57 protein-coding genes, 1 tRNA gene and 1 pseudogene (1 of these 59 running past the window's edge) are annotated in these 54,751 nt (G+C 59.8%); 42 read left to right on the top strand and 17 right to left on the bottom strand.

The annotated features are described in order from the left end of the window. Positions 1-205 precede the first annotated feature (205 nt). On the bottom strand, positions 206-1,018 hold the full coding sequence (xthA, locus tag PSEUDOMOFG3G_RS17135) for an exodeoxyribonuclease III (RefSeq protein ID WP_107322891.1): 813 nt from the start codon (positions 1,016-1,018) through the stop codon (positions 206-208). Between the two features lie 176 nt (positions 1,019-1,194). Between xthA and PSEUDOMOFG3G_RS17130 the strand changes: the two genes are divergently transcribed. The 7 genes from PSEUDOMOFG3G_RS17130 to PSEUDOMOFG3G_RS17100 all read left to right on the top strand — a co-directional run bounded on the left by PSEUDOMOFG3G_RS17130 (position 1,195) and on the right by PSEUDOMOFG3G_RS17100 (position 12,397). Further along, positions 1,195-1,845 carry an N-acetyltransferase gene (locus PSEUDOMOFG3G_RS17130; protein ID WP_047229305.1) on the top strand — a complete coding sequence of 217 codons (651 nt, stop codon included), beginning with the start codon at positions 1,195-1,197 and terminating at the stop codon, positions 1,843-1,845. A 66-nt stretch (positions 1,846-1,911) separates the two neighbouring features. Further along, positions 1,912-3,639 carry an autotransporter assembly complex family protein gene (locus tag PSEUDOMOFG3G_RS17125; protein WP_139050689.1) on the top strand — a complete coding sequence of 576 codons (1,728 nt, stop codon included), beginning with the start codon at positions 1,912-1,914 and terminating at the stop codon, positions 3,637-3,639. Then, positions 3,636-7,322 carry a translocation/assembly module TamB domain-containing protein gene (locus tag PSEUDOMOFG3G_RS17120; RefSeq protein ID WP_139050688.1) on the top strand — a complete coding sequence of 1,229 codons (3,687 nt, stop codon included), beginning with the start codon at positions 3,636-3,638 and terminating at the stop codon, positions 7,320-7,322. The genes PSEUDOMOFG3G_RS17125 and PSEUDOMOFG3G_RS17120 overlap by 4 nt, the downstream gene beginning before the upstream one ends. A 223-nt stretch (positions 7,323-7,545) precedes the next feature. Beyond that, the gene (locus PSEUDOMOFG3G_RS17115; protein WP_139050687.1) at positions 7,546-8,019 is read left to right on the top strand and encodes a MarR family winged helix-turn-helix transcriptional regulator; all 474 of its coding nucleotides are present in this window, start codon (positions 7,546-7,548) and stop codon (positions 8,017-8,019) included. Next, entirely contained in the window at positions 8,016-9,485 is a 1,470-nt protein-coding gene (locus tag PSEUDOMOFG3G_RS17110) for an efflux transporter outer membrane subunit (RefSeq protein WP_076385548.1), read from the top strand. Before PSEUDOMOFG3G_RS17115 ends, PSEUDOMOFG3G_RS17110 begins: the two co-directional genes overlap by 4 nt. Before the next feature lie 15 nt (positions 9,486-9,500). After that, positions 9,501-10,703, top strand: coding sequence for an efflux RND transporter periplasmic adaptor subunit (locus PSEUDOMOFG3G_RS17105; RefSeq protein ID WP_047229310.1), 1,203 nt, complete (start codon positions 9,501-9,503; stop codon positions 10,701-10,703). A 164-nt stretch (positions 10,704-10,867) separates the two neighbouring features. Further along, on the top strand, positions 10,868-12,397 hold the full coding sequence (locus tag PSEUDOMOFG3G_RS17100; RefSeq protein ID WP_107322885.1) for a DHA2 family efflux MFS transporter permease subunit: 1,530 nt from the start codon (positions 10,868-10,870) through the stop codon (positions 12,395-12,397). 130 nt (positions 12,398-12,527) lie between these two features. Here PSEUDOMOFG3G_RS17100 and lpxH read toward each other — a convergent pair whose 3' ends face one another. Beyond that, complete coding sequence (lpxH, locus tag PSEUDOMOFG3G_RS17095; RefSeq protein WP_139050686.1) at positions 12,528-13,277, bottom strand: UDP-2,3-diacylglucosamine diphosphatase; 750 nt, start codon at positions 13,275-13,277, stop codon at positions 12,528-12,530. After that, positions 13,274-13,777, bottom strand: a complete 504-nt coding sequence (locus PSEUDOMOFG3G_RS17090) for a peptidylprolyl isomerase (RefSeq protein ID WP_047229369.1) — start codon at positions 13,775-13,777, stop codon at positions 13,274-13,276. The genes lpxH and PSEUDOMOFG3G_RS17090 overlap by 4 nt, the downstream gene beginning before the upstream one ends. 249 nt (positions 13,778-14,026) lie before the next feature. On the opposite strand from PSEUDOMOFG3G_RS17090, the gene PSEUDOMOFG3G_RS17085 reads away from it, so the two are divergent. The 3 genes from PSEUDOMOFG3G_RS17085 (at position 14,027) to PSEUDOMOFG3G_RS17075 (ending at position 17,784) form a co-directional block, all read left to right on the top strand. Next, on the top strand, positions 14,027-15,724 hold the full coding sequence (locus PSEUDOMOFG3G_RS17085) for a glutamine--tRNA ligase/YqeY domain fusion protein (protein WP_139050685.1): 1,698 nt from the start codon (positions 14,027-14,029) through the stop codon (positions 15,722-15,724). A gap of 21 nt (positions 15,725-15,745) precedes the next feature. After that, the gene (cysS, locus tag PSEUDOMOFG3G_RS17080; RefSeq protein ID WP_139050684.1) at positions 15,746-17,128 is read left to right on the top strand and encodes a cysteine--tRNA ligase; all 1,383 of its coding nucleotides are present in this window, start codon (positions 15,746-15,748) and stop codon (positions 17,126-17,128) included. Between the two features lie 200 nt (positions 17,129-17,328). Further along, on the top strand, positions 17,329-17,784 hold the full coding sequence (locus tag PSEUDOMOFG3G_RS17075) for a DUF2214 family protein (protein WP_076385538.1): 456 nt from the start codon (positions 17,329-17,331) through the stop codon (positions 17,782-17,784). A 202-nt stretch (positions 17,785-17,986) separates the two neighbouring features. Here PSEUDOMOFG3G_RS17075 and csrA read toward each other — a convergent pair whose 3' ends face one another. After that, positions 17,987-18,181: a carbon storage regulator CsrA gene (gene csrA, locus PSEUDOMOFG3G_RS17070; protein ID WP_003179932.1), complete on the bottom strand. Its 195-nt coding sequence runs from the start codon at positions 18,179-18,181 to the stop codon at positions 17,987-17,989. 248 nt (positions 18,182-18,429) lie between these two features. Here csrA and PSEUDOMOFG3G_RS17065 point away from each other — a divergent pair, with 248 nt between their 5' ends. Beyond that, on the top strand, positions 18,430-18,795 hold the full coding sequence (locus PSEUDOMOFG3G_RS17065) for an SPOR domain-containing protein (protein ID WP_047229316.1): 366 nt from the start codon (positions 18,430-18,432) through the stop codon (positions 18,793-18,795). Between the two features lie 157 nt (positions 18,796-18,952). Here PSEUDOMOFG3G_RS17065 and PSEUDOMOFG3G_RS17060 read toward each other — a convergent pair whose 3' ends face one another. Both PSEUDOMOFG3G_RS17060 and PSEUDOMOFG3G_RS17055 read right to left on the bottom strand, forming a co-directional pair. Further along, a complete protein-coding gene (locus PSEUDOMOFG3G_RS17060; protein WP_047229317.1) occupies positions 18,953-19,642 on the bottom strand; it encodes an endonuclease in 690 nt (229 codons plus the stop codon). Positions 19,643-19,647: 5 nt separating this feature from the next. After that, a complete protein-coding gene (locus PSEUDOMOFG3G_RS17055; protein ID WP_076385536.1) occupies positions 19,648-19,947 on the bottom strand; it encodes a DUF1654 domain-containing protein in 300 nt (99 codons plus the stop codon). A gap of 133 nt (positions 19,948-20,080) precedes the next feature. Between PSEUDOMOFG3G_RS17055 and PSEUDOMOFG3G_RS17050 the strand changes: the two genes are divergently transcribed. From PSEUDOMOFG3G_RS17050 to PSEUDOMOFG3G_RS17015, 8 genes are all read left to right on the top strand, one after another. Beyond that, positions 20,081-20,527 carry a hypothetical protein gene (locus tag PSEUDOMOFG3G_RS17050; protein WP_047229319.1) on the top strand — a complete coding sequence of 149 codons (447 nt, stop codon included), beginning with the start codon at positions 20,081-20,083 and terminating at the stop codon, positions 20,525-20,527. 168 nt (positions 20,528-20,695) lie between these two features. Next, on the top strand, positions 20,696-21,652 hold the full coding sequence (locus PSEUDOMOFG3G_RS17045; RefSeq protein WP_047229320.1) for a sugar ABC transporter substrate-binding protein: 957 nt from the start codon (positions 20,696-20,698) through the stop codon (positions 21,650-21,652). A 58-nt stretch (positions 21,653-21,710) separates the two neighbouring features. Then, positions 21,711-23,264 carry a sugar ABC transporter ATP-binding protein gene (locus tag PSEUDOMOFG3G_RS17040; protein WP_139050683.1) on the top strand — a complete coding sequence of 518 codons (1,554 nt, stop codon included), beginning with the start codon at positions 21,711-21,713 and terminating at the stop codon, positions 23,262-23,264. Further along, complete coding sequence (locus PSEUDOMOFG3G_RS17035) at positions 23,261-24,238, top strand: ABC transporter permease (RefSeq protein ID WP_139050682.1); 978 nt, start codon at positions 23,261-23,263, stop codon at positions 24,236-24,238. The genes PSEUDOMOFG3G_RS17040 and PSEUDOMOFG3G_RS17035 overlap by 4 nt, the downstream gene beginning before the upstream one ends. Before the next feature lie 3 nt (positions 24,239-24,241). Then, complete coding sequence (locus PSEUDOMOFG3G_RS17030; protein ID WP_139050681.1) at positions 24,242-25,261, top strand: LacI family DNA-binding transcriptional regulator; 1,020 nt, start codon at positions 24,242-24,244, stop codon at positions 25,259-25,261. Between the two features lie 23 nt (positions 25,262-25,284). Continuing rightward, positions 25,285-26,199 carry a ribokinase gene (gene rbsK / locus PSEUDOMOFG3G_RS17025; RefSeq protein WP_047229324.1) on the top strand — a complete coding sequence of 305 codons (915 nt, stop codon included), beginning with the start codon at positions 25,285-25,287 and terminating at the stop codon, positions 26,197-26,199. After that, positions 26,196-26,600 (top strand): D-ribose pyranase, encoded by a 405-nt coding sequence (rbsD, locus tag PSEUDOMOFG3G_RS17020; protein ID WP_092399306.1) that lies wholly within the window; start codon positions 26,196-26,198, stop codon positions 26,598-26,600. The genes rbsK and rbsD overlap by 4 nt, the downstream gene beginning before the upstream one ends. 29 nt (positions 26,601-26,629) lie before the next feature. Then, entirely contained in the window at positions 26,630-27,658 is a 1,029-nt protein-coding gene (locus PSEUDOMOFG3G_RS17015; RefSeq protein ID WP_047229326.1) for a nucleoside hydrolase, read from the top strand. Between the two features lie 44 nt (positions 27,659-27,702). Here the strand turns inward: PSEUDOMOFG3G_RS17015 and PSEUDOMOFG3G_RS17010 are convergent, their stop codons facing one another. After that, positions 27,703-27,900 (bottom strand): hypothetical protein, encoded by a 198-nt coding sequence (locus PSEUDOMOFG3G_RS17010; RefSeq protein WP_047229327.1) that lies wholly within the window; start codon positions 27,898-27,900, stop codon positions 27,703-27,705. 131 nt (positions 27,901-28,031) lie between these two features. Here PSEUDOMOFG3G_RS17010 and PSEUDOMOFG3G_RS17005 point away from each other — a divergent pair, with 131 nt between their 5' ends. Together PSEUDOMOFG3G_RS17005 and PSEUDOMOFG3G_RS17000 are read left to right on the top strand one after the other, a co-directional pair. After that, a complete protein-coding gene (locus tag PSEUDOMOFG3G_RS17005) occupies positions 28,032-28,337 on the top strand; it encodes a hypothetical protein (protein ID WP_139050680.1) in 306 nt (101 codons plus the stop codon). Between the two features lie 163 nt (positions 28,338-28,500). Further along, positions 28,501-28,815: an I78 family peptidase inhibitor gene (locus PSEUDOMOFG3G_RS17000; RefSeq protein WP_047229329.1), complete on the top strand. Its 315-nt coding sequence runs from the start codon at positions 28,501-28,503 to the stop codon at positions 28,813-28,815. A gap of 66 nt (positions 28,816-28,881) precedes the next feature. Here the strand turns inward: PSEUDOMOFG3G_RS17000 and PSEUDOMOFG3G_RS16995 are convergent, their stop codons facing one another. Together PSEUDOMOFG3G_RS16995 and PSEUDOMOFG3G_RS16990 are read right to left on the bottom strand one after the other, a co-directional pair. Then, the gene (locus tag PSEUDOMOFG3G_RS16995; RefSeq protein WP_047229330.1) at positions 28,882-29,094 is read right to left on the bottom strand and encodes a cold-shock protein; all 213 of its coding nucleotides are present in this window, start codon (positions 29,092-29,094) and stop codon (positions 28,882-28,884) included. A 289-nt stretch (positions 29,095-29,383) separates the two neighbouring features. Further along, a complete protein-coding gene (locus PSEUDOMOFG3G_RS16990; RefSeq protein WP_139050679.1) occupies positions 29,384-29,686 on the bottom strand; it encodes a hypothetical protein in 303 nt (100 codons plus the stop codon). 373 nt (positions 29,687-30,059) lie between these two features. On the opposite strand from PSEUDOMOFG3G_RS16990, the gene thrS reads away from it, so the two are divergent. From thrS to PSEUDOMOFG3G_RS16945, 9 genes are all read left to right on the top strand, one after another. Then, a complete protein-coding gene (gene thrS, locus PSEUDOMOFG3G_RS16985; RefSeq protein WP_003203626.1) occupies positions 30,060-31,982 on the top strand; it encodes a threonine--tRNA ligase in 1,923 nt (640 codons plus the stop codon). Then, positions 31,982-32,533 (top strand): translation initiation factor IF-3, encoded by a 552-nt coding sequence (infC, locus tag PSEUDOMOFG3G_RS16980; RefSeq protein WP_169432615.1) that lies wholly within the window; start codon positions 31,982-31,984, stop codon positions 32,531-32,533. The genes thrS and infC overlap by 1 nt, the downstream gene beginning before the upstream one ends. Positions 32,534-32,593: 60 nt before the next feature. Then, positions 32,594-32,788 carry a 50S ribosomal protein L35 gene (gene rpmI, locus PSEUDOMOFG3G_RS16975; RefSeq protein WP_002553160.1) on the top strand — a complete coding sequence of 65 codons (195 nt, stop codon included), beginning with the start codon at positions 32,594-32,596 and terminating at the stop codon, positions 32,786-32,788. Positions 32,789-32,818: 30 nt separating this feature from the next. Beyond that, on the top strand, positions 32,819-33,175 hold the full coding sequence (gene rplT, locus PSEUDOMOFG3G_RS16970) for a 50S ribosomal protein L20 (RefSeq protein WP_002553161.1): 357 nt from the start codon (positions 32,819-32,821) through the stop codon (positions 33,173-33,175). A gap of 109 nt (positions 33,176-33,284) precedes the next feature. Continuing rightward, positions 33,285-34,301 (top strand): phenylalanine--tRNA ligase subunit alpha, encoded by a 1,017-nt coding sequence (pheS, locus tag PSEUDOMOFG3G_RS16965; RefSeq protein ID WP_047229332.1) that lies wholly within the window; start codon positions 33,285-33,287, stop codon positions 34,299-34,301. A gap of 36 nt (positions 34,302-34,337) precedes the next feature. Next, positions 34,338-36,716, top strand: a complete 2,379-nt coding sequence (gene pheT / locus PSEUDOMOFG3G_RS16960) for a phenylalanine--tRNA ligase subunit beta (RefSeq protein WP_139050678.1) — start codon at positions 34,338-34,340, stop codon at positions 36,714-36,716. A 3-nt stretch (positions 36,717-36,719) separates the two neighbouring features. Next, positions 36,720-37,022 carry an integration host factor subunit alpha gene (gene ihfA, locus PSEUDOMOFG3G_RS16955; protein ID WP_002553164.1) on the top strand — a complete coding sequence of 101 codons (303 nt, stop codon included), beginning with the start codon at positions 36,720-36,722 and terminating at the stop codon, positions 37,020-37,022. Beyond that, entirely contained in the window at positions 37,003-37,359 is a 357-nt protein-coding gene (locus PSEUDOMOFG3G_RS16950) for a MerR family transcriptional regulator (protein ID WP_003179985.1), read from the top strand. Before ihfA ends, PSEUDOMOFG3G_RS16950 begins: the two co-directional genes overlap by 20 nt. Positions 37,360-37,448: 89 nt before the next feature. Then, positions 37,449-37,525: transfer RNA gene (locus PSEUDOMOFG3G_RS16945), tRNA-Pro, on the top strand. Positions 37,526-37,603: 78 nt separating this feature from the next. Here the strand turns inward: PSEUDOMOFG3G_RS16945 and PSEUDOMOFG3G_RS16940 are convergent. Both PSEUDOMOFG3G_RS16940 and PSEUDOMOFG3G_RS16935 read right to left on the bottom strand, forming a co-directional pair. After that, positions 37,604-37,823, bottom strand: a pseudogene (locus PSEUDOMOFG3G_RS16940) (integrase); the annotation flags it as partial. A gap of 374 nt (positions 37,824-38,197) precedes the next feature. Then, a complete protein-coding gene (locus PSEUDOMOFG3G_RS16935; protein WP_257220824.1) occupies positions 38,198-38,536 on the bottom strand; it encodes a hypothetical protein in 339 nt (112 codons plus the stop codon). A 334-nt stretch (positions 38,537-38,870) separates the two neighbouring features. On the opposite strand from PSEUDOMOFG3G_RS16935, the gene PSEUDOMOFG3G_RS16930 reads away from it, so the two are divergent. After that, complete coding sequence (locus PSEUDOMOFG3G_RS16930; protein WP_139050676.1) at positions 38,871-39,149, top strand: hypothetical protein; 279 nt, start codon at positions 38,871-38,873, stop codon at positions 39,147-39,149. 18 nt (positions 39,150-39,167) lie between these two features. Here the strand turns inward: PSEUDOMOFG3G_RS16930 and PSEUDOMOFG3G_RS16925 are convergent, their stop codons facing one another. Beyond that, the gene (locus tag PSEUDOMOFG3G_RS16925) at positions 39,168-39,347 is read right to left on the bottom strand and encodes a hypothetical protein (protein WP_139050675.1); all 180 of its coding nucleotides are present in this window, start codon (positions 39,345-39,347) and stop codon (positions 39,168-39,170) included. After that, positions 39,344-39,565 carry a hypothetical protein gene (locus PSEUDOMOFG3G_RS16920; RefSeq protein ID WP_139050674.1) on the bottom strand — a complete coding sequence of 74 codons (222 nt, stop codon included), beginning with the start codon at positions 39,563-39,565 and terminating at the stop codon, positions 39,344-39,346. The genes PSEUDOMOFG3G_RS16925 and PSEUDOMOFG3G_RS16920 overlap by 4 nt, the downstream gene beginning before the upstream one ends. Positions 39,566-39,734: 169 nt before the next feature. Here PSEUDOMOFG3G_RS16920 and PSEUDOMOFG3G_RS16915 point away from each other — a divergent pair, with 169 nt between their 5' ends. Both PSEUDOMOFG3G_RS16915 and PSEUDOMOFG3G_RS16910 read left to right on the top strand, forming a co-directional pair. Further along, a complete protein-coding gene (locus PSEUDOMOFG3G_RS16915; protein WP_139050673.1) occupies positions 39,735-40,166 on the top strand; it encodes a hypothetical protein in 432 nt (143 codons plus the stop codon). 139 nt (positions 40,167-40,305) lie between these two features. Beyond that, the gene (locus tag PSEUDOMOFG3G_RS16910; protein ID WP_139050672.1) at positions 40,306-40,647 is read left to right on the top strand and encodes a hypothetical protein; all 342 of its coding nucleotides are present in this window, start codon (positions 40,306-40,308) and stop codon (positions 40,645-40,647) included. On the opposite strand, the gene PSEUDOMOFG3G_RS28250 is transcribed toward PSEUDOMOFG3G_RS16910, so the two are convergent. From PSEUDOMOFG3G_RS28250 to PSEUDOMOFG3G_RS16895, 3 genes are all read right to left on the bottom strand, one after another. Next, positions 40,631-40,795 (bottom strand): recombinase RecT, encoded by a 165-nt coding sequence (locus PSEUDOMOFG3G_RS28250; protein ID WP_306670307.1) that lies wholly within the window; start codon positions 40,793-40,795, stop codon positions 40,631-40,633. The two genes, PSEUDOMOFG3G_RS16910 and PSEUDOMOFG3G_RS28250, sit on opposite strands and share 17 nt — an antisense overlap. A 273-nt stretch (positions 40,796-41,068) precedes the next feature. After that, positions 41,069-41,761: a response regulator gene (locus PSEUDOMOFG3G_RS16900; protein WP_047229344.1), complete on the bottom strand. Its 693-nt coding sequence runs from the start codon at positions 41,759-41,761 to the stop codon at positions 41,069-41,071. After that, on the bottom strand, positions 41,736-45,128 hold the full coding sequence (locus tag PSEUDOMOFG3G_RS16895; protein WP_139050671.1) for an ATP-binding protein: 3,393 nt from the start codon (positions 45,126-45,128) through the stop codon (positions 41,736-41,738). The genes PSEUDOMOFG3G_RS16900 and PSEUDOMOFG3G_RS16895 overlap by 26 nt, the downstream gene beginning before the upstream one ends. 320 nt (positions 45,129-45,448) lie before the next feature. On the opposite strand from PSEUDOMOFG3G_RS16895, the gene urtA reads away from it, so the two are divergent. The 9 genes from urtA (at position 45,449) to PSEUDOMOFG3G_RS16850 (ending at position 54,311) form a co-directional block, all read left to right on the top strand. After that, positions 45,449-46,693, top strand: a complete 1,245-nt coding sequence (gene urtA, locus PSEUDOMOFG3G_RS16890) for an urea ABC transporter substrate-binding protein (protein ID WP_047229346.1) — start codon at positions 45,449-45,451, stop codon at positions 46,691-46,693. A gap of 110 nt (positions 46,694-46,803) precedes the next feature. Continuing rightward, complete coding sequence (gene urtB, locus PSEUDOMOFG3G_RS16885; protein ID WP_057448796.1) at positions 46,804-47,721, top strand: urea ABC transporter permease subunit UrtB; 918 nt, start codon at positions 46,804-46,806, stop codon at positions 47,719-47,721. A 10-nt stretch (positions 47,722-47,731) separates the two neighbouring features. Continuing rightward, positions 47,732-48,919: an urea ABC transporter permease subunit UrtC gene (urtC, locus tag PSEUDOMOFG3G_RS16880; protein ID WP_139050670.1), complete on the top strand. Its 1,188-nt coding sequence runs from the start codon at positions 47,732-47,734 to the stop codon at positions 48,917-48,919. Next, on the top strand, positions 48,916-49,674 hold the full coding sequence (gene urtD / locus PSEUDOMOFG3G_RS16875; RefSeq protein WP_139050669.1) for an urea ABC transporter ATP-binding protein UrtD: 759 nt from the start codon (positions 48,916-48,918) through the stop codon (positions 49,672-49,674). The genes urtC and urtD overlap by 4 nt, the downstream gene beginning before the upstream one ends. A gap of 10 nt (positions 49,675-49,684) precedes the next feature. Next, positions 49,685-50,374: an urea ABC transporter ATP-binding subunit UrtE gene (gene urtE / locus PSEUDOMOFG3G_RS16870; RefSeq protein WP_139050668.1), complete on the top strand. Its 690-nt coding sequence runs from the start codon at positions 49,685-49,687 to the stop codon at positions 50,372-50,374. A 155-nt stretch (positions 50,375-50,529) separates the two neighbouring features. Next, positions 50,530-51,759 carry a formamidase gene (fmdA, locus tag PSEUDOMOFG3G_RS16865; RefSeq protein ID WP_047229351.1) on the top strand — a complete coding sequence of 410 codons (1,230 nt, stop codon included), beginning with the start codon at positions 50,530-50,532 and terminating at the stop codon, positions 51,757-51,759. 36 nt (positions 51,760-51,795) lie between these two features. After that, a complete protein-coding gene (locus tag PSEUDOMOFG3G_RS16860) occupies positions 51,796-52,143 on the top strand; it encodes an FmdB family zinc ribbon protein (protein WP_139050667.1) in 348 nt (115 codons plus the stop codon). Positions 52,144-52,157: 14 nt separating this feature from the next. Then, positions 52,158-53,201, top strand: a complete 1,044-nt coding sequence (locus tag PSEUDOMOFG3G_RS16855; protein ID WP_047229353.1) for an aliphatic amidase — start codon at positions 52,158-52,160, stop codon at positions 53,199-53,201. A 3-nt stretch (positions 53,202-53,204) separates the two neighbouring features. Next, positions 53,205-54,311, top strand: coding sequence for an AAA family ATPase (locus PSEUDOMOFG3G_RS16850; protein ID WP_257220823.1), 1,107 nt, complete (start codon positions 53,205-53,207; stop codon positions 54,309-54,311). Here PSEUDOMOFG3G_RS16850 and PSEUDOMOFG3G_RS16845 read toward each other — a convergent pair. Continuing rightward, a protein-coding gene (locus PSEUDOMOFG3G_RS16845; RefSeq protein ID WP_257220822.1) for a lactate dehydrogenase crosses the window boundary here: on the bottom strand, positions 54,256-54,751 show its end. Its footprint extends 1,082 nt past the window's final position; the window shows 496 of its 1,578 coding nt (coding positions 1,083-1,578); the start codon falls outside the window, past its right edge — the gene reads right to left on this strand; the stop codon is at positions 54,256-54,258. The genes PSEUDOMOFG3G_RS16850 and PSEUDOMOFG3G_RS16845 overlap by 56 nt on opposite strands.

The raw sequence follows: 54,751 nt of genomic DNA, 5'->3' as shown, positions 1-54,751 counted from the left end.
TCTGAACCTAAGAACGTGCCGGAAGATTAAGTCAGTCAGGTTACTGAAAAGTGACAGGCGTGCGACTTGTCAGCCGCAGTTCGCCGAAGATCCCTTGTGGGAGCGAGCCTGCTCGCGATAGCGGTGCAACTGCCACATTGATTTTGAATGTGCCGCCGTCATCGCGAGCAGGCTCGCTCCCACAAGGTTTGTGTATGCCCTGGATTTAGCTCAACTGTAGCCAGATCGGCGCATGGTCCGAAGGTTTCTCCATGCCGCGCAGTTCATAATCCACCCCGGCATCCTTGACCCGTGGCAGCAGCCCATGGGAGGTGAGGATCAGGTCGATGCGCAGGCCACGCTTGGGCTCGTCTTCGAACCCGCGGCTGCGGTAGTCGAACCAGCTGAAGCGGTCGGTGACGTCCGGGTTCAGGTGCCGGAAGCTGTCCACCAGGCCCCAGTTCTTCAGGCGGGCCATCCATTCGCGCTCTTCCGGCAGGAAGCTGCATTTGCCGGTTTTCAGCCAGCGTTTCATGTTGTCCGGGCCGATGCCGATGTCGCTGTCTTCCGGGGAAATGTTCACGTCGCCCATCACCACCACGGGCTGGTCGTTGCTGAAACGGCTTTCCAGAAGTTGTTGCAGGTCGTTGTAGAAACGCTCCTTGGCCGGGAACTTGGTCGGGTGATCGCGGCTTTCGCCTTGGGGGAAGTAACCGTTCATGATGGTCACCGGCACACCGTTGGCATCGGCGAAGGTGCCCCAGATGAACCGCCGTTGGGCGTCTTCATCGTCGCTCTCGAAGCCTTTGTGCAACGTCAGTGGAGCCTGGCGGGAGAGCAGGGCGACGCCGTAGTGGCCCTTCTGCCCATGGTAATGCACGTGATAACCCAGGGCCTGCACCTCGGCCAGGGGGAATTGCTCGTCGTGGACCTTGGTTTCCTGCAGGCCGATCACGTCCGGCTGGTGCTTCTCGATCAGCGCCGCCAGCTGATGGGGGCGGGCGCGCAGCCCGTTGATGTTGAAGGAGACGATCTTCATGGTCGGCTGTCCTGGCAAAACTGCGATGCTAGCTGACATGTAGGAGCACGGCCAGCGTGGCAGTAGGACAAATGCGCTGCTAATGTCCTGTGCATGTAGGAACGATCAGAGCCCAATCGGGTTCGTACTCAATAAGAGCGGGGCCTCACCGAGCCTCGCCCAGGAGATTGACCGTCATGCCAGAAACCGCCACCGCCATCGCCGACATCCATATGCTCGACAGCGGTTATTCCCGCGAGGCACGTTCATTGCTCTACCAGGCCTATCGTCATGAACCGACCTTCAGCTTCCTGTTCGAATCCGAGCGGCCCGGTTATGAACATCGGGTACGGGCCACGGTGCGTGAGTTGGTCAAACAGCATTTTCTCCAGGATCTGCCGGCCATCGGCTTGCTGGTCAACGACCGCCTGATCGGCATTGCCTTGATTGCTCCACCGCAGCGCCGCCTGGGTATCACTGAAAGCTGGGCCTGGCGCCTGCGCATGGTGTTGAGCACCGGCTTTCGCTGCACCCGGCGCTACCTGGACTACCATGCCGCAGTGACGGCTTGCCTGCCGTCGGATTCTGTCCATGTATTGCCCCTGCTGGGAGTTCATCCACAGTTCCAAGGCCAACACTTCGGCGAACAGTTACTGGCGGCGGTGCATAACTGGTGTGCGGTGGACGAGAACTCCCAGGGCGTGGTGCTAGACACCGGCAACCCACGTTACCTGGAGTTCTATAAACGTCAGGGTTATGAGGAAATCGGCGAGATTGCGGTAGGACCCGTCCGCGAACATGTCTTCTTTCACGCCAACCCGCAGGTATTGCAGAGCGCAACGGCGTAATCCGGGGAAACTTTTGAGACATGTCCGGCTCTATCAGGCTTCCAAGCTCGTGATAGCATCCGCGCCATGAATTTCCCAGGACGAATGACCAGTGGTGCGCTCTTGCTGTCCCTCAGCTGCGCGGCACTGGCACAAAGTGAATTGGATGTACGGGTCAAGCCGTCCAACGACCAGCTCAAGGCTAACGTAGAAGGCTATATCGGCGGCGTGGGCGATCGTGACGAAGAGGCCTTGCTGCGTTTCAGTCGGGGTGCCGAAGAACAGGCGCGCAAAGCCGCCCAGGCGCTGGGTTACTACCAGCCGCAGATCGACAGCGAGGTCGAGGGCGGCAAGACCCCGCGCCTGATCCTGACCATCGACCCTGGCGAGCCCGTGCACCTGCGCAATGTCACCGTGCGCATCGATGGCCCGGCCGCTTCCCTCAAGGCTTTTCGTGTACCGGACAACGCCGCGCTCAAACCTGGCGCGGTGCTTAATCATGGGCGCTATGAAGACGCCAAACGGATCATCCAGAACCAGGCCTCGCGCTACGGTTTTTTCAGCGGGCGATTTGTCAGCCAGAAGCTGTTGGTGGACCCCCAGGCCGGCGTGGCCGACATCGAACTGGTCTACGACAGCGGCCCGCGCTACGCCCTGGGCCCGGTGAGTTTCGAGGGTGACACGCCCTTTGATGAAGAGTTGTTGCAGCGCATGGTGCCGTTCAAGGCGGGCGAGGCGTACGACTCGGAACTCATCGCAGAACTCAACCAGGCCCTGCAATCGAGCGGATATTTCGAAGGCGTTCGGGTGGACGCGGCACCGACCGCCGCCACCGATAACGTGATCCCGGTGGCGGTCAAGCTCGAGACCCGAAAGCCGCGCACCATGGGCCTGGGCCTGGGGTTCTCCACCGACGTCGGCCCGCGGGCCAAGGCCAATTGGACGCGCCACTGGGTCAATCCCCAGGGCCACAGTTATGGCTGGGAAGCGGAAGTGTCGGCGCCCCGGCAGAACGTTGGCCTTTGGTACGACGTACCCCTGGACCCGCCCTTGACCGACAAGATGCGCTACGCCGGTGGCTATCAATATGAAGAGCTGTCCGGCACCGATAGCCTCAGCAAGCTGCTGACCGTGGGCCCCGAATGGCACAGCAAGTTGCCCAGTGGCTGGCAACGGGTGGTGTCGCTCAAGTGGCAGCGTGAGGAGTATCGGCTCGGCGACGATTCGGGCCTGAGCACCTTGCTGATGCCGGGCGTGAGCTATTCCTACCTGCGCAGTGACAACCGCATCGATCCGCGCAACGGCTATCGCATTCAATTCGACACCAAGGTCGCCAAGGAAGGGCTTGGGTCGGACAACAACCTTTTATATGGCACGGCCATGGTCAAGGGCCTGACCACCTTGTTCGACAAGCATCGTCTGCTGGCCCGTGCCCAGGTCGGTGGCAGTGCCACCAATGGCTACAAATCCATCCCGCCATCCCTGCGCTTCTTCGCCGGTGGCGACCAGAGCGTGCGCGGTTACGATTATCAGAGCCTGTCACCGGAAAACTCCGAAGGTGATCGCATCGGTGGTCGCTACATGGTCGCCGGCAGCCTCGAGTATCAGTATTCGATTGCGCAAAAATGGCGGGTGGCGACCTTCGTCGACCAAGGCAACTCCTTTAACAGCCTTGAGCTGCCGAGCCTCAAGACGGGTGTCGGCGTCGGTGTGCGCTGGGTGTCGCCGGTGGGGCCGATCCGCCTCGACCTCGCCCATGCGCTGGATGACGATGGCGGCATTCGCTTGCACTTTTCCATGGGGCCCGAGTTGTGAATCGTGGTTTGAAAATAGCGCTGCTGGCGCTCGGCACGTTGCTGCTGGTGGTCTTGCTGACCCTGAGCATCGTGCTCGGCACGCAATGGGGCAGCCGTTGGGCGCTTGGTGTTGTGCCGGGTTTGAGTACGGATAATTTTCAGGGACGGTTGGGCGGCCAGTGGAGTGCCGACCACCTGTTGTGGCAGCAGGACAGCAGCCGAGTGGAACTCGATCAGGTGATTTTCGCCTGGTCGCCGCTATGCCTTGCGCGCATGACCCTGTGCATTGATCAGCTCAAGGCCGACAAGGTCAGCCTGCAATTTCCTCCGTCCGCTGACGAACCGAGCAGCGGTCCGATCACCTTGCCGGACCTGAACTTGCCGCTTGCCCTGGAACTGGGCGACGTGCAGGTCGGCAGCCTGTTGTTCAATGGCAGCGAACAGCTCAAGGGCTTGCAACTGGCCGCGCATTGGACCGCCCAGGGTCTGCAGATCGACTCGGTGCAGCTGCAGCGCGACGAGCTGAGCCTGACGCTGTCCGGTTTGCTGCAACCCGGTGGCGACTGGCCGCTGAAGGCCCAGGGCCGGTTGACCTTGCCGGCGCCAGGCGCCACGCCTTGGACGCTGGACCTGAACATCGATGGCAATCTGCTCAAAACCCTCAACCTTAACGCCGACAGCAGTGGTTATCTGCAAGGCCGGTTGGTCGGTGAGCTGCAACCGCTAGCGGACAACCTGCCGGCCAAGGTACGCATCACCGCTGACGGCTTCAGGGCCGACGCCGATCTGCCGGATACCCTGATGCTCAATCAGTTGGAGCTGACGGGCGAAGGCGATCTGAACAGCGGCTACCAGTTGCTTGGCAAGGCAACGTTGCCCGCCGAAAAAGGCCCGGTGGCCTTGCTGCTGCAAGGCAAGGTGGACGCCAACGGTGCGCAGATCGCCGGCCTGGACCTCAACGCCAGTGATCAGCAATACCTCAAGCTCACCGGCCAGTTGGACTGGCGCGAAGGTCTGAGCGCCGAGGCGAAAATCGCCTGGCTGGACTTCCCTTGGCATCGCCTCTATCCGCTGATCGACGAGCCACAAGTGACGCTGCGCAGTTTCAATGGTGAAGTGTCGTATACCGATGGCAAGTACCTGGGCAATTTCCAGGCGGCGCTGGACGGTCCCGCCGGAGCGTTCAGCCTGGACAGCCCATTCAGCGGCGACCTGACGACAATCCATTTGCCGGAACTCAAACTCGCCGCCGGGCAGGGCAAGGCCGAAGGCCATCTGAACCTGGAGTTTGCCGACGGCATCGCCTGGGACACGGCGCTGGAACTGTCGGCCATCAACCCGGCGTACTGGCTGGGGGAGCTGCCCGGCACCCTAGCCGGGCCGTTGCGCAGCAAGGGTTCGATGAAAAATGACCGCCTGGAGCTTGATGCGGACCTGGACCTCAAAGGCAAGTTGCGCGGCCAACCGGCGCTGTTCCAGGCCAAGGCCAACGGTGTTGGCGAGCAGTGGAACCTCAGCGCGCTGGACATTCGCCTGGGTGACAACCGCATCAACGGTACGGGCAGCCTGCAAGAAACACTCAGTGGTCAGATCGATATCAAACTCTCGCGCCTGGCCCAGCTCTGGCCGCAATTGCGCGGCCAACTGGTCGGTCGCCTCAACGTGGCCGGGACACTCAAGGCCCCCCAGGGCAAGCTCGATCTGCAAGGCACGCAACTGGCGTTGCAGGACAACCGCCTGCAAAGCCTGAACCTGGATGCGACCCTCGACAGCGCGCAGCGCGGCAAGGTTGACCTCAAGGCCAGCGGCATTCGGGCGGGCGATACGTCGCTCGGTGTCCTGACGGTGAGCGGGCAGGGCGACATCAGGCAGCAAAAACTGACCCTCGACCTGCAAGGGCCACAGCTGGAAACGGCCCTGGCGCTCGATGGCGTGCTCGACCAAGGCAACTGGCGCGGGCGCCTCAGCAGCGGCAATGTGCAGGCCGGCGGCCAGGCCTGGCGGCTGCAAGCCCCGGCCAAGCTGGAGCGCCTGGCCAATGGCACGCTCAACCTGGGGGCCCACTGTTGGCGTTCCGGCGAGGCCAGCCTGTGTGGTGAGGATCAGCGCCTGATGCCGGAGCCGAAGCTGCGCTATCACCTCAAGCAATTCCCCATCGAAAGCCTGGCCCAGTGGATGCCCAAGGATTTTGCCTGGCAGGGCCGACTCAACGCCGACCTGCAACTGGACCTGCCGGCCAGCGGCCCGAACGGGCGCATCCTGGTGGACGCCAGCGGCGGCACTTTGCGGATCCGGGACAAGGACCGCGACACTGAGCAATGGCTGGACTTCCCCTACCAGACCTTGACCCTCGACAGTCGCCTGACGCCCAAGCGGATCGACACCAGCCTGAATTTCGTTGGGGCCAAGCTGGGCGAACTGATGCTCCAGGCGCAGATCAACCCGTTGCCGGCCAGCAAACCGCTGAGCGGCTCATTCCGCCTGAGCGGCCTGGACTTGTCCGTGGCGCGGCCATTCCTGCCAATGGTGGAAACCCTCACCGGTCACCTGAATGGCAGCGGCACGCTGTCGGGTGGTTTGTTGGCGCCCCAGGTCAACGGCAACCTGTTGATCAGCGATGGCGAAGTGTCCGGCCCGGAACTGCCCGTCAGCCTCGAAGACTTGCAGATGCGCGCAACCATTGCCGGTGAAACGGTGCGCCTCAACGGTGACTGGAAAAGTGGCAAGGGCGGCCGAGGCAGCCTGACCGGGGACATTGGCTGGGGCGAAGCCCTGAGCATGGACCTGGCGCTCAAGGGTTCGCAATTGCCGGTCACCGTCGAACCTTACGCGGTGCTGGAGGTGGCGCCGGACCTGACCATCACGTTGCAGGGCGAGCGGCTTTCCATTGCTGGTAAGGTCCTAGTGCCCAAAGGCGAAATCACCGTGCGCGAACTGCCGCCGTCTACCGTCAAGGTGTCGGATGATACGGTGATCGTCGGCCACCAGACCGAGGAGGGCAAGACACCGATGGCCATGGCGATGGACATCGATGTGATCGTGGGCCAGGAAAAGCTCGCGTTTTCGGGCTTCGGCCTGACGGCCAACGTAAAAGGCCAGGTGCACATCGGCGACAACATGGATACCCGCGGTGAACTCTGGCTCAACGACGGTCGCTACCGGGCCTATGGGCAACGGCTGACGGTGCGTCGGGCGCGGCTGTTGTTCGCCGGGCCCATCGACCAGCCTTACCTGGATATCGAAGCGATTCGCCAGACCGACGACGTGATCGCCGGCATTCGTTTGAGCGGCAGCGCCGAACAGCCGACCACGCAAATCTTCTCTGAACCGGCCATGAGCCAGGAACAGGCGTTGTCTTATCTGGTACTCGGCCGGCCGCTGAGCACCACGGGCGAGGACAACAACATGCTCGCCCAGGCGGCACTGGGCCTGGGGCTGATGGGCAGTGCGGGGGTGACCACCAGCCTTGCCAACAATTTAGGGATCGAGGATTTCCAGCTCGACACCCAGGGCAGCGGCGATGCCACCAGCGTCGTGGCCAGCGGCAATCTGACGGAAAAACTCAGCCTGCGTTACGGCGTCGGCGTGTTCGAACCGGCCAACACCATCGCCCTGCGCTACAAACTCAGCAAGCGGGTGTACCTGGAAGCCGCCAGCGGCGTCGCCAGCTCCCTGGATATCTTCTACAAGCGCGATTTCTAAGCCTTCGCGCCACCTCCTGTGGGAGCGAGCCTGCTCGCGATAGCGATGTATCAGCCGACTCAATGTTGACTGTTGCGACGCTAACGCGGAAAGGCTCGCTCCCACATTTTTTATCTGCGTTTGTCGGGTTGTGCATAGCAAGCTAACTATTTGTTTGACATTTGCTGCCTAGGCAGTAACATCTCGACATACATTCACTGCCTAGGCAGTAAAAGGTGGTCAGATGAAACATTTCACCCCGGACGATTTCCACAATTGCCACCTCGGCATGCTGCTCGGTCGTGCCGCGCTGCTCAAAGACCGAATCATCGATACCCACATGGAACCCGTCGGCATCACCGCCGCGCAGTTCAAGGTGTTGATCATCATGGCCCAGCACGGCATCGACACGCCGGTCGAGCTGTGTCGGTACCTGTCCCTGGACAGCGGCTCGATGACGCGAATGGTCGATCGTCTGGAGCAGAAAGGTTTTCTGATCCGCCAGCGCTCGGCGGATGACCGCCGGCAGGTGCGACTGGTGCTGACCGACGCCGGCCAGGCCCTGGCCGATCGCCTGCCTGTTATCGGCGCCGATGCCATGAACCAGCTGGCGGGCGCCATCAGCCGCGAGGAGTTGCAAATCCTCGAACAAATCCTCAAGAAAATTCTGCTTGCCGCCGGTGATCCCATCACCGTGTTGCGGTTGGGGGACAAATGAGTCGTAAAACCTTGCGTACCCGCATCAGCCTGGTGTTGCTGGCCATGAGCCTGGCCGGTTGTGCCAGTTACAGCGGCCTGAACACCGAAGGCGTCCGCCTTGAGGCTCAAAACCTCAAGGCCGGGCAATCTCTCAACGGCGTCACGCTGTCACCCGCTTCCTGGCCGAAAAGCGATTGGTGGAAAAGCCTCGGCGATCCACAACTCGACGGTCTGATCCACGAAGCGTTGCGCGACAGCCCGGACATGCAGATCGCCAGCGCTCGGGTGCATCAGGCCAGTGCCGCTGCCTACGCCGCCAATGCGGCGCGCATGCCGACCCTGGACGCCAGCGCCAGTGTCAGCCGTTCGCGGCTGGCCCGTGACCAGGACCCGCAAGGGCAGGGCGGGGCGTACAGCACCCTGCGTTCGCTGGGCGTGGATTTCAATTACAACTTCGACCTCTGGGGCGGCCAGCGTGCGGCCTGGGAAGCGGCCCTGGGCGAGGCCCGCGCCGCCGAGATCGACCGGCAGGCCGCTCGCCTGACACTCGCCGCTGACGTGGCGAGGGCCTACAGCGATCTGGGGCAGGCCCATATCATTTATGACCTGGCCTCCGAGGACCTCAAGCGCACCCGGCAAATGCTCGATCTGGGCGAGCGCCGCCTCAGCGCCGGGATCGACAGCGAATATCAGTTCCAGCAGACCGAAAGCCTGGAAGCCAGCGCCGATGCGAGCCGGATCGACGCAGAAAAACGCCTGCAAAGCGCAAAAATCGCCTTGGCGGTGCTGTTGGGCAAGGGGCCGGACCGCGGCAATGAAATTGCTCGCCCTCACGTGCTGCAAGCCAGCGCCGTTGCCCTGCCGTCGAACCTGCCAGCCGAATTGCTGGGCCGTCGTCCGGATCTGGTCGCCGGTCGTTGGCGAGTCGAGGCGGCGGGCAAGGACATTGAAGCCGGCAAGACTCAGTTCTACCCCAACCTCAACCTGAGCGCGGCGGCGGGGGTGCAGTCGTTGTTGGGAGACGCGATGTTCGGTTCGGCCAGCCGCTTTTTCAACGTAGCGCCGACGGTGTCGCTGCCGATCTTCGACGGTGGGCGACTGCGGGCGGACCTGGATGCCCGGGATGCTGATTACGACATGGCGGTGGCGCAGTACAACAAGAGTCTGGTCAAGGCCCTTGGAGATGTCAGCGACACCATCAACCAGTTGCGCGACATCGCTCGGCAGATCGCCGCGCAGCAACACGCTACCGATATCGCGCAGAACTCTTACGACACCGTGGTCCAGCGCTATGGCTCCGGCATCGGAAATTACCTGGACGTGCTGAGCATCGAGCAGCAATTGCTCCAGGCCCAGCGCCAACTGGCGAACCTGAATGCCGAGCAGATCGACCTGTCGATCCAACTGATGCAGGCCCTGGGCGGTGGCTTCGAGGCCGACACCCTGGCTTCGGCCGCGCCGGCCTCCACCACGTCGCACAACTGATTCGAGGTACTTGTCATGGCTACTGCCGAAACTACCCAACCCTCTGAAACTGCCCAGGACAGCAGCAACCCGCGCAAGCGCAAGCTGATGCTGCTGGGACTGGCACTGATTGTCGTCCTGGGTGGCCTGGGCGTCTGGGCTTGGCACGAACTGTATGGCCGCTGGAGTGAGAGCACCGACGATGCCTATGTGAACGGCAACGTGGTGGAAATCACACCTCAGGTCACCGGCACCGTGGTGAGTATCGGTGCCGACGACGGTGATCTGGTGCGTGAAGGCCAGGTGCTGGTGCAGTTCGACCCGAACGACGCCGAGGTCGGGCTGCAAAGTGCCCAGGCCAACCTGGCCCGTACCGTGCGCCAGGTGCGTGGCTTGTACAGCAACGTCGATGGCATGCGCGCCCAGGTCAAAGCCCAGGAGGCCGAAGTACAGAAGGCCCAGGAGAACTACAACCGACGCAAGAACCTGGCGGCCGGCGGGGCGATTTCCCGGGAGGAACTGTCCCACGCCCGTGACGATTTGACCTCGGCGCAGAATGCGTTGGCCAACGCCAGACAGCAACTCAAGACCTCCAGTGCCTTGGTGGATGACACCGTGGTGGCTTCCCATCCAGACGTGCAATCGGCCGCCGCGCAATTGCGTCAGGCCTACCTGACCAACGCCCGCAGCACCTTGATCGCGCCGGTCACCGGATACGTCGCCAAGCGCACGGTGCAGTTGGGCCAGCGGGTGCAGCCGGGCACGGCGCTGATGGCGGTGATTCCGCTGGATCAGTTATGGATTGACGCCAACTTCAAGGAAACCCAGCTGCGGGACATGCGCATCGGCCAGCCGGTGGACATCGAAACCGACCTCTATGGCAGCGACGTGAAGTACAGCGGCACCGTCGACAGCCTCGGTGCCGGCACCGGCAGCGCGTTTGCCTTGTTGCCAGCGCAGAACGCCACCGGCAACTGGATCAAGATCGTGCAGCGGGTGCCGGTGCGTATTCATATCAACGCCCAGGAACTGGCCAAGCATCCGCTGCGGGTCGGCCTGTCGACCCAGGTCGACGTCAACCTGCGCGACCAGAGTGGTCCGGTGCTGGCCCAGCAACCACCGAAACAAGCCTCTTTCAGCACCCAGGTCTATGACCGGCAACTGGTCGACGCCGACGCGATGATCAGCCGGTTGATCCACGAAAACAGTGCCGCGGCGAGCAAGACCGCGCAGCGCTAGTCAGTTATGGGCATGAACCTGTGGGAGCGAGCTTGCTCGCGATGGCATTGGCCCAGCCAGCATCGGTGGTGACTGATACACCGCTATCGCGAGCAAGCTCGCTCCCACAGGGTTTGTGTCTGGCCCTAAGGGATTTCGCCATCTCTGCTTCATAGGATTTCGCAATGAGCAATAACGCGTCCTTCACGCCGCCCAGCCTGTTGCTCAGCACCATCGGGCTGTCGTTGGCGACGTTCATGCAAGTGCTCGACACCACCATTGCCAACGTCGCTTTGCCGACCATTTCCGGCAACCTGGGTGTCAGTTCGGAGCAGGGCACTTGGGTCATCACCTCGTTCGCGGTGAGCAACGCCATCGCGCTGCCGCTGACCGGCTGGCTCAGCCGTCGGTTTGGTGAGGTGAAGCTGTTCTTGTGGGCAACCCTGCTGTTCGTGCTCGCCTCGTTTCTGTGCGGTATCTCGACTTCGATGCCGGAGCTGATTGGCTTTCGTGTCCTTCAGGGGCTGGTGGCCGGGCCTTTGTACCCCATGACCCAGACCTTGCTGATTGCCGTGTATCCGCCGGCCAGGCGCGGCATGGCCCTGGCGTTGCTGGCGATGGTCACGGTGGTGGCGCCGATTGCCGGGCCGATCCTCGGCGGCTGGATCACCGACAGCTACAGCTGGCCGTGGATCTTCTTCATCAACGTGCCCATCGGGATCTTCGCCGTGATGGTGGTGCGCCAGCAACTGAAGGCGCGGCCGGTGGTCACCAGCCACCAGCCAATGGATTACGTGGGCTTGATCACGTTGATCATCGGTGTCGGTGCGCTGCAGGTGATCCTCGACAAAGGCAACGACCTGGATTGGTTCGAGTCGAACTTCATCATTATCGGTGCGCTGATTTCGGTCATTGCCCTGGCGGTGTTTGTGATCTGGGAAATGACCGACCGCCATCCGGTGGTCAATCTGCGGCTGTTCGCCTACCGCAACTTTCGCATCGGCACCATTGTGCTGGTGGGGGGCTACGCCGGGTTCTTCGGCATCAACCTGATCCTGCCGCAGTGGTTGCAGACCCAGATGGGCTACACCGCCACCTGGGCCGGGCTGGCGGTGGCACCCATTGGCATCCTGCCGGTATTGATGTCGCCCTTCGTTGGCAAATACGCCCACAAGTTCGACCTGCGCCTGCTGGCCGGGCTGGCGTTTCTGGCCATCGGCCTGAGCTGCTTCATGCGCGCCGGGTTCACCAACGAAGTGGATTTCCAGCACATCGCTTTGGTGCAGTTGTTCATGGGGATCGGCGTGGCGCTGTTCTTCATGCCGACCTTGAGCATCCTGATGTCGGACCTGCCGCCACAACAGATCGCGGATGGTGCGGGACTGGCGACGTTCCTGCGCACCCTGGGCGGCAGCTTCGCCGCGTCCCTGACCACCTGGATCTGGATACGCCGGGCCGACCAGCACCATGCCTACCTGAGTGAAAGCATCAGCACCTATGAGCCGGCCACCCGCGAAGCGCTTAACCATCTCGGTGGCGCGAGCACACCGGCTTATGCCCAGCTCGACCAGATCCTCAACAGCCAGGCGTACATGCTCTCCACCGTGGATTACTTCACGCTGCTGGGTTGGGCGTTCATGGGCTTGATTGTGCTGGTGTGGCTGGCGAAGCCGCCGTTTGCGGCGAAGGCGGGGCCTGCGTCGGCGGGGCATTGATTCAGAGGTGAAATGCAATCCATTGTGGGAGCGAGCTTGCTCGCGATAGCGGCATGACAGTCAACGTTGATGTCGACTGACACATCGCTATCGCGAGCAAGCTCGCTCCCACAGGGATCTCATGGGTTCTTTAATGGCTTGGCAACGCCAACTGCGCATTGCCAAAACCAAACGGCGCCAAGGCAAATCCCTGTTCATCCACCTGCAACGCCCAGCCTTGCTTGTCCCAATCCCCCAGCACAATGCGCCGGGCGGCGTGTTCGCCCAGTTGCAGCTTATGGATAGCGGGGCGGTGGGTGTGGCCGTGGATCAGGGTCTTCACGCCGTATTCCTGCATGATCCGCGGGATCTCTTCGGGCGTGACGTCGACGATGTCATTGGCTTTCATTCGCGTCTGCGTGCGGCTTTCGCTGCGCAGTTTGCGCGCCAGTTTCTGGCGACTGGCCAATGGCAGGTGACGCAGGATGAACAGCGTGACCGGGTTGCGCAGCCAGCGCCGCAACTTCATGTAGCCTTCGTCGCGGGTGCAGAGGCTGTCGCCGTGCATCAGCAGCACCGGCTCGCCGTTGAACTGCACGACACTGGGGTCCTTGAGCAGGGTGCAGCCGGCCGCTTTGCAGAAGGCTTGCCCGAGCATGAAGTCACGATTGCCGTGCATCAGGAAAATGGCCGTGCCGCTGTCGCTCAATTCGCGCAGGGCCTGGCAGATGGAACGCTGGAACGGCGTCATGGCATCGTCGCCGATCCAGGCTTCAAAAAAGTCGCCCAGGATGTACAACGCTTGCGCCGAGCGGGCGCGTGTGGCGATCAAATCCAGAAACGCCCGGGTAATGTCCGGGCGCTCCTCTTCCAGATGCAAATCTGAAATCAGCAGTATCACTCAATGATCTCGGCTTTCTCGATGATCACGTCTTCTGCTGGCACGTCCTGGTGGCCGGCCTTGGAAGTGGTGGAAACGCCTTTGATCTTGTCGACCACGTCGGTGCCTTCAACCACTTTGCCGAACACCGCGTAACCCCAGCCCTGGGTGGTCTTGCTGCTGTGGTTCAGGAAGCTGTTGTCGGCCACGTTGATGAAGAACTGCGCGGAAGCCGAATGCGGTTCCATGGTGCGGGCCATGGCGACGCTGTACTTCTCGTTCGCCAGACCATTGTCGGCTTCGTTCTGGATGCTTGGGCGCTTGTCTTTCTTTTCTTTCATGCCTGGCTCGAAACCGCCGCCCTGGATCATGAAGTTACCGATGACACGGTGGAAAACGGTGTTTTCGTAGTGGCCGGCCTTGACGTATTCAACGAAGTTGGCAACGGTGATCGGTGCCTTCTCGGCGTTCAGTTCCAGGACGATGTCGCCGTGGTTGGTGGTCAGTTTGACTTGAGTCATGATCGCTACTCTTTCAAGGAATTCGTGGGTTTCGGGGCTTTGCTGCCCGCAACCGGTCTGGCTGTAATCGGCCAGGCTGGGCAGTTTAGCGCGCCGAGCGGGTTTTTCGAGGCTGTTTTTCATCGGGTCGTCGATTAAATTCAATCGTTTACCGACCTGGCCTGTCAGGTGCTTGACAGCATCGGCTATGATACGGGCTTTGATTTATCAGGCCGCACCCGGCCGCGCACTTGTACGTTCAAGGATCCTATGAGCAAGCCCACTGTCGACCCTACCTCGAATTCCAAGACCGGCCCGGCCGTGCCGGTCAATTTCCTGCGCCCGATCATCCAGGCGGACCTGGATTCGGGTAAGCACACGCAGATCGTCACCCGTTTTCCGCCGGAGCCCAATGGCTACCTGCACATCGGTCACGCCAAGTCGATTTGCGTGAACTTCGGTCTGGCCCAGGAGTTTGGCGGCGTCACGCACTTGCGTTTCGACGACACCAACCCGGCCAAGGAAGACCAGGAGTACATCGACGCGATCGAAAGCGACGTTAAATGGCTGGGCTTTGAATGGGCCGGTGAGGTGCGCTATGCCTCGCAGTATTTCGACCAGTTGCACGACTGGGCGGTGGAGCTGATCAAGGCTGGCAAGGCCTACGTGTGCGACCTGACCCCCGAGCAGGCCAAGGAATACCGTGGCAGCCTGACCGAGCCGGGCAAGAACAGCCCGTTCCGTGATCGCAGCGTCGAGGAGAACCTGGACCTGTTCGCCCGCATGCGCGGCGGCGAGTTCCCGGACGGCGCACGGGTGCTGCGTGCCAAGATCGACATGGCCTCGCCGAACATGAACCTGCGCGACCCGATCATGTACCGCATCCGTCACGCCCATCACCACCAGACCGGCGACAAATGGTGCATCTACCCCAACTATGACTTCACCCACGGTCAGTCGGACGCCATCGAAGGCATCACCCACTCGATCTGCACCCTGGAATTCGAAAGCCATCGTCCTTTGTACGAGTGGTTCCTGGAGCACCTGCCGGTGCCGGCTCAGCCGCGCCAGTACGAATTCAGCCGCCTGAACCTGAACTACACCATCACCAGCAAGCGCAAGCTCAAGCAACTGGTGGACGAAAAGCACGTCAACGGCTGGGATGACCCGCGCATGTCGACGCTGTCGGGCTTCCGTCGTCGTGGCTACACGCCAAAATCGATCCGCAACTTCTGCGAGATGGTCGGCACCAACCGTTCCGACGGCGTGGTGGACTTCGGCATGCTGGAATTCAGTATCCGCGACGACCTGGACCACAGCGCCCCACGCGCCATGTGCGTGCTGCGTCCGTTGAAAGTGGTGATCACCAACTACCCGCAAGACAAAGTCGAGAACCTCGAACTGCCTTGCCACCCGAAAGAAGACATGGGCGTGCGCGTCCTGCCGTTCGCCCGGGAAATCTACATCGACCGTGAAGACTTCATGGAAGAGCCGCCAAAAGGCTATAAGCGCCTGGAGCCTGCCGGTGAAGTGCGCCTGCGCGGCAGCTACGTGATCCGCGCCGACGAAGCGATCAAGGACACCGACGGCAACATCGTCGAACTGCATTGCTCGTACGATCCCGAGACCCTGGGCAAAAACCCGGAGGGTCGCAAGGTCAAGGGCGTGATCCACTGGGTGCCGGCCGCTGCCAGCGTCGAGTGCGAAGTGCGCTTGTACGATCGCCTGTTCCGTTCGCCGAACCCTGAAAAGGCCGAGGATAGCGCCAGCTTCCTGGACAACATCAACCCTGACTCCCTGCAAGTACTCACTGGTTGTCGTGCCGAGCCTTCGTTGGGCAACGCACAGCCGGAAGACCGTTTCCAGTTCGAGCGCGAAGGTTACTTCTGCGCGGATATCAAGGACTCGAAACCCGGTGCTCCGGTGTTCAACCGTACCGTGACCTTGCGCGATTCCTGGGGTCAGTGATCAAGTCTTAAGGGAAACCCTGTGCTTACGATCTACAACACGCTCACCAAGAGCAAAGAAGTCTTCAAGCCGCTGGACGGTAACAAGGTCCGCATGTACGTCTGCGGGATGACCGTGTACGACTACTGCCACATCGGCCATGGTCGCAGCATGGTCGCTTTCGACCTGGTGACCCGCTGGTTGCGTTTCAGTGGTTATGACCTGACCTACGTGCGCAACATTACCGACATCGAAGACAAGATCATCAACCGTGCCCGGGAAAACGGCGAGCCTTACGATGCGCTGACCGAGCGCATGATCAAGGCCATGCACGAGGACGAGGCGCGCCTCAATATCCTCAAGCCGGACCTGGAGCCCCGTGCCACGGACCACATCCCAGGCATGCTGGCGATGATCCAGACCTTGATCGACAAGGGTTATGCCTACGCACCGGGCAATGGCGACGTGTATTACCGCGTCGCCAAGTTCATGGGCTACGGCAAGCTGTCGCGCAAGAAAATCGAAGACCTGCGCATCGGCGCGCGCATCGAAGTCGACGAGTCGAAACAGGACCCGCTGGACTTCGTGCTGTGGAAAGCCGCCAAGCCGGGTGAGCCGAGCTGGGAGTCGCCGTGGGGCGCCGGGCGTCCGGGCTGGCACATCGAATGCTCGGTGATGTCGACCTGCTGCCTGGGCGAGACCTTCGACATTCATGGCGGCGGCAGCGACCTGGAATTCCCGCACCACGAAAACGAAATCGCTCAGAGTGAAGCGGCCACCGGCAAGACCTACGCCAATGCCTGGATGCATTGCGGCATGATCCGGATCAACGGCGAGAAGATGTCCAAGTCCTTGAACAACTTCTTCACCATCCGCGACGTGCTCGACAAGTACCACCCGGAAGTCGTGCGTTACCTGCTGGTGTCCAGTCACTATCGCAGCGCCATCAACTATTCGGAAGACAACCTCAAGGACGCCAAGGGCGCCCTGGAGCGGTTCTACCATGCGTTGAAGGGCCTGCCGAAGGTCCCGGCCGCCGGTGGCGAAGCCTTCGTCGCGCGCTTCACTGAAGTGATGAACGACGACTTCGGCACGCCGGAAGCCTGCGCGGTGCTGTTCGAGATGGTGCGCGAGATCAATCGTCTGCGGGAGAGTGATCTCAACGCGGCGGCGGGCCTGGCGGCGCGTCTGAAAGAACTGGCCTGCGTCCTGGGTGTGTTGCAGCTCGAGGCGGATGATTTCCTTCAGGCCGGTGCCGAAGGTCGCGTGGACGCCGCCGAGGTCGAAGCGTTGATCCAGGCGCGCCTGACTGCGCGGGCCAACAAGGACTGGGCAGAATCCGACCGCATCCGCGACCAGCTCACCACCATGGGCGTGGTGCTGGAAGACGGCAAGGGCGGGACGACCTGGCGTTTGGCTGACTAAAATCTTTTAGCGTTCGCAATACCCCTGTGGGAGCGAGCCTGCTCGCGATGACGGAGTGTCAGACAACATTGTTGTCGGCTGATACACCGCCATCGCGAGCATGCTCGCTCCCACAGTTTTTTGTATGCCTATCCTGGCAATCATCCTGTTATGAGCTAGTACTGTCAGGTCGATTCGACATCCTCTGACAGGAATCTTCCATGTTGGCTCATTGGTCTCTTGCGGCAATTCATCTTCTGGCTTTCGCCCTGGGGTTCTGGGCGGTACTTACCCGTGGCACGGCGTTGCGACGTCTGGCGGGCGGTACGGACGCGGTTCGAAATGTCTTGATGGCGGACAACCTATGGGGGCTATCGGCGGTGGTCCTGCTGGTGACCGGCGGGATGCGTGCTTTTGGTGGGTTTGAAAAAGGCACGGACTATTACCTGCACCAACCGCTGTTTCACCTGAAGATGACGTTGTTCGTGCTGATCCTGTTGCTTGAAATCGCGCCGATGATCGCGCTGATCAAATGGCGGATGGCACTGGGCAAAGGGCGTGCGATCGATCCTTCGAAAGCCGGCCGGTTTGCGCGGATCAGTCACATTGAAGCTTTGTTGCTGGTGCTGATGGTGGTCGCTGCCACAGGAATGGCCCGCGGCGTGGGGCTGGGTTGAGCCGTCACGAATACCTGCTTCATCGCCATTAAAACGAAACGTCTGACAGCCATGCTATGAGCCATGTCATTAGTATCGGTTTGACGGGATGAACGAAAAAATCAAAGGCGAGATGAAGCGGGGATGATGAGGGACAGTCGGCATGAATCTTTAGCCAGCCTTGCGACGATGCAGAAGGGCTGGCTACGGACTGCTACAGGGCTCAGGGCGTTTGCGGCTTGTCAGGGGCGGTAAGGCCCGCCTGAATGCGCTGATAAATCTCTTCGCGATGCACCGCAACGTTTTTCGGAGCGTTGATGCCGATACGGACTTGTTGGCCGCTAACGCCCAGAATGGTGATCGTGATGTCGTCACCAATGTTTATGCTTTCACCGACTTTGCGGGTGAGTATCAGCATGGTGTTCTCCTTGATTGCTTTATAGGGCACCTGATTCAGGCAGTGCAGATGTCGGTACTGCTTATAGATTAGTGCCAAGTGTCACAATGTGGGTGCCTCTTTCTGACGCGCAGACGCAGCATTAATTCCCAGGGTGCGACTATACAGAGACGCCGTGCAGGTTTCTCGTGTTTTGAGCGCTGTTTACGGCGTTATTGACGGGCTGGAGTGTTAAAATCCCCACTCCATGTCTTCCGGGGTAAAACGTTGTGCGCAAATTGGCTTGGGTAATCGCGGTATTGGCGCTGGCAGGATGCGGTGAAGGGCGTGACGTCGACACACCGAAGCCAAAGGTGGCGGCAACCACTGCACCGAGCGCCGCCGCTGCGCCGCAATGGGGCGTCGAGGTCCGGGGCGAAATCCCGCAAGCGGTCAGCGACCTGACCGCCTGGCTCATCGAGCACAGTTTTGTATCGAGTGTGGTGAAAGACAATGGCAAGGACCGGGTTCTGGTCGGGCCTTTCAATTCAAAGGCTGAAGCCGAGGCGAAGCAGGAGCAATTGAACGCCGCCCTGGTTCGAGCGAAAAAGCGCAACATCGAGTCGCTGGTGGTGGATTACCCAAGCGCTCAATAAACCCCGCAGAATAGAACAGTCAGATAAGCCACAACACCTGTGGGAGCGAGCCTGCTCGCGATAGCAGTGGCTCAGCCAACGTTGACGTTGACGGCGCTGCCGCTATCGTGAGCAAACAAGCTCCCACAGTTGATTGGCGCTGTTCACCCATGCGAGATCAACCGCAGGCCTTCAAATTCACCGGGCCCACGAACTCGTTGCCACGCCCCATCACGCACGCCACGCTCTGGTTGCGCTGGCGCTCCCAGCTCTGTACCGGGTAGGTCTTGTCCCAGGCTTCATACAGGCGCCGGTCCTGTTTCGAAAGGCGCAGGCCGTATTGTTTGCTCATGTAGAAATACGTCCGGGCGATCATTCCGCGGATGGAAGGGCGGGGCATGACTTTCTTGGCCTTGAAATCCACCTGGGTCAGGCATGAGCCGTACTGGCCCGTCTGCGCCGGCAGCCAGCCAAAGCTGAAGTTGCTGCGGTCGCCGTTCACTTCCCCGATGCTGGGCACCAGGTTATGAAGATCGGCCTCGGCCCGTTGATAGACCGGGTCGTGGCGGGTGCAATTCTTCCGCCCGCCTTGTTGCCAGCATTGACGCTGATGACCGATCTGCCACGCCGGGACGATATGCTCCCACTCGATACGCGCGGCGCGATTGGCGTTTTTGCGCGGCACATAACCGCAGGCTGCCAGGTTCACGCGATTGCCTGAGTATTTGCAGCCACAGTAGAACTCGGTGGATTGGGGGGCATAGAGTTTCCAGGCGACTTTCTTGGCCTCGCTGAACGTACGGGGCGCATCGGCTTGCGCGCCCATGGCGACAATCGCAAGCAATAAAGCAAAACAACGAACACTCATCAGGCTCAATCTTCCTTCGGCACAACCCAGAACACCTGCACACCGCCATCGTCGCGATAGGCGAGGGTCACATTGTCGTTCTCGTCGATTTCTTCCAGCAGGCGTTCCCACTCATCCACCGGCTCCTCGGGAAGCCGGAAGATCAGGGCCGCCTTGGCTTTTTGTGCGGTGGGGGAGTTGATGATTTTCGAGACCCGCAGGCCGAGGCGAGTATAGGAATCTAAGGGGGTAGTTGCAGCGGACGGCGTTGCCACAGGATTATCCTTATTGAGCTGTACGTGCGTACAGTATTTAACCGTAGGCATTTACGCAACTGCTTAAAATTCAAGAAAATCCTCTGACAACGCTTTTTCCGTTTTGGTGTAGGAAAAATTAAGCTAAAGAAGCCGCTCAAGCAGTCGATGGCCTTCGTAGGAATCTTATCCATGGAGTTTTGTTATGTCGTTTTCCGTCGGCTTTCCAAATGCAGCTGCCGTCACCATCGGCGGCCAGTCCGCGGCCACGCTCAAGGCCTTGAGCCAAGCGAGCGCTGAGGCAGCCGATGAGACCCTTGGTCAAACGCAGGCGCCAGGCCAGGTTCGTACGAGCATGAGCCCTGCGTCCGAAGGCAAGACCGAAAAGAGCGGGAGCACCCAGAGCATTGCCGTGCAGGTGTTGCTCAAACGCATGCAAGAGCTGCAACAGCAGCTCAGAGAACAGCAACAGCAGTTGTCTGCTGCGCAGAAGCAGGTCTATCCGACACCCGAAGCCAAAACCACTGCGGTCATGGCGATACAAGGCCAGATTGCCGACACCAGCGGTGCATTGCTGGAAGTCACTGGCCATCTGATCACAGAGCTGGCCAAGGGCTCCGGTTCGGGTGCGCTGGTCAACACGACCGTCTGATCCCCAGCCTTGCGGTGAAATCCGCACGTTGACAAAACCCGGAAGCTTTACCATAGTTCCCTTCACGCAAACGTTTGCGCAGCCTTCGTTGATGCTTGGCGACGGCCTGTGGAACGACTTCCCGTGCAACGATTTTGCTCAAAATAATCATAAAATCGGAGTGAACCCATGAAGTTGCCATTCGCTGGACGCCTTCTCGCCGTCGCCATGCTCGCGGCCGCATCCGCTGCGCTGCCTTTCTCTTCGGCATTTGCCCAGACCCCGGAAAAACCCAAGGTTGCCCTGGTCATGAAATCCCTGGCCAACGAGTTCTTCCTGACCATGGAAGATGGCGCCAAGGCCTATCAGAAGGAACACTCCGCCGATTTCGACCTGATCTCCAATGGGATCAAGGATGAAACCGACACCGCCAACCAGATCCGCATTGTCGAGCAGATGATCGTGTCCAAGGTCGATGCCCTCATCATCGCACCAGCCGACTCCAAGGCCATGGTGCCGGTGATCAAGAAAGCCGTCGACGCCGGCATCACCGTGATCAACATCGATAACCAGCTCGATCCGGACGTGGTCAAAAGCAAAAACATCACTGTGCCGTTCGTAGGCCCGGACAACCGCAAGGGCGCGCGCCTGGTGGGTGAGTACCTGGCCAAGCAGCTCAAGGCTGGTGATGAGGTCGGTATCATTGAAGGCGTGTCCACCACCACCAATGCCCAGGCACGCACCGCCGGCTTCAAGGATGCAATGGAGGCGGCGCAGATCAAGGTCGTTTCCCTGCAATCGGGCGACTGGGAAATCAACAAGGGCAATCAGGTTGCCGCCTCGATGCTCAGCGAATACCCGAACATCAAGGCACTGCTGGCCGGTAACGACAGCATGGCGGTCGGCGCGGTATCGGCCATCCGCGCTGCGGGCAAGGCGGGCAAGGTAAAAGTGGTCGGTTATGACAACATCAACGCCATCAAGCCCATGCTCAAGGACGGTCGCGTCCTGGCGACTGCCGACCAGTTCGCCGCCAAACAGGCTGTTTTCGGCATCGAGACGGCCCTGAAGATCCTCAAGGGCGAAGCCGTCGACAGCGGCACTAACGGCGTTATCGAAACTCCGGTCGAGCTGGTGACCCAGTAGTTATCCTGGCGACACAACGACGCTCGCCCTTGCTGGCGAGCGTATTGGAGAGTTTTTTATGTCCGTTCGCGACCCGAACGCTGTCCTTTCGGTCAGCGGCATCGGCAAGACCTATGCCCAACCGGTACTGAGCGACATCGACCTGACGTTGATGCGCGGCGAAGTGCTGGCGCTGACCGGCGAAAATGGCGCCGGCAAGAGCACCCTGTCCAAGATCATCGGCGGACTGGTGACGCCGACCACCGGGCAGATGCAATTCCAGGGACAGGATTATCGTCCTGGCAGTCGTACCCAGGCTGAAGAGCTGGGCGTGCGCATGGTGATGCAGGAGCTCAACCTGCTGCCGACACTTTCCGTGGCCGAAAACCTGTTCCTCCACAACCTGCCCAGTCGTGGCGGCTGGATCAGTCGCAAGCAACTGCGCAAAGCGGCGGTCGAGGCCATGGCCCAGGTGGGGCTCGATGCAATCGACCCTGACACACTGGTCAGTGAGTTGGGCATCGGTCACCAACAGATGGTCGAAATCGCCCGCAACCTGATCGGCGATTGCCATGTGCTGATTCTCGACGAGCCGACTGCGATGCTGACCGCTCGTGAGGTGGAGATGCTCTTCGAGCAGATCACTCGTCTGCAGGCGCGGGGCGTGTCGATCATTTATATTTCCCATCGCCTCGAAGAACTGGCTCGGGTGGCTCAGCGCATTGCGGTACTGCGCGACGGCAACCTGGTCTGCGTCGAGCCGATGGCCAACTACAACAGCGAGCAGTTGGTGACGCTGATGGTCGGGCGGGAGCTGGGCGAGCACATCGACCTGGGCCCGCGCCAGATCGGCGCGCCGGCGTTGACCGTCAACGGCTTGAGCCGTTCGGACAAGGTCCGCGATGTGTCCTTCGAGGTGCGCAGCGGCGAGATATTCGGTATTTCCGGGTTGATCGGGGCAGGGCGCACCGAGCTGCTGCGGTTGATCTTCGGCGCCGATGCGGCCGACAGCGGCACGGTGGCGCTGGGTTCGCCGGCCAATGTCGTCAGCATTCGCTCGCCGTCCGATGCGGTGGCCCACGGCATCGCGCTGATCACCGAGGACCGCAAGGGCGAAGGCCTGCTACTGACTCAATCCATCGCCGCCAACATTGCCTTGGGCAACATGCCGGAAATCTCCAGCGGCGGTTTCGTCAATGGCAGCGAAGAGTTCGCGTTGGCGCAGCGACAGATCGACGCCATGCGAATCCGCAGCTCCAGTCCGACACAGTTGGTGTCCGAACTGTCGGGCGGCAATCAACAGAAGGTGGTGATCGGCCGCTGGCTGGAGCGCGATTGCTCGGTATTGCTGTTCGACGAGCCGACCCGAGGCATCGACGTCGGCGCCAAATTCGACATCTATGCGCTGCTCGGTGAGCTGACGCGCCAGGGCAAGGCGTTGGTTGTGGTGTCCAGCGACCTGCGGGAATTGATGCTGATCTGTGACCGGATCGGTGTGCTGTCCGCCGGCCGCCTGATTGACACCTTCGAGCGCGACAGCTGGACCCAGGATGACTTGCTTGCCGCCGCATTCGCCGGCTATCAGAAACGTGATGCGTTGCTCAACGAAGCAGCGCCTAGGGACTTCTCATGAAAACCGTATCGGCCGTCGGCAAACCGAGTGGCAACTTCTATGGCCTGGGCACCTACCTGGGACTGGCCGGGGCCTTGTTGGCGATGATCGCGTTGTTCTCGGTCCTGAGCAGCCATTTTCTTTCGTATGACACCTTCAGCACCCTGGCCAACCAGATCCCAGACCTCATGGTGCTGGCGGTCGGCATGACCTTCATCCTGATCATCGGCGGTATCGATCTATCGGTCGGGTCGGTGCTGGCCCTGGCCGCATCGACGGTGAGCGTGGCGGTGCTGGGCTGGGGCTGGAGCGTCTGGCCGGCGGCGTTGTTGGGCATGGCCGTGGCGGCCCTGGCCGGCACCGTTACCGGTTCGATTACCGTGGCGTGGCGGATCCCATCGTTCATCGTTTCCCTCGGCGTGCTGGAAATGGCCCGAGGCCTGGCGTATCAGATGACCGGCTCGCGGACGGCCTACATCGGGGATTCCTTCGCCTGGCTGTCCAATCCGATCGCCTTCGGTATTTCACCGTCATTCATCATTGCCTTGCTGGTGATCTTCATCGCCCAGGCTGTGCTGACCCGCACCGTGTTTGGCCGTTATCTGATCGGTATCGGCACCAATGAAGAAGCCGTGCGATTGGCGGGTATCAATCCAAAACCTTACAAGATCCTGGTGTTCAGCCTGATGGGGTTGTTGGCCGGTCTGGCCGCGCTGTTCCAGATTTCCCGTCTGGAAGCGGCCGACCCGAACGCCGGTTCGGGGCTCGAGCTGCAGGTCATCGCTGCTGTGGTCATCGGCGGCACGAGCCTGATGGGCGGGCGCGGTTCGGTCATCAGCACCTTCTTTGGCGTGCTGATCATCTCCGTGCTGGCCGCGGGCCTGGCGCAGATTGGCGCCACCGAACCGACCAAGCGCATCATTACCGGCGCGGTGATTGTGGTTGCGGTGGTGCTCGACACTTACCGCAGCCAGCGCGCCAATCGGCGGGCCTGAACCATGGCAACGATCAAGGATGTGGCGGCGCTCGCGGGAATTTCCTACACGACCGTCTCCCACGTAGTAAACAAGACGCGACCGGTCAGCGAAGAGGTGCGGCGCAAGGTCGAGGCCGCCATCGAGCAGCTCGACTACGTGCCCAGCGCGGTGGCCCGCTCGCTCAAGGCCAAGACCACTGCAACCATCGGCTTGCTGGTGCCCAACAGCCTCAACCCCTACTTTGCCGAACTGGCCCGGGGGATCGAGGATTACTGTGAGCGCAACGGCTACTGCGTGATCCTGTGCAACTCCGACGACAACCCGGATAAGCAGCGCAGTTATCTGCGGGTGCTGCTGGAAAAACGCATCGACGGTCTGATCGTCGCTTCCGCCGGCGGCGACGCCGGTCTCGCCCAAGGGCTGACCAGCGTGCGTACGCCCATGGTCATCGTCGACCGTGGGCTCGACGGTGTCGACGCGGACCTGGTGCGCATCGACCATGAGCACGGCGCCTACCTGGCCACCCGACACCTGCTGGAGCTTGGCCACCGTGATATCGCCTTTATCGGTGGCCCGGCGGACACCAGCGTGGCGCAGATGCGTCTGGCCGGTTACTGCCGCGCCCTGAAAGAAGCCGGGATCGAGCTGCCCGTCGAGCGCATGCTCGAAAGCGATTTCACCAGCACCGGTGGTTATCAGGCGGCGGCCAGGCTGCTCGAACAACGGCCGCCCAGTGCGATTTTTGCGGCCAACGACATGATCGGAATCGGTGTGCTGCGCGCCGCCGCCGAGCGCAACGTGCGCGTGCCCAGTGAACTGTCGGTCATTGGTTTCGATGACATTCAGATGAGCCGTTATGTCTATCCGGCGCTGACCACGGTGGGGCAGTCGATCCTGCAGCTCGGTGAGATGGCCGCTGAAGTGCTGTTGCGGCGGATCGCAACGCCGGGGCTGGCCACCGATCAGCGCATCGTGACGCCCAGCATTGTCTTGCGAGAGTCGACTGCACCGCTGTCAGGTACATTCGCCCAATACCGCTGAACCGAATTGATGAGTGAAGACGTATGCCAGCAAAAGTAGTGGTAGTAGGCAGCCTGAACATGGACCTGGTGACCCGTGCACCCCGTCTGCCCAGGGGCGGTGAAACGCTGATTGGTGAATCGTTCTGCACCATCCCGGGAGGCAAGGGCGCCAATCAGGCTGTGGCCGCGGCGCGCCTGGGGGCGAAGGTGTCCATGGTCGGTTGCGTGGGCAGTGATGCCTATGGCCAGCAATTGCGCGGGGCGCTGCTGGCCGAGGGCATCGATTGCCAGTCGGTCAGTGTCGTGGCCGGCTCCAGCGGCGTAGCGCTGATCGTTGTCGACGACAACAGCCAGAATGCGATCGTTATCGTGGCCGGGGCCAACGGCGTGCTTACCCCTGATGTCCTGGACCGGTTCGATGAGGTGCTGCGTAGCGCCGACGTCATTATCTGCCAGCTTGAGGTGCCGGACGCGACCGTCGGGCATGCACTCAAGCGCGGTCGGGAACTGGGCAAAACCGTCATCCTGAACCCGGCGCCGGCCTCCCGGCCCTTGCCGGCCGACTGGTACGCCTGTATCGACTATCTGATTCCCAATGAGAGCGAAGCCGCCGTGCTGAGCGGGCTGGCGGTGGACTCTCTGGAAACCGCCGAAGCGGCCGCGACGCAATTGCTTGCCGCCGGTGCCGGCAAGGTGATCGTGACCCTGGGCGCCCAGGGTCTGATGTTCGCCAACGGCGCGAGTTTCCAGCACTTCCCGGCGCCGTTGGTCAAGGCGGTGGACACCACGGCGGCCGGAGACACCTTTGTCGGCGGCTTCGCGGCAGCCTTGGCTGACGGCAAAAGCGAGGTCGAGGCGATTCGTTTTGGTCAGGTCGCCGCCGCGTTGTCGGTCACCCGTGCGGGGGCGCAGCCCTCCATTCCCACCTTGCTGGAAGTACAGGCTTTCAAATCATGAAAAAGACGCCGTTGTTGAATATCGCGCTGTCGCGACTGATCGCTTCCCTTGGCCATGGCGACAAGGTGGTCATCGGTGATGCGGGTTTGCCGGTGCCTCCACAGGTCGAGTTGATCGACCTGGCCCTGACCCACGGCATCCCGGATTTTGTCAGCACCCTGAAAGTGCTGCTCAGCGAAATGCAGGTGGAAAGCCACGTACTCGCTGAAGAGATTTTCGATAAACAACCTGCGGCCCTGGCGACATTGGAGGCACTGCATGCCGATGGCGCGCTGGGGGCGCGGGAGCTGGTCAGCCATGAACAATTCAAGGCGGTCAGCAGGCAAGCTCGGGCGATTATTCGCACGGGAGAATGCTCCCCATATTGCAACATCGTGTTGATTGCCGGAGTAACGTTCTAACCTTCTCAACCCTGCACAAGGAATGCGCCATGCACCGCTATGCTCAGAAAATGCGTCAACTGTTCCGGAGTCTGCTGCTTTTGTCACTGATCACTGCTACGAGCGCCCAGGCGGCGGAAAAAATCGACCTGATCATCGACACTGATCCGGGGGCCGACGATGTGGTTGCCCTGTTGTTTGCCCTGGCTTCCCCCGAAGAGCTGAATATCCGCGCGTTGACCACCGTCGCTGGCAACGTGCGTCTGGACAAGACATCGCGCAACGCTCGCCTGGCCCGGGAATGGGCGGGGCGCGAAGACGTGCCGGTGTATGCCGGCGCGCCGAAGCCGATGATGCGCACGCCCATCTACGCGGAAAACATCCATGGCAAGGAAGGCCTGTCGGGTGTCGAGGTGTATGAGCCGAAGAAGGGTCTGGCCAAGGGCAACGCCGTCAACTACCTGATCGACACCCTCAAGGCTGCCAAGCCCCATAGCATCACCATTGCCATGCTTGGCCCGCAGACCAACCTGGCCCTGGCATTGATACAGGAGCCCGAAATTGTCCAGGGCATCAAGGAAGTGGTGATCATGGGCGGTGCGCACTTCAATGGCGGCAACATCACCCCGGTGGCCGAGTTCAACCTGTACGCTGACCCACAGGCCGCAGAAGTGGTGCTCAAGAGCGGTGTGAAGCTCACTTACCTGCCGCTGGATGTGACCCACAAGATCCTCACCAGCGAAGCACGCCTGAAGCAGATCGCTGCCGTGAACAACAAGGCCAGCAAGATCGTCGGCGACATTCTCAACGAATACGTCAAAGGTGATATGGAGCACTACGGCATGACGGGTGGGCCGGTGCACGATGCCACGGTGGTTGCCTACCTGCTCAAGCCAGAGTTGTTTACCGGGCGTTCGGTCAACGTCGTGGTGGACAGCCGTGAAGGGCCGACCTTTGGCCAGACCATCGTTGACTGGTACGACGGCCTGAAGGCACCCAAAAATGCCTACTGGGTGCAGGATGGCGACGCTCAGGGCTTTTTTGACCTGCTGACCGAGCGCTTGGCGCGTCTGAAGTAATCGGTCTTGCCGAACACTCGCAGGTCAAGGCCTGCGGGTGTGTTTCAATCCACTGCTTCAATGCTGCTGGGGTATCGTTCGAACGCTTGCTGGATAAAGTTCAGGGCCGCCTTCGTTCCCAGCTCCTTGACCAACAGTTCTATACCGATGATTGCCAGTTCTTCGGGGCTGCCAGGGCTGTAGGAGCTGTGGCCCTCCGACCATTTGGCATTGATGGTGGCTTCGATGCTGACGGTGCTCATGGTCGGGCTCGCGAGTTGGGAGGTCTGTAGGGTGAGTTAACCATTTTTGCCTGGGGTTTTGCACTGCGACTTAGGCATCAGGGAAGGGCTGTGCGACACTTGCTTTTTGACTTTCTGAAGAGGCCCCCGCCGTGCAGATCGATTTGAACGCTCCTGACGGGTTGACCCTCGACGCGGTTCGTCAGTTGCTGGCTTCGGCCAGTGATGACGAGCACACCCAACTGCGCGTGACCAAGGCGGGTATCGCCTATTTGTCTTCGGGCGTGGTGGGCGGTGTGGACATCGACGGGCTATCGTTTCGGCTGGAAACGTGGGCAAAAGGTTCAGGCTACGTCGGGCTGGTCGCCGCCAGTGACGAGGTCTGGGTCATGCAGATCTACAATGCGTTGAAGGACAACTGGCCCAATCCGCCCTTTGACTACATCGACGTTTACTGAACACCATTCATATTCAGTCACGATTCACCCCTGAAGCGGGATATCGGCTCAGGCAAACTGCCTGTTTTCCTGATGAGGGCACCATGATAGCCCTTGGGTTGAAACCAAGCTTCGTTTGGGCTGTCGCACGCTCTCTGTTTAATCATCAACAAAAGGAGGCTTCATGCCTTGGAAGCTCGCGTCATTGGGTACTTTGCTGGCCGTCGCGCTCTTGAGCGGTTGCAGCAGCACCTCTGAATCGACCCCTGATCCGGTAGCAACAGAAACAGGCTACAGCCGCTGCGAAGCAACAGCTGCCGAGTTCGCCATCGGCAAGAAGGCCTCGCCGCAACTGCTGGAACAAGCCCGCACCCGCGCCGGTGCGCAATATGCGCGGATCCTCAAGCCCAACGATATGGTGACGCTTGAGTACCGCTCGGATCGCCTGAATCTCAACACTGACGCCAATCTGATCATCAATCGGGTGAACTGCGGCTGATTGATTTTTCAATCGCCCATAAAAAACCCCGTCACATGGACGGGGTTTTTTGTGCTCGCCGAGTAATTACTCTGGGCGAACCTGTGCAGCTTGCATACCCTTTTGGCCTTTCTCAGCCACGAAGGAAACGGTCTGGCCTTCTTTCAGGCTTTTGAAACCGTCGCTTTCGATAGCTTTGAAGTGTACGAACAGGTCGTCACCGCCACCTGTAGGAGTGATGAAGCCGAAGCCTTTTTCATCGTTGAACCATTTAACGGTGCCGGTTTGGCGATTAGACATGGTGTATCTCCAAGAAACATATATTTTCAGTGTACTGTGCTGCTCAGGCCAACTGGGCACACCGGGGTATCATAGTCGAAATGTTCGATTTGGGAGCCCCCCGCACGCGCTGTTTGCCAATCAGTCGTGTTTTCTTTACTGCCTGATCCGGCTGAAAGGCCCGGTTTTAAAGGCTTTCAGCCGAACGTAAAGACGATAAAAAAAGCTGTAAAACCTGAATAAATCGGTCAAAAAGGCCCGAAATCAGCGTTTTTTATCGATGCACGGCTCCGTGCAAAGACCTGTTTTCTTACTTTTTGGCCTTGTTATTGGCCTTGCATTTTGCAATCTGCCCCAGTGCTTTTTGCTGCAGCTGAGGGGTCGCCTTATTGTCCATCAAGGCTTGAATGTCGGCTGCCGGGTAGGACTTGATCGCATCGGCGCCACAGGCGCAATGGGATTTGGCCGCTGCCGCGCCGATCTGTGGCGTGGCTGCCTCGGTGCACTGGGCCATGTATTTTTCACGTTCCCCCTTGGGCCATTCGGCGTGGGCGGTCAGCGGGAGCAGCAGGGCGAGGGGGGCGACTACTGCAAATAATGTGTTCAGACGCATGCGAAGATGCTCCTTTCGGGTCGATGTCTTGTTATCTGAGGCGTAGCGGGCGGTACAGTTCAGCACTCTGGCATAAAAACCGAGGATTTACGTCCGCTTCAATCCGGGCGCGGCGATGACCGTTCATCTGTGCTAGCATGCCGGGCTCGGGTATTTTCAGGCTCCGGAGGACAACAGGTCCCGGCTGCGGCAAATGTTCGATTAACCCTGATTTGAATCCCAGTCACTCTGGTTCGGTTTTCCCGGTTGGCCGTAAGGCTCCTGCCGCTGTAAGGCAGGCGTTCGTCATTGAATGGCCTGGACTGGATCTTGTACTGGCTCATCCCAACCCACGTGACCTTTGGTAGGGGTCACCACTAGGAGAGGAGGCGCCATGCCAACTATTACTCTTCCCGACGGCAGTCAACGTTCATTCGATCACCCGGTTTCCGTAGCCGAGGTCGCAGCATCCATCGGCGCAGGCCTGGCCAAGGCCACCCTGGCCGGCAAGGTCAACGGCAAACTGGTCGATGCCAGTGATGTCATCGACAGCGACGCCACGCTGCAAATCATCACGCCAAAGGATGAAGAGGGGCTGGAGATCATTCGCCACTCTTGCGCGCATCTGGTGGGCCATGCGGTCAAGCAACTGTACCCGAGCGCGAAGATGGTCATCGGGCCTGTCATCGACGAAGGCTTCTATTACGACATCGCCTTTGAGCGTCCTTTCACGCCGGAAGACATGGCGGCCATCGAACAGCGCATGCAGCAGCTGATCGAGAAAGATTACGACGTCATCAAGAAAGTGACCCCGCGTGCCGAAGTCATCGAAGTGTTCAAGGCGCGTGGCGAGGATTACAAGCTGCGTCTGGTGGAAGACATGCCGGACGAGCAGGCCATGGGCCTGTACTACCACGAAGAATACGTCGACATGTGCCGTGGCCCGCATGTGCCGAACACCCGCTTCCTGAAGTCTTTCAAGCTGACCAAGCTGTCCGGCGCCTATTGGCGTGGCGATGCGAAGAACGAGCAGTTGCAGCGCGTCTACGGCACTGCCTGGGCCGACAAGAAGCAACTGGCGGCTTACATCCAGCGTATCGAGGAAGCCGAGAAGCGTGACCATCGCAAGATCGGCAAGCGCCTGGGCCTGTTCCACACCCAGGAAGAATCCCCGGGCATGGTGTTCTGGCATCCGAACGGTTGGACCCTGTACCAGGTGCTCGAGCAGTACATGCGCCAGGTCCAGCGTGAAAACGGCTACCTGGAGATCAAGACGCCGCAAGTGGTTGACCGTAGCCTGTGGGAGAAATCCGGGCACTGGGCCAACTACGCCGACAACATGTTCACTACCCAGTCGGAAAACCGCGACTACGCCATCAAGCCGATGAACTGCCCTTGCCACGTGCAGGTGTTCAACCAGGGCCTGAAAAGCTACCGCGAGCTGCCGATGCGCCTGGCTGAGTTCGGTGCCTGCCACCGTAACGAGCCATCGGGTGCGCTGCACGGCATCATGCGCGTGCGTGCCTTCACCCAGGACGATGCGCATATCTTCTGCACCGAAGAGCAGATGCAGGCCGAATCCGCTGCCTTCATCAAGCTGACCATGGACGTCTACCGGGATTTCGGCTTTACCGAAGTCGAGATGAAGCTGTCCACTCGTCCGGAAAAACGCGTTGGTTCCGATGAGTTGTGGGATCGCGCCGAAGCAGCGCTGGCCGCCGCACTCGATAGCGCGGGCCTTGCGTACGATCTGCAACCGGGCGAAGGGGCTTTCTACGGGCCGAAGATCGAGTTCTCGCTCAAAGATTGCCTTGGTCGCGTGTGGCAGTGTGGTACCCTGCAGCTCGATTTTAACCTGCCGATCCGTCTGGGCGCCGAATACGTGTCCGAAGACAACAGCCGCAAGCACCCGGTCATGCTTCACCGCGCGATCCTCGGTTCGTTCGAGCGTTTCGTCGGGATTCTGATCGAACACTACGAGGGCGCGTTCCCCGCGTGGTTGGCGCCGACCCAGGCAGTGATCATGAATATCACTGATAAACAGGCAGATTTTGCCGCCGAGGTCGAAAAAACTCTCAACCAAAGCGGATTTCGTGCCAAGTCCGACTTGAGAAATGAAAAGATCGGCTTTAAAATCCGCGAGCATACTTTGCTCAAGGTTCCCTTTCTCTTGGTTATTGGAGATCGGGAGGTCGAGATGCAGACTGTCGCTGTGCGTACTCGTGAAGGTGCTGACCTGGGCTCGATGCCCGTCGCCGAATTCGCTGAGTTCCTCGCGCAAGCGGTTTCCCGGCGTGGTCGCCCAGATTTGGAGTAATTATTATTAAGCGTGAAATGAGACAAGATAAACGAGCTGCACCGAAAGCCCCGATCAACGAGAATATCTCGGCACGCGAGGTTCGGTTAATTGGCGCTGACGGCGAGCAGATTGGCATCGTCTCGATTGATGAAGCGCTTCGTATTGCTGAAGAAGCCAAGCTTGATCTGGTAGAAATTTCCGCAGACGCAGTCCCGCCGGTTTGCCGGGTGATGGACTACGGCAAGTCGATCTTCGAAAAGAAGAAGCAGATTGCCGCGGCGAAGAAAAACCAGAAGCAGATTCAGGTAAAAGAAATCAAGTTTCGTCCAGGGACGGAGGAAGGGGATTACCAGGTAAAACTGCGCAACCTGGTACGTTTCCTGAGTGACGGGGACAGGGCCAAGGTATCCTTGCGATTCCGCGGCCGTGAGATGGCCCACCAGGAGCTGGGGATGGAACTCCTCAAGCGGGTTGAACAAGACCTGCTCGAGTACGGTTCGGTCGAACAGCATCCTAAGATGGAAGGACGCCAGCTGATCATGGTCATCGCCCCGAAAAAGAAGAAGTAATCAACAGGGCACGGCAGGCCTTGCGATTATGTTTATCAACTGAATGCGGAGTATCCGAACATGCCAAAGATGAAAACTAAAAGTGGTGCTGCTAAGCGGTTTCTGAAAACTGCTAACGGTATCAAGCACAAGCACGCTTTCAAGAGCCACATCCTGACCAAAATGTCGACCAAGCGTAAGCGTCAACTGCGCGGTAGCAGCTTGCTGCATCCGTCTGACGTGGCAAAAGTCGAGCGCATGCTGCGCCTTCGTTAATTTTTGGATCAAGAATAGAGGAAGTAACTCATGGCTCGTGTAAAGCGTGGCGTCATTGCCCGTAAGCGTCACAAAAAAATTCTGAAACTTGCTAAAGGCTACTACGGCGCGCGTTCCCGCGTATTCCGTGTTGCCAAGCAAGCGGTAATCAAGGCAGGCCAATACGCCTACCGTGACCGTCGTCAGAAAAAACGTCAGTTCCGCGCTCTGTGGATCGCTCGTATCAACGCTGGTGCTCGTGTTAACGGTCTGTCCTACAGCCGTTTCATTGCCGGCCTGAAAAAAGCGTCCATCGAGATCGACCGTAAGGTTCTGGCTGATCTGGCAGTGAACGAAAAAGCGGCGTTTGCTGCGATTGTCGAGAAAGCTAAAGCCACCTTGGCTTAAGTACCCCCGACAGTCACCCGGCCTCACCTCTGTGGGGCCAGGTGTTAAACGTCATAAATAGGGGAAGAGCCTTCAAGCTCTTCCCCTATTTTGTATCTGGAGTCTGTACATGGAAAACCTGGACGCGCTGGTCTCTCAAGCACTAGAGGCTGTGCAAAGCGCTGAAGATATCAATGCCCTGGAGCAAATCCGGGTTCACTACCTTGGCAAGAAGGGCGAGTTGACTCAGGTGATGAAGACCCTGGGGAACCTGCCGGCCGAAGAGCGTCCGCAGGTCGGTGCGCTGATCAACGTTGCCAAGGAGCGTGTTACAGAAGTCCTTAATGCGCGCAAGGCCTTGTTCGAGGAAGCGGATCTGGCTGCCAAGCTCGCCGCCGAATCCATCGACGTGACCCTGCCTGGCCGCGGCCAGACTTCCGGTGGTCTGCATCCGGTTACCCGGACCCTGGAACGTATCGAGCAGTTCTTCACCCACATCGGCTACGGCATTGCCGAAGGCCCTGAGGTCGAAGACGACTATCACAATTTCGAGGCGCTCAACATCCCAGGCCATCACCCGGCCCGGTCGATGCATGACACCTTCTATTTCAACGCGAACATGCTGTTGCGCACCCATACCTCGCCGGTACAGGTCCGCACCATGGAATCGCAGCAGCCGCCGATCCGCATCGTCTGCCCAGGCCGTGTGTACCGTAGCGACTCCGATATCACCCACTCGCCGATGTTCCATCAGGTCGAAGGCCTGCTGGTGGATCGCGACATCAATTTCGCCGACCTGAAAGGGACTATCGAAGAGTTCCTGCGGGTGTTCTTCGAGAAAGAACTGGCGGTGCGTTTCCGTCCTTCGTACTTCCCGTTCACCGAGCCATCCGCTGAAGTCGATATGGAATGCGTGATGTGCAGCGGTAAAGGCTGCCGCGTCTGCAAGCAGACCGGCTGGCTGGAGGTCATGGGCTGCGGCATGGTTCACCCGAACGTGCTGCGTATGTCCGGGATCGACCCGGAAGAGTTCTCGGGTTTTGCTTTCGGCATGGGCGTCGAGCGTCTGGCCATGCTGCGTTACGGTGTAAATGACTTGCGCCTGTTCTTCGACAACGACTTGCGGTTCCTTGCGCAATTTCGCTAAGCCGCAGACCCGTAACGAATCTAATAGGAGAGCAGGATGAAATTCAGTGAACAATGGCTGCGCGGCTGGGTAAGCCCGCAGGTAAGCCGGGACGAGCTGGTTGCTCGTCTGTCGATGGCCGGTCTTGAGGTCGATAGCGTGACGCCGGCCGCCGGTGAATTCAGTGGTGTGGTGGTGGGCGAGGTGCTGAGCACCGAGCAGCACCCGGACGCCGACAAGCTGCGGGTGTGCCAGGTCAGCAATGGCGCGGAAACCTTCCAGGTGGTCTGCGGCGCGCCAAATGTGCGCCCGGGCCTGAAGATCCCGTTCGCCATGATCGGTGCCGAACTGCCGGGCGACTTCAAGATCAAGAAAGCCAAGCTGCGTGGCGTCGAGTCCAACGGCATGTTGTGCTCCCAGGCTGAACTGCAGATTGGCGAAGGCAACGATGGCCTGATGGAGCTTCCAGCTGACGCACCGGTCGGCCAGGACATCCGTGAGTACCTGAGCCTGGACGATGCGAGCATCGAGGTCGACCTGACCCCGAACCGTGGCGACTGCCTGTCCCTGGCCGGTCTGGCTCGTGAAGTGGGTGCGTTGTATGCCGCCCCAGTGGCACGTCCAGCGGTCGCGACCGTTGCCGCGGTGCATGATGAAGTGCGCTCGGTTGAAGTGCTGGCGCCGGCGGCATGCCCACGTTACCTGGGGCGCGTTATCCGTAATGTCGACCTGTCCAAGCCGACCCCGCTGTGGATGGTCGAGCGCCTGCGTCGCGCCGACGTGCGCAGCATCGACGCTGCCGTCGACATCACCAACTACGTGATGCTGGAGCTGGGTCAGCCGCTGCACGCGTTCGACCTTGCCGAAATCAACGGCGGCATCCGCGTGCGCATGGCTGAGGAAGGCGAGAAGCTGGTACTGCTCGATGGCCAGGAAGTGACCCTGCGCAGCGATACGCTGGTCATCGCCGACCACTCCCGTGCCCTGGCGATTGCCGGCGTGATGGGTGGTGAGCACAGCGGCGTCTCCGCGACGACCCGTGATGTGTTCCTTGAAAGTGCGTTCTTCGACCAGATTGCGGTGGCTGGCAAGGCCCGTTCCTATGGCCTGCACACCGATGCCTCGCACCGTTACGAGCGCGGCGTGGACTGGCAACTGGCCCGTGAAGCCATGGAGCGCGCCACTGGCCTGCTGCTGGAAATCACTGGCGGCGAAGCTGGCCCGATCATCGAAACCGTCAGCGAACAGCACCTGCCCAAAATCGCACCGGTCACCCTGCGTGCCCAGCGCATTACGCAGATGCTCGGCATGGAAATGGACCCGGCTGAAGTCGAACGCCTGCTCAGCGCCTTGGGCCTGAACATCAGCGCCGACGGGGCAGGGCAGTGGCGTGTCGAAGTGCCAAGCCATCGCTTCGATATCAGCCTGGAAGTCGACCTGATCGAAGAGCTGGCCCGTCTGTACGGCTACAACCGTTTGCCGGTTCGCTACCCGCAGGCGCGCCTGGCCCCACAGGCCAAGGCCGAAGCCCGTAGCGACCTGCCGGAACTGCGCCGTCTGCTGGTGGCTCGTGGGTATCAGGAAGCGATCACCTACAGCTTCATCGATCCACGCCAGTTCGAGCTGTTCAATCCGGGTGTCGAGCCGCTGTTGCTGGCCAACCCGATTTCCAACGACATGGCCGCCATGCGCTCGTCCCTGTGGCCGGGCCTGGTCAAGTCGCTCCAGCACAACCTGAACCGCCAACAGGACCGCGTACGTCTGTTCGAAAGCGGCCTGCGTTTCGTTGGTCAGTTGGAAGGCTTGAAGCAAGAGCCGATGCTGGCCGGTGTCGTTTGCGGCAGTCGTTTGCCGGAAGGCTGGGCGCAAGGTCGCGATGTCGTCGACTTCTTCGACGTCAAGGCTGACGTGGAAGCGGTGTTGGGCTTCGCCGGTGCGCTCGATGCGTTCACCTTCGTGCCGGGCAAGCATCCGGCGCTGCATCCGGGGCAGACAGCACGCATTGAGCGTGACGGGCGTGAAGTCGGCTATGTCGGCGCGATTCACCCTGAACTGTCCAAGACCCTGGGTCTTGATCGTCCTGTGTTTGTTTTCGAGCTGGTTCTGGGCGAAGTGGCACTGGGGAAAATGCCGAAATTCCAGGAGTTATCGCGCTTTCCTGAAGTGCGGCGTGACCTTGCGCTGCTGGCCGATCGCGACGTTGCATCCAGCGCCGTACTGGATGTAATCCGTGAAAATGCAGGCGAATGGCTCACGGACCTCAGGCTATTTGACGTGTATCAGGGTAAAGGCATTGATCCGCATAGAAAAAGCCTTGCAGTCGGCTTGACCTGGCAGCATCCATCGCGCACTCTTAATGACGATGAGGTGAATACCGCAACGCAGAATATCCTCACCTCGCTCGAAAACAGGTTGAACGCCACGTTAAGGAAGTGACGTATGGGGGCTCTGACGAAAGCTGAGATGGCGGAACGTCTGTATGAGGAGCTGGGCCTGAATAAACGGGAGGCCAAAGAATTGGTCGAACTGTTTTTCGAAGAAATCAGGCACGCTCTGGAAGACAACGAACAGGTCAAATTGTCCGGTTTCGGCAATTTCGACCTGCGGGACAAACGCCAGCGGCCTGGCCGCAATCCGAAAACGGGTGAAGAAATCCCGATCACGGCTCGCCGTGTGGTCACCTTTCGTCCAGGGCAGAAGTTGAAGGCCCGAGTTGAGGCTTATGCTGGAACCAAGTCATAACGACGAGCTACCCGTCATCCCAGGCAAACGCTACTTCACCATTGGTGAAGTCAGCGAGCTGTGTGCGGTAAAACCGCATGTGCTGCGCTATTGGGAGCAGGAGTTTCCTCAACTCAACCCGGTCAAGCGCCGCGGTAACCGCCGGTACTATCAGCGACAAGACGTGCTGATGATCCGGCAGATCCGCGCGCTGCTGTACGACCAGGGGTTCACCATCGGCGGAGCGCGCTTGCGCCTCTCCGGTGATGAGGCCAAAGACGATACAACCCAGTACAAACAGATGATCCGCCAGATGATCGCTGAGCTTGAAGATGTGCTGGTGGTGCTCAAGAAATAAATTTCTGCTTTTAAATCTTCCAGTTTTCAAAAGCTTGCGATATATTCCTGAGCGTTCCGTTGAGAGACGGAACAAGATTCACGCCTAGTCGGGGCGTAGCGCAGTCCGGTAGCGCACTAGCATGGGGTGCTAGGGGTCGAGTGTTCGAATCACTCCGTCCCGACCATTATTCCTGAGTAAAATCAGACAGTTAAGCCGATCAGATGGATCGGCTTTTTTGTGCTCGCGCAAAACATGCGCAAAACTAGCCGGTGATTTCGCTGATATTCAGGTCTGGGATTGCCTCCGACCACACGATATCCGCGTGATCCCTCTGGTAGTTCTGGTCATGGCATGGCCGGCGATCTTCTGCCCATCCTTTCCGGCTTTCTGATACAGGTGCAGCGACAGCGCACGCACTTCGTGGAAGCCCGGCATTTCCTCTTCTATCGACCCCTTGAACAACCCGCCGCTTCCCGGACCCCATCGAATCGCTGGCGCCGTAGACGATCACCAGGCCAGAGCCCTTGGCGACCTGGAAGAGGTCTTTATGGATGCGGCAAGGGTAGGCGATTGCGCATATACGATCCGCGAGGTCTTCTTTGTTCATGGCATAGCTCCGCCCGCCGTTTACCAGCAGGCTGTGAGTTGTAAGGGTTTGGTTTGTAGTTATATGGCTTTGGTGGGGGCTTGTATCAGGGTATGGCTGATATACGAGGAAGCCTCATTCGAATAAGGTTCTGTAGTTCGCCCTGCCAGGTGTTTCAGAGAAATGCTGAGTGGCCGCAGCTGGTCAGGGTGGGCTTTTTTTTGCCATGGCTCCTCTAGATGGGACAGGCCCTGTAAAGCAGGGGGAGGATCATGGCGTCACCTCTTTGATATGGCTGCCTATCCATTTGCGCATTCGTTGCCAGCGCTGCTCCGGGGTTTCGTTCCAGCCGCACTCGTCATTCTCAAATACGACCTCGGCGGCCATGGCTGGCGCTATTCTGAAAGCGCCCGAAACTGTTTCTCGGCAATGCGCATCGATGACGCTCATTTCGATGCTGCGCTTCGCACTGAGAACACCGAGGGTGCAGAACTGCCCGTCAGCTTCAAGCGTGTCCGCCACCAGGCGCTTGTTAGGCATCGCGTCCATTGCGTCGTGAGGTTCGATCAGAAAGGCCTGGTCGCGCTTGCCCTTCAACGCCGATGACACGGCGCCACGCCAGCAGATCAGATCCCACCCACCGCAATCGTCGCTGTAGTGCCCACCAGCACACAGGCCCGGAATGGTCAGGCAGAACCAGCCTTCGCCTTCAGGCCGGTCAGGCTCCCAGTAGATGGATGGGCAGGTAACAGGACCAAATACTTTGTCCGGAACCTACACGCAAACTAAAGCGTCCGGTACTTGTACCTGGGATGCTACAAAGCTTTGATAGAGCCTAATTATTCCTTTGCCGCTATAGCGGCTAACTTTGAAGGGGGAGGGGTTAGAGGTTTTTGGAGCTACGGCTACTATCGTTATAAAATCGGTTATTGCGGTGGCTCAGATGCTCAATGAAACGGATACGGTCGGACAGACGTTTAAGCGGGCGTTCTTCCGAGTAGATGGCGTGACGATGTATTTCTTTTGGGCGATATGGGCCGGAATCATGACAAAGGTTCTATTTGATCCCAGCCAGCCAAAAATCGCTGTACTGGTCCTTTTCATGGTTGGCATGATGAACCCCATCCTATTCATCATGATGGGATTGATGCGGCTCCCTGGATTATTGACGGCGCTGGTTCTCGCCGGACTGAATGTTAAAGGCCTCTGGGTTTTCGTGTAGCTTCGACGCTGAACTGGCCTACCGGTATTGGGTGCTGATTCGCTGGGCGATGGCTTCGAGTTTTTCAGCCATTGCCCACATGTCGTTGTTGTCGCGGCGGGACGTCACGGGCGCGCGGTGGACGTTGCGGCCGATCAGGATCCAGGCGGCGAGCAGGATTAGCCAAGCCTCAGCCTTTCGGCGAACGAAGCGCCTCATGGCAGCGCTGCTGGGTGTGTTTCGTTCCAGCGCTCGAAGGCTTCTTGGGTGGTCGCCGCCTCGATACACCCGTCGCACTGGTTGCATGCCGCCACGCCACCCGAGGCGCCGACGTCGCGATGTCCTTTCTTATATGGGTTCACGTGCCAGTCGTCATCAAGTTCCGGTCCATCCACCTCAAACACCAGGTGCTTACCGCAGGAGTGGCAGAAGTTCATGCCGTTTTCCTCTGGCCCGTCATCATAGAATGACGAAGTAGAGCCGCAGGCGCTGTTCCAGATCCCGCTTTCGCCGTCTTGGCTTCATTCCGACTTGCCGGTTGGCGTGATTCGAGTTTGTAGGCTATTGGTTGATGGCCCGGCATGGGGCCGGATTGAGGAAAAGTCGATGCTTTATCGGGGCGAGTGCAGGGCCGTACATGATTCAAACAATGGGAAGATTTTCCCCAAGAACTTGAATGGTGAAAAAGAGGTTGTTGAACGGATGGATGGGCAATTCAGTCTTGATGGGCGCTTCACATTGGGGCCGACCGAAGCCAACCGAGTTGCAGCGCACCAGATTGAAACGGGACTGTATGGTGGCTGCTCCGTTTCCACTACTCGTTCACACGATGAGGCCAAACGTTTCGCTTTGTATGCTGATAACCAAGGCGTTATTTACTGGATTGACGATAGTGAATTTGAGTCGCATGGCGTTCTAGCGATAGAGCCCGAGAATCCAGATATCGCGAAAGAGCAGGAAGTAACAATTCGCGCTGCCGACGGCGGAGAAATTCCGGCTGCACTGGTCGTTCATGTTGAATTTGTGGAGAGAAGCTGACCCTCCTGCTAACCCTTGGATGACTTAGAGGCAGGGGCAAGCGCCACCCTGCATGACTGGATGCGACAGTGGTTGTGGTATTTGAGGTATGGCAGAGTGATGGCCCAACACTTCACCAACAGGCAAGGAACGGTTTTCGATGCGGTATTTGCTGGTTACAACGATTGCCCTTCTGATTGCTGGATGTTCAGGCCCGGGCGTCGTACCGATGGGGCGTGACACATACATGATTGCGAAGGACGGCAGCTTCACCACCTTTGGCGGCGGAGCGGTCAAGGCCGAGCTGTACCAGGAAGCCAGTGCGTTCTGCGAGGGGAAAGGCAAACATCTGATGCCAATTAAGGAGGCATCCCGGGATTCCGGATACGGTCGTTATGCCAATGCGGAGTTGCAGTTCCGTTGTCTCAGTGAAAACGATCCAGAGCTGCATAGGCCAACTCTGGAGTCAGAACCGAACGTAAAGATCAGAATCGAGCAATAGCGCTGGCCTCCAGCTCGTCGCGTGTATACACGCTCAAGATCACGTCAGGGCAATACAGGCGAGCCCATTTTTTAAGGGCCAGGTACGCGATCTGCTGCTTTGGATCGTCCGCCCATAGCGTCGAGTTCCGTGTTCGCGCCTGAGTCATCAAGATGGTCGGTTCGCGGGGGAGAGTCTTCGCCCACGAACGTAGCCCAAACGCGGACCCCAAGCCCTTTCTCGTCGTTTATGTTCCAGTTTGGGATGCGGTACTTCTTCGGCTGCGGATACCGTATTCGCAGCCTCGATCAGATGCCCGAGCTCGGCGCTGTCGCTGTTTTTTTGCTGACAAGGGCTTCGATGCTGAAGCCCTGCGGCGCTACTGTGACCATTGCCGGATGCGGCCGGTAATAGATCCAACAATACGTCTGGTTATCGCGGCTTACCTTGAAACACTGTTGCGAGAATCGGTCATGGCCGACAAGGCCACGGAGGTCGCTGCTGTGCGCGTTTCTACACCTAACTTCACATACACATGCTCCAGATGTTTGTTCACGGTGCGTGGGCTCAGATCAAGAATGGTGCCGATGTCGCGGTTGGTCTTGCCGCAGGCCACCCAGCGCAGAACCTCGACTTCCCGACCGGTGAGCTGAAAGCGTGCCGACAGCACCCTCTGCGCTGGCTCATCGTCCAGGCTCGGCGCGGCTGGCTGTGACGCCGCTCGGGCCGACAGCAGGATGCGCGAGGTGCGCAGGTGTGCGGCGACCCGGGCCAGCACTTCGTCGGTCTGGATCGGCTTGGTCACGTAGTCGCTGCCACCAACTTCAAAGCCCTGGACCACATGCCTGCTTTCCGTCAGCGCGGTCATGAACAGCACCGGAATATCGGCGTTGGCCGGTTGCTCCTTGATCCGCCGGCAGGTCTCGAAACCGTCCAGGCCCGGCATCATCGCATCCAGCAGGATCAGGTCCGGACGCCGGCGTTCGATGCGGTTCAGGGCGCTGAGCCCGTCGAGGGCCACCAGCACCATGTAGCCGGCATCGTTGAGGGCGTCGGAGAGCATGGCGAGGTTGTCCGGGGTGTCGTCCACAATCAGCACGACACCGGGTTCAGCGACTGTGGTCAATACATTCATCTTCTGCCTCCTTGAGGGCGCGGTTGATTTCGTCCAGGCGAAAGTTTTTCAGCAGCTTGCGTAGCGAACTGATGAAAGGGGCGGTGGCTGGCGTCTCGGCCTGGATGGCGTCAAGTTTTTCGTGCAGACCGCGTACGTAGCCAATGGCGCTGAGTTCGCCGAGGGCGATGAGGTCAGGCTGGGAGGGCAATACCCCCGGTTCGGGGAATGTCGCAGGGGCTGGTTTTTCGCGGCGCAGCCAGTGCAGGTCGAGTTGCTGCTGGATCCGTTCGAGCAGCTCCGGGGTGTTTACCGGCTTGGCAAGGTAGTCGTTGCAGGCACTGGCCAGGCTGCGCTCGCGCTCGTCGTTAAAGGCATTGGCCGATATCACGATGATCGGTGCTGTGGACAACGCATTGCGGCGGATCAGTCGGCTGGTTTCCCAGCCATCCATCGTCGGCATCGACAGGTCCATGAGGATCAGGTCCGGCCCTCGCAGGGCGACCTGGCGAATCGCTTCCTGGCCGTTGCTGGCCTGGATCACTTCAAAACCCAGGGGCGTAAGCATGCCGCTGAGGACCTTGCGATGGTCCACATGGTCGTCCACTACCAGCACCAGACGCCGCGGCCCCTGGTAGCCGATGATGTCGTGTTCGACATGGATTACCGCTTGCGGCACCCGTACTTGCGAGAGAAACAGGCGCACCTGGAAACAGGTACCCTTGTCCTGCTGACTCTTGACCTGCAACTCGCCGCCCATCAGCGAGGTGAGCATGCGGGTAATGGTCAGGCCCAGGCCAACGCCCTTGTCCTGGCGCATCAGATCACCGCGCTCGAAAGGCTGGAAGATTCGCTCGATGTGCTCGGGGTCGATGCCGATACCCGTGTCGATGATGTCGAAGGTTGCCGTCTCGCGCATGTAACTGACCCGCAGGCAGACCTCGCCGCTGTCGGTGAAGTTGACCGCATTGCCCAACAAGTTAATGAGGATCTGCCGGACGCGCTTTTCGTCGCCCCGCACTACCGCCGGTATCTTGCCGATCAGCTCCAGGCGAAAGCGCAACCCTTTGTCCCGGGCTTGTGGGGTGAACATCAGCTCCAGATCGTGGATCAGTTCCGGGAAGGGGATTTCCGTCGGTTCCAGGCGCAATTTGCCGGCCTCGATCTTGGCTACATCGAGCAGGCCGTCGATCAGCGACAGCAGGTGCGAGCCGCTGCGCAGGATGGTCGCCAGGGCATCCTGATGCTGCTCCGGCATGGCCGCATCGCGCTGCAGGATCTGGGTAAAACCGAGGATGCTGTTCAACGGCGTACGCAGTTCGTGGGACAGTCCGGTGACGTAGCGACTCTTGGCCGCGTTGGCCGCCTCGGAAGCCTCCTTGGCATCTTGCAGGGCCTGGTCGGTCAAGCGGTGGGCTTCGATTTCCTGCATCAGCAGCAGGGTCTGGCGGTCCGATTCTTCCTGGGCCACGCGGCGGCTTTCCCGCGTCAGGACCACCCACCAGGCGAGGATGGCCGCCAGTACCGAGAGCGTCAGGAAGGCCTGGAAAAATGCCTGGTACAGCGTCGCCTGGGCTTGCGGCGAGTGGGGCAGCCCCTGGGAGGCCTGGCCATAGATCAGCGCCAGAGCGCCGCTGAGCATCAGGATCAGCGCGAGCAGCAGGCCCAGGTAATGGACTAGCCGGGTGTGCAGGCGTGGCACCGTGGCATTGGGCAACAACCAATGCAACAGCGCTTCGAATTGCGCCGACAGACGCCCGTGGGGTTTGCAGCGATCGCCGCAACGCGCGTCCAGCGAACAGCAAAGCGAGCAGATGGGCGTGCTGTAGGCCGGACAGAAAGCCATGTCGGCGGTTTCGAATGGGTTGCTGCACAGGCCGCAGGTGATCTGCGTGCTCGCAGCTACCGGTTGCAGCAGTAACGGATCGCTGGTGCGGGCGATGTAATAGCGGCTACGGGTGGCCCAGGCCAGCAGCGGGGTCATGACCAGCGAGGTGCCGAGGGCGACGAAGGGCGGAGCGGCCTGGGCCAGTGCACCAAATAGACCGAAGTGGGCGAGGACCGACAGCAGCGAGGCAATCAGCATGGAGCCGACGCCCACCGGGTTGATGTCGTAGAGGTGAGCGCGCTTGAACTCGATGTATTTCGGTGACAACCCCAAGGGTTTGTTGATCACCAGGTCGGCGACCACCGAGCCGATCCAGGCGATGGCGATGTTGGCGTAGAGACCGAGCACCTGGTCGATGACGTCGAATACCCCCAACTCCATCAGCATCAGGGCAATGGCCACATTGAACACCAGCCAAACTACGCGGCCGGGGTGACTGTGGGTGACCCGGGCGAAAAAGTTCGACCAAGCCAGGGAACCGGCGTAGGCGTTGGTCAGGTTGATCTTCATCTGCGAGACGAAGACGAACAGCACCATGGCCGCCAGGGCCCATTCCGGCGAGGCGAACACATAACCGAAGGCCACCAGGTACATCTGGGTCGGTTCCGTAGCGCGCTCGATGGGGATCTCGTGTTGCAGGGCGAGAAACGCCAGGAAGGCGCCAGCGAACATTTTCAGGGCGCCGGGCAGGATCCAGCCGGGGCCGGCGCAGAGCAGGGCGGCCCACCAGCGCTTACGGTTGGCCGCGGTTTTTTCCGGCAGGAAGCGCAGGTAGTCGACCTGTTCGCCGATCTGCGTCACCAGGGATAGGGCCACGGTACAGGCTGCGCAAAACGCCAGCAGATTGAAGTCGCCGCTGGCATCACGGCCCCGGAAACTGGTCCAGTCGCTGAAGGCCTCGGGGTTTTTCAGCAGCACAAACAGATAGGGCAGCACCAGCAGCACCAGCCACAATGGCTGGGTCCAGAGTTGCAGGCGGCTGATCAGGGTCACCCCATAGGCCACCAGGGGGATCACCAGCACGGAGCAGATCACATAGGCAAAGGCCAATGGGATATGGAAGTACAGCTCCAAGGCCAGGGCCATGATCGCTGCTTCCAGGGCGAAGAACAGAAAGGTGAAGCTGGCGTAGATCAGCGAGGTGATGGTCGAGCCGATGTAGCCGAAGCCGGCACCGCGGGTCAGCAGGTCCATATCGACGCCGTAGCGGGCGGCGTAGTAGCTGACGGGCAGGCCGGTGAGGAAGATGATCAGGCTCACGGCGAGGATCGCCCAGAAGGTGTTGGTGAAGCCGTAGCTCAGGGCCAGTACCCCGCCAATCGCCTCCAGGGCCAGGAACGACACCGCGCCCAAAGCGGTGTTGGCAATGCGTAGCTCCGACCACTTGCGAAAGGACTTTGGTGTGTAACGCAGGGCGTAGTCTTCCATGGTTTCGTCGGCGACCCAACTGTTGTAGTCGCGACGGATCTTGGCGATGCGCTGGGTGCCAGGTGGAAGCACGGCGAAAGACTCCTGGGGTCAAGGCGCTCCGTGCCTGTCGGGTGTGCCCGTGGCGGATAGCCGAGCAATTTTCATGCCCTGCACCACGCCGTCTTACCGCGCCAGCTGTTGCCTGCGCGCGCGTCCGCGCAGTGCCGTTCAGGCGGGGCCTGGGGCGATAGCCTGCGCCGCCTTGGTGCATTTTTCCCTACGTCAAATGACGTATGCGCTTACGTCAGGCTGCGTATACCCGTCACCGATCCGCGCCGCCATGCTGATGCCACCACCGTTGCCGGCCGCCTCAAGGCGAGCTGTCAGCGTCACCGCAGAGGAGTAGCAGCATGGAACCACGATTGATCCGCACTAAAGGCCTGTTGCCGCGCCGCCTGGCTCTGGGGGCGGCGGCCCTGTCGTTATTGGCTGCCAGTGTGTTCAGCCAGGGTGTATGGGCGGACGAGGCCAACAGCACCGGCCTGGCGGTGACCGCCACTGAAGTCACGGTCGGCCAGTTGCACTCGGCCACCGGCACCATGGCAATTTCCGAGACCGGCTCGATCCAGGCCGAACGCCTGGCCATCGAGCAGATCAACGCTTCAGGCGGCATCCTCGGTCGGCAGATCAAGGTGATCCAGGAAGACGGCGCCTCCGACTGGCCGACCTTCGCCGAGAAGGCCAAGAAGCTTTTGGTCAACGACAAGGTGGCAACGGTGTTCGGTTGCTGGACCTCGGCCTCGCGCAAGGCTGTGCTGCCGATTTTCGAGAAAGAAAACGGCCTGCTCTACTACCCGACTTTCTACGAGGGGCTGGAGCAGTCGAAGAACGTGATCTACACCGGCCAGGAAGCCACCCAGCAAATCCTCGCCAGCCTCGACTGGATCGCCAAGACCAAAGGCGCCAAAACCTTCTACCTGGTGGGGTCGGACTATATCTGGCCACGCACCTCGATGAAGATTGCGCGCAAACACATTGAAAACGTGCTGCACGGCACCGTGGTCGGCGAAGACTACTACCCGCTGGGCAACACCCAGTTCGGCTCGCTGATCAACAAAGTCAAGCTGAAGAAGCCCGACGTTGTGTTCGCCGCCGTGGTGGGTGGCTCCAACGTGGCCTTCTACAAACAACTCAATGCGGCGGGCGTCAATTCGGCCAAGCAGACCTTGCTCACCCTGTCGGTGACCGAGGATGAATTGCTGGGCATCGGCGGCGAAAACATGGCCGGCTTCTACGCCTCGATGAAGTACTTCCAGAGCCTGGACAACCCCAACAATAAAGCCTTCGTCGACGCTTTCAAGGCCAAGTACGGCAAGGATTCGGTGATCGGCGACGTGACCCAGGCCGCGTATCTGGGCCCATGGTTGTGGAAGGCTGCGGTGGAAAAAGCCGGCAGCTTCGATATCGACAAAGTGGTTGCAGCCTCGCCGGGCATCGAGTTGAAAACCGCGCCTGAAGGCTACGTCAAAGTGCATGAAAACCATCACCTGTGGAGCAAGACCCGCATCGGTGAAGTGCAACCCGATGGCCAGTTCAAAGTGGTGTACGAGTCCGATCTGATCGAACCGAATCCGTTTCCTAAAGGCTATCAGTAAGGTCTGGGCCTATCGCGGCAAGCCGACTCCAACACTCTGTAGGAGCTGGCTTGCCGGCGATGGAAGTCCATCGTTTTCCACATCCTCCCTCCAAGCAGGAGTCCATCATCATGGAATGGCTATCGGAATTTGGTGCCATCGCGGCGATGCAGGGGTTCAACGGCTTGTCCGTGTTCTGCGTGCTGCTGTTGATGGCATTGGGGTTGGCGATCATTTTCGGCCAGATGGGGGTCATCAACATGGCCCACGGCGAGTTCCTCACGATCGGCGCCTACACCACCTATGTCTGCTCGAGCCTGACCAGTCATTTCGCCCCGTGGTTTCAACCCTATTATTTTTTCATCGCCATCGCCCTGTCGTTCCTGGTGGCCGGGGCCATCGGCTGGCTGGTGGAGTGGGCGATGATCAGTCGGCTCTACAAGCGTCCACTGGACACATTGCTGGCGACCTGGGGGCTGTCCCTGGTGATGCAGCAGACCTTCCGTTCGGTGTTCGGCGCCCGTGAAGTCAGCGCGACGCCGCCGGAGTGGCTGATGGGGTCGTTCAACTTCACTGAGTCCATCGAGATCCCGCGCAACGGTCTGTTCATGATGGCCCTGACCCTGCTGCTCACCGGGGCCATTTTTCTCTTGCTCTACCGCTCACGCTGGGGCCTGCAAGTGCGGGCCACGGTGCAAAACCGACTGATGAGCCGTGCCGTGGGCATCAATACGCGCAAGGTCGACCGAATGACCTTTGCCCTCGGTTGTGGTGTCGCGGGGGTGGCCGGCGCGGCCTTTACCACCATCGGCTCCACCGGTCCCACCGCGGGCTCGCAGTACATCGTCGACACCTTCCTGGTGGTGGTCTTCGGCGGCGCACAAAGCCTGTTCGGCACCATTGCGTCGGCGTTCGTCATTGCCCAGACCCAATCGATTTCGGAGTTTTTCCTCAGTGGTTCGATGGCCAAGGTGCTGACCCTGTCCGGGGTGATTCTGATCCTGATGTTGCGCCCTCAAGGGTTGTTCTCCATCAAAGTGCGCAAGTAGAGGCGAGCCAATGAAGCTTTTAGACAAGATGCTGGCGGGCAAGCAGAACCTGTTGGGGGTGGCCCTGTTGGCGCTGCTGATCTTCGTGGTCTTCCCGCTGACCCTGGATGCCTTTCGCCTGAACATGGTGGGCAAGTACCTGACCTATGCCTTCGTCGCTGTCGGCCTGGTGTTGTGTTGGGGCTATGGCGGCATTCTCAGCCTCGGGCAAGGGGTGTTCTTCGGCGTCGGCGGCTACTGCATGGCGATGTTTCTCAAGCTCGAAGCCTCCGACCCGCAGAGCACCAAAATCCAGTCGACGCCGGGCATTCCGGATTTCATGGACTGGAACCAGATCACCGAACTGCCGTGGCTCTGGGTGCCGTTCCACAGTTTCAGCTTCACCCTGCTAGCGGTGATCCTGGTGCCGGTGGGGCTGGCCTTCATCATTGGCATGGCGCTGTTCAAGCGGCGGGTGGGGGATGTTTATTTCTCTATCGTCAGCCAGGCCATCGCGCTGATTCTCACGGTGCTGATCGTCGGCCAGCAGGGCCTGACCGGCGGGGTCAACGGCATCACCGATCTCAAGACTCTGCTCGGCTGGGACCTGCGCAGCGACAGCGCCAAGCTGCTGCTGTACTTCATCAACGCGGCCTTGTTGTTCGGCTGCATTTTCATCGGCCGTTTCGTCCTCGCGTCGAAGCTCGGGCGGCTGCTGATGGCGATGCGCGATAGAGAGGAACGGGTGCGCTTCTCTGGTTATGACGTAGCCAGTTTCAAGATTTTCGTGTTCTGCATCGCCGCTGCCTTCTCGGCCATTGGCGGCGCCATGTTCGCCTTGCAGGTGGGCTTCATGTCGCCTTCGTTTGTCGGCATCGTGCCGTCCATCGAGATGGTGATCTTTGCCGCTGTCGGCGGGCGCATGTCGCTGCTCGGCGCGGTGTATGGGGCCTTGCTGGTGAACTACGGCAAGACCTATTTCTCCGAGTCGTTCCCCGAATTATGGCTGTACCTGATGGGCGGGCTGTTCATTGCCGTGGTCATGTACTTCCCCAATGGCTTGGCCGGACTCTGGGACAGCCATGGCCGCCAGACCCTTGGCCGTCTATTGCGGCGTCCCTCGCAGCAAGCTGCCGTTGCCGAACCCCTGCCAGAGTCGCCGCGCACCGCGCCGCCAGCCTCGGCTCCTGAGCGTCCTTCGCTGGAGACGCAGCCATGACCGCCGTGGGTTTTCAAATGAACAAGCCGGTGCTGGTTATCGAGGGGCTGACGGTGTCCTTCGACGGTTTCAAGGCCGTGGACAACCTCAACCTGTACATCGACCGCAATGAAGTGCGGGTGGTGATCGGGCCCAACGGCGCAGGCAAGACCACGGTGCTCGACCTGATCTGCGGCAAGACCCGCGCCACCAGCGGCAGTATTCAGTTCGATGGTCAGGAGCTGACCAAGATGCGCGAGTACAACATTGTCCGTGCCGGTGTCGGGCGCAAATTCCAGAACCCGTCGATCTACGAAAACCTCACGGTGTTCGAGAATCTGGAGATGTCCTACCCGGCGGGGCGCAAGGTGTTGGGCGCGTTGTTCTTCAAACGCAGTGCCGCAGTGATTGCCCGGGTTGAAGAGGTGGCGCGGGAGATCTTTCTCGGTGAGCTGTTGCAGCAACAGGCCGACCTGCTGTCCCACGGCCAGAAGCAGTGGCTGGAGATCGGCATGCTGCTGATGCAGAACCCTGACCTGTTGATGCTCGATGAACCCGTCGCCGGGATGAGCGTCAACGAACGCGTCCAGACCGCAGAACTGCTCAAGCGCATCAGCCAGGGACGCTCGGTGCTGGTGATCGAACACGACATGGAGTTCGTCAAGAGCATCGCCCATAAGGTCACGGTGCTGCACCAGGGCAAGGTCCTGGCCGAGGGCAGCATGGAGTCGGTGCAGAACAACCCGAAAGTCATCGAAGTCTATTTAGGCCATTGAGGAAGCAGGCATGTTCAACGTAGACAAGCTGTCCTGTGGTTACGGCCAGAGCCAGATCCTCCACGACCTCGACCTGGCTGTGGCCAAACGCGAAATCGTCGCCGTGATGGGACGCAACGGTATGGGCAAGACCACGCTGTTCAAGAGCTTGATGGGCATCCTTCCGCAGTGGCGGGGGCAGGTCAGCGTCGATGGCCAGGAGGTCTCGAACCTGGAAACCCACGAGCGGGTGGAGCTCGGCATCGCCTATGTGCCCCAGGGGAGGATGATTTTTCCCAGCATGACGGTGTTGGAAAATATTCAGACCGGCCTGCCGGCATCGGCCCGGGGCCAGGTCCCCGAAGATCTTTATGCGTTGTTTCCGGTGCTTCACGACATGCGCTCACGCAAGGGCGGCAACCTTTCGGGTGGGCAACAGCAGCAACTGGCGATTGCCCGGGCGCTGGCGACCAATCCCAAGGTGTTGTTGCTCGATGAACCTACCGAAGGCATCCAGCCGTCGATCATCAAGGACATCGCGCGCACGTTGAAAGAGATCCGCAACCTGCGCGACCTGACCATTGTGGTCTCCGAGCAGGTGCTGTCATTCACCCTGGAAATCGCCGACCGCTTCCTGGTGATCGAGAAGGGCCGCTTCGTGATTGAAGAGACCCGGGACAAGGTCGACGAAGCCACCATCAGTCGCTACCTCTCTGTGTAGGTGCGGCCGGGCGGCGCGATGGTTTATCGGCCCCCTTTGTTGCAGCTGGCAAGCCAGCTCCTGCAGGGGTACGTCATCCAACGTATTGGCCGATTCGGGCCGCCATTCGAGACTGGTTCCAACGCGGTACATCCCCAATGTTCAGGAGCTTCGCCATGACCGATACCTTGATCAAAGTCGACCTCAACCAGCCCGCCACCGAGAACGAACAGATCCATAACCGCTGGCATCCGGACATTCCCATGGCTTGCTGGGTCAAGCCAGGGGATGACTTTATTCTTGAGACTTACGACTGGACCGCCGGCGCGATCAAGAACAACGACGACGCCTCGGATGTGCGTGACGTCGACCTGTCCACCGTGCACTACCTGTCCGGTCCAGTGGGCGTGCATGGCGCCGAGCCAGGGGATCTGCTGGTGGTCGACCTGTTGGACATCGGTGCCAAGGCCGAATCCATGTGGGGCTTCAACGGTTTCTTCTCGCGGCAGAACGGCGGTGGATTCCTCACGGATCACTTTCCCAGCGCACAGAAAGCCATCTGGGATTTCAAAGGCATGTTCACCAGCTCGCGGCACATTCCCGGGGTCAACTTTGCCGGCCTGATCCACCCCGGATTGATCGGTTGCCTGCCCGACCCGGTAATGCTCGCCGACTGGAACCGCCGTGAGCAGGAGCTGATCGATACCAACCCGACCCGCGTGCCGCCCTTGGCCAACGCCCCGTTGGCCGCCACCGCGCACATGGGCAAGCTCAAAGGCCAGGCCCGGGATGATGCCGCGGCCACCGGCGCACGCACCGTGCCGCCGCGTGAACATGGTGGTAACTGCGATATCAAGGACCTGTCCCGGGGCTCGAAGATTTTCTTCCCGGTCTACGTCAACGGCGCCGGGTTGTCGGTGGGAGACCTGCACTTCAGTCAGGGCGACGGCGAGATCACTTTTTGCGGCGCAATCGAGATGGCCGGCTGGGTGCATATGAAAGTCGAGCTGATCAAGGGTGGCATGGCCAAGTACGCAATCAAGAACCCGGTGTTCAAACCCAGCCCGATTATCCCGACCTACCAGAACTACCTGATCTTTGAAGGTATCTCGGTGGATGAAGCCGGCAAGCAGCACTACCTGGACGTCAATATCGCGTACCGCCAGGCCTGCCTGAATGCGATCAACTACTTGACCAAGTTTGGTTATTCGCCCGCCCAGGGCTATGCACTGTTGGGTTCTGCGCCGGTGCAAGGGCATATCAGCGGCGTGGTCGACATCCCCAACGCCTGCGCGACCCTCTGGTTACCCACCGAAATCTTCGAGTTCGACATCAACCCCAACGCCAACGGCCCCATCAAACACCTCGACGGCAGTATCGATCTGCCGATCGCCCCGGACCTGTGAGACACGCCCGAGCCCGATCAATGTCCGGAGAGCGCCATGCCGACCTATGAGTACGAATGCCAAACCTGTGGCGGTTTCACAATGTTGCGGCCTATGGCCCAACGGCACGAGCCGTGCCAGTGCCCGTTTTGCGCGGGCCCAGGAGGGCCGTTGCTGTTGTCTGCGCCGGCGCTGACGACGTTGTCGAGCAGTCAACGCCAGGCCATGGCGACCAACGAGCGAAGTGCCCACTCGCCGCAGACCCTTGGTGAGTACCAGCAGAACCGTCGTCACCCCAGTGGGTGCAGTTGTTGCGCACCGAGCAAACCGCTGGCCCCGACCAAAGCCAATCCACAGGGGCTCAAGAGTAAAACCGGCTCCAGACCTTGGATGATCAGCCATTAACAGAGGTAAATTTCATGCGTCATGGTGATATTTCCAGCAGCCCGGATACCGTGGGTGTCGCGGTCGTCAATTACAAAATGCCGCGGCTGCATACAAAAGCCGAGGTCATTGAAAACGCCCGCAAGATTGCCGACATCATCACTGGTATGAAAAGCGGTCTCCCCGGCATGGACCTGGTGGTGTTTCCTGAATACAGCACCATGGGCATCATGTACGACCACGATGAGATGATGGCGACTGCCGCCAGCATTCCAGGCGAAGAGACTGCGATCTTTTCCGCCGCGTGCCGTGCGGCAGACACGTGGGGGGTGTTTTCCCTGACCGGCGAGCGGCATGAGGAACACCCTCACAAAGCCCCGTACAACACGTTGGTGTTGATCAATAACCAGGGCGAAATCGTCCAGAAGTACCGCAAGTGCATTCCCTGGTGCCCCATAGAAGGCTGGTATCCGGGTGATCGAACCTATGTCTGCGAGGGGCCGAAGGGCTTGCAGATCAGCTTGATCATTTGTGATGACGGTAACTACCCGGAGATCTGGCGCGACTGTGCAATGAAAGGGGCGGAGTTGATCGTCCGGTGCCAGGGCTATATGTACCCGGCCAAAGAGCAGCAGGTGATGATGTCCAAAAGCATGGCCTGGGCCAATAATTGCTATGTGGCAGTGGCCAATGCCGCCGGCTTCGATGGGGTTTACTCCTACTTTGGTCACTCGGCGATCATTGGCTTCGACGGTCGCACTCTGGGCGAATGCGGTGAAGAGGAAATGGGCATTCAGTACGCACAATTATCCGTTTCGCAAATCCGCGATGCGCGAGCGAACGACCAATCACAGAATCATTTGTTCAAGCTGCTGCATCGCGGTTACACCGGGGTCTATAACTCCGGGGACGGCGACAAGGGAGTGGCTGATTGCCCGTTCGACTTTTACCGCACCTGGGTACTGGATGCGCAGAAAGCCCAGGAAAACGTCGAAAAACTTACCCGTCGCACCGTCGGCGTGGCTCATTGCCCGGTGGGAGAGATTCCCCACGACGGTAAAGAAAAACACGCAGGCTAAACCATGCCTTTCGTGAATGATCGCATCGACCCAAACCACCCACAGCCTAGCCTGACCAACGCATCACCGGCAGCAGATTTGTTGACCTCACGCTTCGTCTTCAATCCCGCTCAGGTCATGGCGTTGTTGCGCAGTCGAATTGTCGGCCAGGAACAAGCCATGAGCGCGGTCGAGGCGTTGCTAAACGTGGTTAAGGTCGATATTGGTGAACGTGAGAGGCCGTTGACGGTGAACCTGTTCATGGGGCCGACCGGTGTCGGCAAGACCGAAATCGTCCGTCTGCTGGCACTGGCCATACACGGTCGCTCCGATGCTTTTTGTCGCATCGACATGCACACCCTGGCCCAGGAGCATTACTCGGCGGCGCTCACCGGAGCGCCACCTGGTTATGTGGGGAGTAAAGAGGGCGTCAGTCTGTTCAATAGCGAATTGATTCAAGGTACCTACAGTCGCCCAGGCATCGTGCTGTTCGATGAACTGGAAAAGGCCAGCAAGGAAGTGGTGCGCAGCTTGTTGGGCATTCTTGAGAACGGCCAACTGACCTTGGCGGGCGGTAGCCGAACGCTGGATTTTCGCAATAGCCTGATCTTCATGACCAGCAACATTGGAGCCCGGCAAGCGACCACCTACAGGGAACGTTTTTCACGCGGCTGGCGGCGCTGGCTCGGCATCGCCCCACAAGGTGAGCAGGCTATGTTGGAGCAAGCGCTGCACGCGTGGTTCGAACCGGAATTTCTAAACCGTATTGATCGCATCCTGGTTTTCCAGCGCATCGAAACCCAATGGCTGGAAGCGTTGTTGCAGATCGAACTGAACAAACTCAACCAACGTCTCGGTCAGCATCGTCGTACGCTGGTCCTGGACGTTGCGGCAAGCGACTGGCTGTGCCGAAAGCATGACCCACGCTTTGGTGCTCGGGCTCTGACAAGGCGAGTGCGGGTTGAGCTAGAGCCTGCGATCGCTGAGTGTATGCTGGCTCATCCGCAGGCAATGCAGATGACTGCGACGGTCGAATCAAACCGGCTCACGGTTGTTCCAGCGCAAAGCACTGTGTTCAACGCATCAACGCCGAAGGATTTTCCTGCAACATCACCGACCTGTGGAGGGTAGCGAGCGCTTCCTTGAGTAAGGATTGCTCCTGCGCATCCTTGGATTTCTTGCTCTCCTTGGCGGCGTACTCCAGCAATACCAAGTGACTGCGGCTGGCTGAAGCCTCCTTCGGCACCACGGTCTCTTCAATCAGTTTGCCCGTGACGTACTTCTGTGTCCGTGTGTCCTGGCTGGCGTGTTGCGTGACGGAGGCTTTGGTCAGTCGGCCATCCTTGTAGGCGAGGCTGGCCGAGCTGCTGGCCTTGTCATTCACTTGTACGTAGAGATAGTTCTGCGATTCGTAATCTTTGCCCAGCGCAGGTGCTTTCCCGCCCTTCAGGCTTTTGTGAAAGCTGGCCGATAGACTCGATTGCTGGGTTTGATCGATCTTGCGGTCACGCATGATGGAGCCTGCGACGACAGTCTTTTGCGAGAGGGTATAGGCAAAGCTATCGAGTTCA

Source organism: Pseudomonas sp. FG-3G (assembly GCF_901007645.1).
GTDB lineage: Bacteria > Pseudomonadota > Gammaproteobacteria > Pseudomonadales > Pseudomonadaceae > Aquipseudomonas > Aquipseudomonas rhizophila.
The sequence above is the reverse complement of the archived record's forward strand: the minus strand, read 5'-3'. Positions and strand labels throughout refer to the sequence as shown.

Coding starts and splice junctions, on each gene's coding strand:
- xthA (WP_107322891.1), bottom strand. CDS start 1,018: ATGAAGATCGTCTCCTTCAACATCAACGGGCTGCGCGCCCGCCCCCAT.
- PSEUDOMOFG3G_RS17130 (WP_047229305.1), top strand. CDS start 1,195: ATGCCAGAAACCGCCACCGCCATCGCCGACATCCATATGCTCGACAGC.
- PSEUDOMOFG3G_RS17125 (WP_139050689.1), top strand. CDS start 1,912: ATGAATTTCCCAGGACGAATGACCAGTGGTGCGCTCTTGCTGTCCCTC.
- PSEUDOMOFG3G_RS17115 (WP_139050687.1), top strand. CDS start 7,546: ATGAAACATTTCACCCCGGACGATTTCCACAATTGCCACCTCGGCATG.
- PSEUDOMOFG3G_RS17110 (WP_076385548.1), top strand. CDS start 8,016: ATGAGTCGTAAAACCTTGCGTACCCGCATCAGCCTGGTGTTGCTGGCC.
- PSEUDOMOFG3G_RS17105 (WP_047229310.1), top strand. CDS start 9,501: ATGGCTACTGCCGAAACTACCCAACCCTCTGAAACTGCCCAGGACAGC.
- PSEUDOMOFG3G_RS17100 (WP_107322885.1), top strand. CDS start 10,868: ATGAGCAATAACGCGTCCTTCACGCCGCCCAGCCTGTTGCTCAGCACC.
- PSEUDOMOFG3G_RS17090 (WP_047229369.1), bottom strand. CDS start 13,777: ATGACTCAAGTCAAACTGACCACCAACCACGGCGACATCGTCCTGGAA.
- PSEUDOMOFG3G_RS17085 (WP_139050685.1), top strand. CDS start 14,027: ATGAGCAAGCCCACTGTCGACCCTACCTCGAATTCCAAGACCGGCCCG.
- PSEUDOMOFG3G_RS17075 (WP_076385538.1), top strand. CDS start 17,329: ATGTTGGCTCATTGGTCTCTTGCGGCAATTCATCTTCTGGCTTTCGCC.
- csrA (WP_003179932.1), bottom strand. CDS start 18,181: ATGCTGATACTCACCCGCAAAGTCGGTGAAAGCATAAACATTGGTGAC.
- PSEUDOMOFG3G_RS17060 (WP_047229317.1), bottom strand. CDS start 19,642: ATGAGTGTTCGTTGTTTTGCTTTATTGCTTGCGATTGTCGCCATGGGC.
- PSEUDOMOFG3G_RS17055 (WP_076385536.1), bottom strand. CDS start 19,947: ATGCCTACGGTTAAATACTGTACGCACGTACAGCTCAATAAGGATAAT.
- PSEUDOMOFG3G_RS17050 (WP_047229319.1), top strand. CDS start 20,081: ATGTCGTTTTCCGTCGGCTTTCCAAATGCAGCTGCCGTCACCATCGGC.
- PSEUDOMOFG3G_RS17045 (WP_047229320.1), top strand. CDS start 20,696: ATGAAGTTGCCATTCGCTGGACGCCTTCTCGCCGTCGCCATGCTCGCG.
- PSEUDOMOFG3G_RS17040 (WP_139050683.1), top strand. CDS start 21,711: ATGTCCGTTCGCGACCCGAACGCTGTCCTTTCGGTCAGCGGCATCGGC.
- PSEUDOMOFG3G_RS17035 (WP_139050682.1), top strand. CDS start 23,261: ATGAAAACCGTATCGGCCGTCGGCAAACCGAGTGGCAACTTCTATGGC.
- PSEUDOMOFG3G_RS17030 (WP_139050681.1), top strand. CDS start 24,242: ATGGCAACGATCAAGGATGTGGCGGCGCTCGCGGGAATTTCCTACACG.
- rbsK (WP_047229324.1), top strand. CDS start 25,285: ATGCCAGCAAAAGTAGTGGTAGTAGGCAGCCTGAACATGGACCTGGTG.
- rbsD (WP_092399306.1), top strand. CDS start 26,196: ATGAAAAAGACGCCGTTGTTGAATATCGCGCTGTCGCGACTGATCGCT.
- PSEUDOMOFG3G_RS17015 (WP_047229326.1), top strand. CDS start 26,630: ATGCACCGCTATGCTCAGAAAATGCGTCAACTGTTCCGGAGTCTGCTG.
- PSEUDOMOFG3G_RS17010 (WP_047229327.1), bottom strand. CDS start 27,900: ATGAGCACCGTCAGCATCGAAGCCACCATCAATGCCAAATGGTCGGAG.
- PSEUDOMOFG3G_RS17000 (WP_047229329.1), top strand. CDS start 28,501: ATGCCTTGGAAGCTCGCGTCATTGGGTACTTTGCTGGCCGTCGCGCTC.
- PSEUDOMOFG3G_RS16995 (WP_047229330.1), bottom strand. CDS start 29,094: ATGTCTAATCGCCAAACCGGCACCGTTAAATGGTTCAACGATGAAAAA.
- PSEUDOMOFG3G_RS16990 (WP_139050679.1), bottom strand. CDS start 29,686: ATGCGTCTGAACACATTATTTGCAGTAGTCGCCCCCCTCGCCCTGCTG.
- thrS (WP_003203626.1), top strand. CDS start 30,060: ATGCCAACTATTACTCTTCCCGACGGCAGTCAACGTTCATTCGATCAC.
- rpmI (WP_002553160.1), top strand. CDS start 32,594: ATGCCAAAGATGAAAACTAAAAGTGGTGCTGCTAAGCGGTTTCTGAAA.
- rplT (WP_002553161.1), top strand. CDS start 32,819: ATGGCTCGTGTAAAGCGTGGCGTCATTGCCCGTAAGCGTCACAAAAAA.
- pheS (WP_047229332.1), top strand. CDS start 33,285: ATGGAAAACCTGGACGCGCTGGTCTCTCAAGCACTAGAGGCTGTGCAA.
- pheT (WP_139050678.1), top strand. CDS start 34,338: ATGAAATTCAGTGAACAATGGCTGCGCGGCTGGGTAAGCCCGCAGGTA.
- ihfA (WP_002553164.1), top strand. CDS start 36,720: ATGGGGGCTCTGACGAAAGCTGAGATGGCGGAACGTCTGTATGAGGAG.
- PSEUDOMOFG3G_RS16950 (WP_003179985.1), top strand. CDS start 37,003: ATGCTGGAACCAAGTCATAACGACGAGCTACCCGTCATCCCAGGCAAA.
- PSEUDOMOFG3G_RS16930 (WP_139050676.1), top strand. CDS start 38,871: ATGCTCAATGAAACGGATACGGTCGGACAGACGTTTAAGCGGGCGTTC.
- PSEUDOMOFG3G_RS16925 (WP_139050675.1), bottom strand. CDS start 39,347: ATGAGGCGCTTCGTTCGCCGAAAGGCTGAGGCTTGGCTAATCCTGCTC.
- PSEUDOMOFG3G_RS16920 (WP_139050674.1), bottom strand. CDS start 39,565: ATGAACTTCTGCCACTCCTGCGGTAAGCACCTGGTGTTTGAGGTGGAT.
- PSEUDOMOFG3G_RS16915 (WP_139050673.1), top strand. CDS start 39,735: ATGCTTTATCGGGGCGAGTGCAGGGCCGTACATGATTCAAACAATGGG.
- PSEUDOMOFG3G_RS16910 (WP_139050672.1), top strand. CDS start 40,306: ATGCGGTATTTGCTGGTTACAACGATTGCCCTTCTGATTGCTGGATGT.
- PSEUDOMOFG3G_RS28250 (WP_306670307.1), bottom strand. CDS start 40,795: ATGACTCAGGCGCGAACACGGAACTCGACGCTATGGGCGGACGATCCA.
- PSEUDOMOFG3G_RS16900 (WP_047229344.1), bottom strand. CDS start 41,761: ATGAATGTATTGACCACAGTCGCTGAACCCGGTGTCGTGCTGATTGTG.
- urtA (WP_047229346.1), top strand. CDS start 45,449: ATGGAACCACGATTGATCCGCACTAAAGGCCTGTTGCCGCGCCGCCTG.
- urtB (WP_057448796.1), top strand. CDS start 46,804: ATGGAATGGCTATCGGAATTTGGTGCCATCGCGGCGATGCAGGGGTTC.
- urtC (WP_139050670.1), top strand. CDS start 47,732: ATGAAGCTTTTAGACAAGATGCTGGCGGGCAAGCAGAACCTGTTGGGG.
- urtD (WP_139050669.1), top strand. CDS start 48,916: ATGACCGCCGTGGGTTTTCAAATGAACAAGCCGGTGCTGGTTATCGAG.
- urtE (WP_139050668.1), top strand. CDS start 49,685: ATGTTCAACGTAGACAAGCTGTCCTGTGGTTACGGCCAGAGCCAGATC.
- fmdA (WP_047229351.1), top strand. CDS start 50,530: ATGACCGATACCTTGATCAAAGTCGACCTCAACCAGCCCGCCACCGAG.
- PSEUDOMOFG3G_RS16860 (WP_139050667.1), top strand. CDS start 51,796: ATGCCGACCTATGAGTACGAATGCCAAACCTGTGGCGGTTTCACAATG.
- PSEUDOMOFG3G_RS16855 (WP_047229353.1), top strand. CDS start 52,158: ATGCGTCATGGTGATATTTCCAGCAGCCCGGATACCGTGGGTGTCGCG.
- PSEUDOMOFG3G_RS16850 (WP_257220823.1), top strand. CDS start 53,205: ATGCCTTTCGTGAATGATCGCATCGACCCAAACCACCCACAGCCTAGC.